Origin of the sequence: Anabaena sp. CCY 9402-a (genome assembly GCF_963920945.1) — a bacterium.
In the GTDB taxonomy this organism is placed as follows: Bacteria; Cyanobacteriota; Cyanobacteriia; order Cyanobacteriales; family Nostocaceae; genus Trichormus; species Trichormus minutissimus.
Genome location: NZ_CAWUDL010000037.1, coordinates 1 through 57,671, shown reverse-complemented (window position 1 = coordinate 57,671; position 57,671 = coordinate 1). Strand labels below are relative to the sequence as shown.

43 protein-coding genes and 1 tRNA gene (1 of these 44 running past the window's edge) are annotated in these 57,671 nt (G+C 41.7%); 20 read left to right on the top strand and 24 right to left on the bottom strand.

The features are described 5' to 3' along the window. Positions 1 to 677: the 5' portion of a LysR family transcriptional regulator gene (locus tag ACM0OR_RS15260; protein WP_323265978.1), read on the bottom strand. 265 nt of this gene lie to the left of the window's left edge; only the first 677 of its 942 coding nucleotides appear in the window; it begins with the start codon at positions 675 to 677; its stop codon lies beyond the left edge, outside the window. A gap of 244 nt (positions 678 to 921) precedes the next feature. On the opposite strand from ACM0OR_RS15260, the gene ACM0OR_RS15255 reads away from it, so the two are divergent. Further along, positions 922 to 2,649 (top strand): ABC transporter ATP-binding protein, encoded by a 1,728-nt coding sequence (locus tag ACM0OR_RS15255; protein ID WP_414577132.1) that lies wholly within the window; start codon positions 922 to 924, stop codon positions 2,647 to 2,649. Positions 2,650 to 2,704: 55 nt separating this feature from the next. On the opposite strand, the gene ACM0OR_RS15250 is transcribed toward ACM0OR_RS15255, so the two are convergent. Next, entirely contained in the window at positions 2,705 to 3,433 is a 729-nt protein-coding gene (locus tag ACM0OR_RS15250) for a peptidylprolyl isomerase (protein ID WP_190697121.1), read from the bottom strand. Positions 3,434 to 3,671: 238 nt separating this feature from the next. Further along, positions 3,672 to 4,046 (bottom strand): c-type cytochrome, encoded by a 375-nt coding sequence (locus ACM0OR_RS15245; protein WP_190697123.1) that lies wholly within the window; start codon positions 4,044 to 4,046, stop codon positions 3,672 to 3,674. 210 nt (positions 4,047 to 4,256) lie between these two features. On the opposite strand from ACM0OR_RS15245, the gene petG reads away from it, so the two are divergent. Then, positions 4,257 to 4,370 (top strand): cytochrome b6-f complex subunit V, encoded by a 114-nt coding sequence (gene petG, locus ACM0OR_RS15240; protein ID WP_010995538.1) that lies wholly within the window; start codon positions 4,257 to 4,259, stop codon positions 4,368 to 4,370. A 689-nt stretch (positions 4,371 to 5,059) separates the two neighbouring features. On the opposite strand, the gene ACM0OR_RS15235 is transcribed toward petG, so the two are convergent. From ACM0OR_RS15235 to carA, 5 genes are all read right to left on the bottom strand, one after another. Then, positions 5,060 to 5,362 carry a DUF1816 domain-containing protein gene (locus tag ACM0OR_RS15235; RefSeq protein ID WP_190697125.1) on the bottom strand — a complete coding sequence of 101 codons (303 nt, stop codon included), beginning with the start codon at positions 5,360 to 5,362 and terminating at the stop codon, positions 5,060 to 5,062. A gap of 97 nt (positions 5,363 to 5,459) precedes the next feature. Next, complete coding sequence (gene rlmB, locus ACM0OR_RS15230) at positions 5,460 to 6,419, bottom strand: 23S rRNA (guanosine(2251)-2'-O)-methyltransferase RlmB (RefSeq protein ID WP_190697128.1); 960 nt, start codon at positions 6,417 to 6,419, stop codon at positions 5,460 to 5,462. Positions 6,420 to 6,517: 98 nt separating this feature from the next. Continuing rightward, positions 6,518 to 6,997, bottom strand: a complete 480-nt coding sequence (locus ACM0OR_RS15225) for a Mini-ribonuclease 3 (protein WP_323265975.1) — start codon at positions 6,995 to 6,997, stop codon at positions 6,518 to 6,520. Positions 6,998 to 7,521: 524 nt separating this feature from the next. After that, a complete protein-coding gene (locus ACM0OR_RS15220) occupies positions 7,522 to 7,893 on the bottom strand; it encodes an STAS domain-containing protein (RefSeq protein WP_190697503.1) in 372 nt (123 codons plus the stop codon). A 163-nt stretch (positions 7,894 to 8,056) separates the two neighbouring features. Then, positions 8,057 to 9,223: a glutamine-hydrolyzing carbamoyl-phosphate synthase small subunit gene (gene carA, locus ACM0OR_RS15215; RefSeq protein WP_190697506.1), complete on the bottom strand. Its 1,167-nt coding sequence runs from the start codon at positions 9,221 to 9,223 to the stop codon at positions 8,057 to 8,059. 316 nt (positions 9,224 to 9,539) lie between these two features. On the opposite strand from carA, the gene ACM0OR_RS15210 reads away from it, so the two are divergent. Then, positions 9,540 to 10,622, top strand: coding sequence for a TIGR02281 family clan AA aspartic protease (locus ACM0OR_RS15210; RefSeq protein WP_414577129.1), 1,083 nt, complete (start codon positions 9,540 to 9,542; stop codon positions 10,620 to 10,622). On the opposite strand, the gene trpD is transcribed toward ACM0OR_RS15210, so the two are convergent. Beyond that, entirely contained in the window at positions 10,552 to 11,622 is a 1,071-nt protein-coding gene (gene trpD / locus ACM0OR_RS15205; protein ID WP_414577127.1) for an anthranilate phosphoribosyltransferase, read from the bottom strand. The genes ACM0OR_RS15210 and trpD overlap by 71 nt on opposite strands. A gap of 80 nt (positions 11,623 to 11,702) precedes the next feature. After that, positions 11,703 to 12,590 carry a DNA adenine methylase gene (locus tag ACM0OR_RS15200; protein WP_414577125.1) on the bottom strand — a complete coding sequence of 296 codons (888 nt, stop codon included), beginning with the start codon at positions 12,588 to 12,590 and terminating at the stop codon, positions 11,703 to 11,705. Between the two features lie 58 nt (positions 12,591 to 12,648). Here ACM0OR_RS15200 and ACM0OR_RS15195 point away from each other — a divergent pair, with 58 nt between their 5' ends. Next, positions 12,649 to 13,350, top strand: coding sequence for a cytochrome b/b6 domain-containing protein (locus tag ACM0OR_RS15195; protein ID WP_414577123.1), 702 nt, complete (start codon positions 12,649 to 12,651; stop codon positions 13,348 to 13,350). A 199-nt stretch (positions 13,351 to 13,549) separates the two neighbouring features. Here ACM0OR_RS15195 and ACM0OR_RS15190 read toward each other — a convergent pair whose 3' ends face one another. Continuing rightward, complete coding sequence (locus ACM0OR_RS15190; RefSeq protein ID WP_414577121.1) at positions 13,550 to 14,251, bottom strand: tetratricopeptide repeat protein; 702 nt, start codon at positions 14,249 to 14,251, stop codon at positions 13,550 to 13,552. A 348-nt stretch (positions 14,252 to 14,599) separates the two neighbouring features. On the opposite strand from ACM0OR_RS15190, the gene ACM0OR_RS15185 reads away from it, so the two are divergent. Next, positions 14,600 to 15,061, top strand: a complete 462-nt coding sequence (locus ACM0OR_RS15185) for a hypothetical protein (RefSeq protein ID WP_414577120.1) — start codon at positions 14,600 to 14,602, stop codon at positions 15,059 to 15,061. 12 nt (positions 15,062 to 15,073) lie between these two features. Continuing rightward, on the top strand, positions 15,074 to 15,637 hold the full coding sequence (locus tag ACM0OR_RS15180; RefSeq protein WP_414577118.1) for a glutathione S-transferase family protein: 564 nt from the start codon (positions 15,074 to 15,076) through the stop codon (positions 15,635 to 15,637). Between the two features lie 316 nt (positions 15,638 to 15,953). Here the strand turns inward: ACM0OR_RS15180 and ACM0OR_RS15175 are convergent, their stop codons facing one another. After that, positions 15,954 to 16,106, bottom strand: a complete 153-nt coding sequence (locus tag ACM0OR_RS15175) for a hypothetical protein (protein WP_414577117.1) — start codon at positions 16,104 to 16,106, stop codon at positions 15,954 to 15,956. 269 nt (positions 16,107 to 16,375) lie between these two features. On the opposite strand from ACM0OR_RS15175, the gene ACM0OR_RS15170 reads away from it, so the two are divergent. Next, the gene (locus ACM0OR_RS15170) at positions 16,376 to 17,119 is read left to right on the top strand and encodes a response regulator transcription factor (protein WP_190697154.1); all 744 of its coding nucleotides are present in this window, start codon (positions 16,376 to 16,378) and stop codon (positions 17,117 to 17,119) included. A 484-nt stretch (positions 17,120 to 17,603) separates the two neighbouring features. Here ACM0OR_RS15170 and chlP read toward each other — a convergent pair whose 3' ends face one another. Further along, positions 17,604 to 18,824, bottom strand: coding sequence for a geranylgeranyl reductase (gene chlP / locus ACM0OR_RS15165; protein WP_414577140.1), 1,221 nt, complete (start codon positions 18,822 to 18,824; stop codon positions 17,604 to 17,606). 266 nt (positions 18,825 to 19,090) lie between these two features. Here chlP and ACM0OR_RS15160 point away from each other — a divergent pair, with 266 nt between their 5' ends. The 4 genes from ACM0OR_RS15160 to hetI all read left to right on the top strand — a co-directional run bounded on the left by ACM0OR_RS15160 (position 19,091) and on the right by hetI (position 24,354). After that, positions 19,091 to 20,107, top strand: a complete 1,017-nt coding sequence (locus ACM0OR_RS15160) for a sulfate/molybdate ABC transporter ATP-binding protein (RefSeq protein ID WP_323265966.1) — start codon at positions 19,091 to 19,093, stop codon at positions 20,105 to 20,107. A gap of 1,099 nt (positions 20,108 to 21,206) precedes the next feature. After that, positions 21,207 to 21,857, top strand: coding sequence for a hypothetical protein (locus ACM0OR_RS15155; protein WP_323265965.1), 651 nt, complete (start codon positions 21,207 to 21,209; stop codon positions 21,855 to 21,857). A 96-nt stretch (positions 21,858 to 21,953) separates the two neighbouring features. After that, a complete protein-coding gene (locus ACM0OR_RS15150; RefSeq protein WP_414577114.1) occupies positions 21,954 to 23,255 on the top strand; it encodes a hypothetical protein in 1,302 nt (433 codons plus the stop codon). 394 nt (positions 23,256 to 23,649) lie between these two features. Next, entirely contained in the window at positions 23,650 to 24,354 is a 705-nt protein-coding gene (gene hetI / locus ACM0OR_RS15145) for a 4'-phosphopantetheinyl transferase HetI (RefSeq protein WP_414577138.1), read from the top strand. 117 nt (positions 24,355 to 24,471) lie between these two features. Here the strand turns inward: hetI and ACM0OR_RS15140 are convergent, their stop codons facing one another. From ACM0OR_RS15140 to ACM0OR_RS15100, 9 genes are all read right to left on the bottom strand, one after another. Continuing rightward, a complete protein-coding gene (locus tag ACM0OR_RS15140) occupies positions 24,472 to 25,251 on the bottom strand; it encodes an SDR family NAD(P)-dependent oxidoreductase (RefSeq protein WP_414577113.1) in 780 nt (259 codons plus the stop codon). A 514-nt stretch (positions 25,252 to 25,765) separates the two neighbouring features. Continuing rightward, positions 25,766 to 27,295, bottom strand: a complete 1,530-nt coding sequence (locus ACM0OR_RS15135; RefSeq protein WP_414577111.1) for a thioester reductase domain-containing protein — start codon at positions 27,293 to 27,295, stop codon at positions 25,766 to 25,768. A 63-nt stretch (positions 27,296 to 27,358) separates the two neighbouring features. Then, positions 27,359 to 29,017 carry a PfaD family polyunsaturated fatty acid/polyketide biosynthesis protein gene (locus tag ACM0OR_RS15130; RefSeq protein ID WP_414577110.1) on the bottom strand — a complete coding sequence of 553 codons (1,659 nt, stop codon included), beginning with the start codon at positions 29,015 to 29,017 and terminating at the stop codon, positions 27,359 to 27,361. A 101-nt stretch (positions 29,018 to 29,118) separates the two neighbouring features. Then, the gene (locus tag ACM0OR_RS15125) at positions 29,119 to 32,469 is read right to left on the bottom strand and encodes a PfaB family protein (RefSeq protein ID WP_414577108.1); all 3,351 of its coding nucleotides are present in this window, start codon (positions 32,467 to 32,469) and stop codon (positions 29,119 to 29,121) included. Positions 32,470 to 32,619: 150 nt separating this feature from the next. Next, positions 32,620 to 33,981 (bottom strand): polyketide synthase, encoded by a 1,362-nt coding sequence (locus ACM0OR_RS15120; RefSeq protein WP_414577106.1) that lies wholly within the window; start codon positions 33,979 to 33,981, stop codon positions 32,620 to 32,622. Positions 33,982 to 34,210: 229 nt separating this feature from the next. Beyond that, entirely contained in the window at positions 34,211 to 35,944 is a 1,734-nt protein-coding gene (locus ACM0OR_RS15115; protein WP_414577104.1) for an SDR family NAD(P)-dependent oxidoreductase, read from the bottom strand. Positions 35,945 to 36,090: 146 nt separating this feature from the next. After that, complete coding sequence (locus tag ACM0OR_RS15110; protein ID WP_414577103.1) at positions 36,091 to 41,478, bottom strand: beta-ketoacyl synthase N-terminal-like domain-containing protein; 5,388 nt, start codon at positions 41,476 to 41,478, stop codon at positions 36,091 to 36,093. 252 nt (positions 41,479 to 41,730) lie between these two features. Then, complete coding sequence (locus tag ACM0OR_RS15105; RefSeq protein WP_414577102.1) at positions 41,731 to 42,009, bottom strand: hypothetical protein; 279 nt, start codon at positions 42,007 to 42,009, stop codon at positions 41,731 to 41,733. Between the two features lie 686 nt (positions 42,010 to 42,695). Continuing rightward, positions 42,696 to 44,024: a ParB N-terminal domain-containing protein gene (locus ACM0OR_RS15100; protein ID WP_414577100.1), complete on the bottom strand. Its 1,329-nt coding sequence runs from the start codon at positions 44,022 to 44,024 to the stop codon at positions 42,696 to 42,698. 739 nt (positions 44,025 to 44,763) lie between these two features. Between ACM0OR_RS15100 and ACM0OR_RS15095 the strand changes: the two genes are divergently transcribed. The 7 genes from ACM0OR_RS15095 (at position 44,764) to ACM0OR_RS15065 (ending at position 53,349) form a co-directional block, all read left to right on the top strand. Continuing rightward, positions 44,764 to 45,972 (top strand): ABC exporter membrane fusion protein, encoded by a 1,209-nt coding sequence (locus ACM0OR_RS15095; protein WP_323265953.1) that lies wholly within the window; start codon positions 44,764 to 44,766, stop codon positions 45,970 to 45,972. Positions 45,973 to 46,050: 78 nt separating this feature from the next. Next, positions 46,051 to 47,229, top strand: coding sequence for an ABC transporter permease DevC (devC, locus tag ACM0OR_RS15090; RefSeq protein WP_414577099.1), 1,179 nt, complete (start codon positions 46,051 to 46,053; stop codon positions 47,227 to 47,229). 106 nt (positions 47,230 to 47,335) lie between these two features. Beyond that, on the top strand, positions 47,336 to 48,337 hold the full coding sequence (locus tag ACM0OR_RS15085; protein WP_414577097.1) for an NAD-dependent epimerase/dehydratase family protein: 1,002 nt from the start codon (positions 47,336 to 47,338) through the stop codon (positions 48,335 to 48,337). Between the two features lie 467 nt (positions 48,338 to 48,804). Next, the gene (locus tag ACM0OR_RS15080; RefSeq protein ID WP_414577096.1) at positions 48,805 to 49,272 is read left to right on the top strand and encodes a DUF2141 domain-containing protein; all 468 of its coding nucleotides are present in this window, start codon (positions 48,805 to 48,807) and stop codon (positions 49,270 to 49,272) included. A gap of 147 nt (positions 49,273 to 49,419) precedes the next feature. Continuing rightward, on the top strand, positions 49,420 to 50,679 hold the full coding sequence (locus ACM0OR_RS15075; RefSeq protein ID WP_414577094.1) for a glycosyltransferase: 1,260 nt from the start codon (positions 49,420 to 49,422) through the stop codon (positions 50,677 to 50,679). Between the two features lie 29 nt (positions 50,680 to 50,708). After that, on the top strand, positions 50,709 to 51,965 hold the full coding sequence (locus ACM0OR_RS15070; RefSeq protein WP_414577092.1) for a glycosyltransferase: 1,257 nt from the start codon (positions 50,709 to 50,711) through the stop codon (positions 51,963 to 51,965). A 118-nt stretch (positions 51,966 to 52,083) separates the two neighbouring features. After that, positions 52,084 to 53,349: a glycosyltransferase gene (locus tag ACM0OR_RS15065; RefSeq protein WP_414577090.1), complete on the top strand. Its 1,266-nt coding sequence runs from the start codon at positions 52,084 to 52,086 to the stop codon at positions 53,347 to 53,349. Between the two features lie 391 nt (positions 53,350 to 53,740). On the opposite strand, the gene ACM0OR_RS15060 is transcribed toward ACM0OR_RS15065, so the two are convergent. Continuing rightward, the gene (locus ACM0OR_RS15060) at positions 53,741 to 54,979 is read right to left on the bottom strand and encodes a tetratricopeptide repeat protein (protein ID WP_414577088.1); all 1,239 of its coding nucleotides are present in this window, start codon (positions 54,977 to 54,979) and stop codon (positions 53,741 to 53,743) included. Between the two features lie 215 nt (positions 54,980 to 55,194). Between ACM0OR_RS15060 and ACM0OR_RS15055 the strand changes: the two genes are divergently transcribed. After that, positions 55,195 to 55,791, top strand: coding sequence for a CpcT/CpeT family chromophore lyase (locus ACM0OR_RS15055; protein ID WP_190697247.1), 597 nt, complete (start codon positions 55,195 to 55,197; stop codon positions 55,789 to 55,791). Between the two features lie 49 nt (positions 55,792 to 55,840). On the opposite strand, the gene cpdA is transcribed toward ACM0OR_RS15055, so the two are convergent. Next, a complete protein-coding gene (gene cpdA, locus ACM0OR_RS15050) occupies positions 55,841 to 56,665 on the bottom strand; it encodes a 3',5'-cyclic-AMP phosphodiesterase (RefSeq protein ID WP_323266027.1) in 825 nt (274 codons plus the stop codon). A 430-nt stretch (positions 56,666 to 57,095) separates the two neighbouring features. Here cpdA and ACM0OR_RS15045 point away from each other — a divergent pair. Beyond that, positions 57,096 to 57,167: transfer RNA gene (locus ACM0OR_RS15045), tRNA-Cys, on the top strand. Positions 57,168 to 57,671: the final 504 nt, after the last annotated feature.

Below are 57,671 nucleotides of genomic sequence, written 5' to 3'. Positions count from 1 at the left end.
AGGGTATTCACTTCTAAAGCTGCTTGTAGGTTGGCTTCTAGTCGCTCAAATTTATCTTGGATCAGGCGTTGCATCCCATAACCATCCTTAAATACTACTTGGGGATAACGCACTAACTCCGACCAAGGGACAAATTCATATTGAGCTAGGGGATGATTAGCTGCAATTAACAGTTCAATGGGTTCATCATAAAGGACTTCTACAACCATCTCCCTACCGGTGGTAAGAAAGCGATTATTCATGACAATCGCTAAATCTACTAAACCATCTTTGAGGACTTTGAGGGCGCGATCGCTCCCCAAAGATGTCACCCGCAATTGCACATCGGGATAATCACGACAAAATTTTTGTAATACCGGTGGTAAGTAAGAACCACAAACAGAATGAATCGCCGCAATACACAATTCCGGTTGCTTTCCTGCAACTAAATCTGTGATTTCTTGAGTAGCCGTTTCCCATTCTTGACAAATTTTCCGGGCGCGAGGTAACAATCGTTCACCGCCTAAAGTCAGCTTGGACTGATTGGTTCTGTGAAATAATTCCACGCCTAAGTCAGCCTCCAAAGACTGAATTTGGCGACTGATCGTCGATTGGGTGACACCACATTTCTGGGCTGCTTTTTGGAAACTGCCAGTTTGGGCGATCGCTAGAAACGCTTGCAACTGTTCTAGTCGCATGGGATATGTAGCCTGAATTACATTTATGGCTTTTATTTAAATTAACGGATTTTGATTTTTAATTTGGTAGATTTTGATACAGCTTTTGTGGTCTTTTTCTATATACGGTGAATTTTGCTTTTCTAGGTAGGAAACCATATCTTTAGTTTTGCCAGCCTGCACTAGTGAAGGAAATTAACTTTGAGAAACTACCCAAAAGCTGCTAGCGTCTAACAAAGGATCATATTTTTGTGGACGTGAGAGCTTGAAAACTCGTTCTAATTACTGGCAACTGCTGCCCTATATTAGACCCCAGTGGCAGAACATTACTAAGGGACTAGTCGGCATTTTGGGATATGTGCTGGCGACATTGACGCTAATTAATTTTGCGGGGAAGTTAGCAACGCCCTTTGGTCAAGGTAATGTCATAGCGATCGCTCAATTAGCAGCAATCTTGGCCTTGGTGTTTCTTGTTCGTGGCGTTTTTCAGTCTGTCCAAGACATTTATATGTCGAAAGCAGCTTTAAGAGTCGCTTTTTATCTCCGCAAACAGATATACACCCACTTACAAAAATTAGATTTAAGCTATTTTGAAACTGCCAAAGCCGGTGATTTATCTTACCGCCTCACCGAAGATATTGACCGGATTGGTGAAGTCATCAATAAACTGTTTCACGACTTTCTCCCCTGTGTGTTGCAGTTGATAGCCATCCCGGTATATATGATTTACCTGAATTGGCAACTCACTTTAGCTACAGTGATAGTCGCACCATTGATGGGTGTGTTAATTGGTTGGTTTGGGGAACGCTTACGTAAATACTCACTTAAAAGTCAAAATCGCGTATCTGATTTATCAGCAATTCTCACCGAAGTTTTTAGTGGTATTCGTCTAATTCGGGCGTTTGCAGCAGAAAATTATGAAATTGCGAGATTTAGCCATGAAGCAGAACGCAGCTTTCAAGCTAAATATTCAGCCGAACGCCTGAAAGCTGTGCAGATACCCATCATCGGATTTTTAGAAGCCTTGAGTGCTTTATCCTTAATTCTGGTGGGATCGTGGCAAATTCAGCAAAAAAATTTAACGGTAGCAGAGTTTTTTAGTTACCTCGCCGCCGCCGGGTTATTAATCGACCCCATTGGTCATGTCACCAACAACTACAACGAATTTAAGCAAGGTGAAGCCTCTGTAGACAGGATCTTTGAACTGATGGCGATGCAACCAACGGTGAAAGAAAAGCCCAAGGCGATCAACTTACCGCCAGTTTTGGGTAAGGTGGAATATCGTCACATAACATTTGCTTATAAACCAGGGGAATCAATCTTAAAAGATATTAGTTTATTAGCAATGCCAGGGGAAGCGATCGCGCTGATAGGTGCGTCTGGTGCTGGTAAAACCACCTTCGTTAATCTTCTCCCGCGCTTTTATGACCCCACAAATGGGGAAATCTTGATTGATGGTGTAAATATTCGGGATGTCTCTTTAGAGAGTTTGCGGCGACAAATTGGCATAGTTCCCCAAGAAACAATCATGTTTTCTGGGACTGTGGCTCAAAATATCGCTTTTGGAAAAGACTCATTTGACTTAGAAACAGTTGCAGCAGCAGCAAAAATTGCTAACGCCCACCAGTTTATTACCCAGTTACCAGAGGGATATCAAACTTGGGTAGGTGAGAGGGGTGTAAATTTATCTGGTGGACAAAGACAAAGAATTGCGATCGCCCGTGCTGTGTTGCTAAACCCACAAATTTTAATTTTAGATGAGGCCACATCAGCCTTAGATTCCGAGTCAGAAGCTTTGGTACAGGAAGCCTTAGAAAGACTCATGCAGCAAAGGACAGTATTTATTATTGCTCACCGTTTAAGTACAGTCAGAAAGTGCGATCGTATTTTAGTATTAGAACGAGGACAAATTGTAGAGTCAGGCACTCATGAAGAATTATTAGCCCTTGAGCGTCGTTATGCAAGGTTTTATACTCAGCAGTTTAGTCATTAGTCAATGGGGTAAAAGTTCCTCCCCTGCAACCCTACCTTCCTTCTCCTCCATCCAATTACGAATTACGAATTACCTCAACTTGCTTTTGCTGTTCCTGCAACCAAGCTTCAAATAATTCATTCAGTAGACGCGCCTTCATCGGATCATCTAGTTGGGCTGGGATAAACTTCTCCACTCGTACAATTACTAACCACTCTGCAATGCGGGCTGGGGATGAGATTTGACCAGGTTGACAATTACTAAGTATTTGTACCATTGCTGGATGAAGTGTATTCAGTTCCACAGGCCCCACTAAGCCACCTGTTTGAGCTTCTGGCCCTTGTGAATACTTCTGTGCTACATCTGCAAAAGACTGTTCTTTAGCTTGAATCCGAAAGTAGAGTTCTTGAGCTAGTCCAGCATCTTGAGTCCGGAGAAGGGAATAAATTACTTTATCTAGTTTTCCCTTTAACTGGAAAAAATGAGATTCTAGTTTGTTACCCCAAGTAACTTGCTTAAATTTCTCTAGTTTTAATTTACGAGAAATCATATTATCTAATTGCTCAGAAATCAAACCTTGTTGCGTCATCCATGCTTGAATATCAGCTGCTTGTGTTAACTGCCTTTCGGCATAAAAACGCTGTTTAGCTTGGGCTACTTCTTCAGGCTGACATTCTATCTCTACTATGGCCTCATCAATAATTAATTCCCTTAGTAATTGTGGCAGCAGTTGATAATTTGCTAGTAAGGGAATAATTTCACTAGCTTGGATTTGACGGTTGCCGATTTGAAGCACTTCAGTCATAATCTATTTGGTTTGGCTCTCTAGGGTGATAGATCCTGAGTTAGTATCCTGCACAGGATGGCTATATGACTCTTTTTCACAGTTTTAAGGTTTTAATAGCAAAAATATACTATTCATGTAAAGTTTACTCGAATACTATAAGTAATTTAACTGAAGAGTAAAAATAAACTTCTCACAAAAAACAGTAGGCGATCAAGAAGATGATTCACCTACTGCTTAGTATGGACTGAGTACCAAATTATAAACTTTCTAAATAACTCAAAAGATCCGCCATTTCTTGAGTATTAGGCTGAAATTTTGGCATTGGTGGTGTTTTACCACTAATGACTTGATCAATTAGTCGATACTTGGATTTGTGTTTAGAAACACCTTGCAAGCTTGGGCCTACTCGTCCATCTGCTTCTAAACCATGACAGCCAGCACAATTGATTTGAAAGATAGCGTGTCCTTGTATTTGGTCTCCTTGCAAAGCCAGAACACTCTTGACGTATGGGTCAGAGGCTTGAAGCATCTGAACACCAAAAATGCCCAAAAAGACTGCTAGCAGTGTCGCCAGAGCCAGTAAAGCGCACTGCTGAATCAGAGTTTCAGGTTTGGTAATCTGGTTATCCAAAAGTTGTGCTGTAAAAGTCTAGTTGTTTTCAAAAATTTTCATTTCCTACACATAGCTTAAAAGTTCTTGATGCTGACTGCAAGCATATCTGAGACTTTTTTGCTGACTGGTGATTGCCTAAAATGTTTGTAGAAAGCGGGATTCATCCCCAATTTGGTAAAATCATAAGCGGGAAATGAATGTTGAATAATCGTAAACAGGAGACTTAAAGTGGTTGAACCCTTGCTATCAGGTATTGTTCTTGGTTTGATTGTAGTTACCCTCGCTGGGTTATTTTACGCTGCCTATAAGCAATACAAGCGTCCCAATGAATTGGGTGGTTGATTTAGTGCTGTTATCGTAGCCCGTGCTGAGTTTTATTCAGTGCTGAGTGGGTTATAAGGTGGATGAGGAAGCAAGGGGAGGATCTTAATTTAAATACATAATTAATTAATCTCCTACCTTGCGGGTACTCCTAAGGAAAACGAGGAAAGTAGCCGTTATTCGGATCTCAATCCCCCTCATCCTCCTTATCTATAAGTTTGTGTAAACTGCGTGCATCTGAAAACTACACGCCGCTTTTTAAAGCAATTCGCAATTACGTTTTGTAACGGGGATTTGACCCCGACACAAAACTCTCTGCTTGTAGAGGCAGGGTAATTAACCCCCACTACCTTTATTAATGGCTAAGGCTAAGTAGGTCGGCGTAAATAATTATCTTTGGGATAAGGCAGGTGGCAGGGGGAACAAGGGTTTGAGCCTTATTTACTTTTTTCACACAGTTTGGTTTTATTATGCCGACTTACTTAACTCGACTTTATCCATTTTTTTCGCAACGTGATCGCTATCGCTAAAACCTTTGTGTAACAGTAGTTTTGCTTTTTTAACTTCATCGATAATCTATGACGTGGAAAAAGTATTTGCCAAAAAGCCAGGGTTTTTGCCGGATAAAGAAAACCGAGTTCTTAATTTTGGATAAAGTCGAGCTTAAGTGCTAATGACTATTGAGTCTGGAATTTTGATTATTGCCTAAATTAAATCTGACCGCTAAAGGCAGGCTTTACTTTGCGGTCAATGCGTTCCCCCAGGTCATCAGCAATAGTTAAATTATCCGGCTTGCATCGCTTGACATTTACTAATATTCCTTGCGCTCCTTCTGCTTCTAAATCTTCTACGTAGCCTTTGGTTGCTACTTTGGCATCAGTGGAATTGAGAAAAGGGCCAAAATAATAGGTGCAACGGGGATGTTGAGTTTCAATTTCTACCCACCAAGCCAAGCCAAGGCTATTGTAAGTATTAATTACGGTTTCTTTCAGGTTATGCCAAATTGTTGTCATGGTTGCCGCCAATTTATCAAAGTGGTACTGAATGTTAAATGTTTGGTATCGTCATTTATTCTGTTTACATTTCTTTATACTCTTTTACGCATAATTTTCAAAGAGGTTTTGGTAATTTATCTAGGTATAAAGTATTTACAGCACGTTGACGAAAAATCTCATACAGTGCCATTCCTGATGCTACAGAGGCATTTAGACTGGGGGTCTTACCCAGCAGGGGAATTGATACCAACACATCACACGATCGCTGTGTCAACATACTAAGACCTTCGCCTTCCGAGCCTACGACTAAAACGATAGGGCCACGGAAGCTGACGGTGTGGAGAGGTTCGCTACCATCTGCCGCAGTACCATAAATCCAAAAGCCGGCCTCTTTTAATTCTTCTAAGGTGCGACTGAGGTTAATTACTCTAGCTACAGGGAAGTTTTCTAAAGCACCTGCTGCGACTTTTACTACAGTAGATGTAATTCCGGATGCTCTTCTTTGAGGGATGATGAGACCTTGAGAGCCTATAGCCTCGGCAGTACGAATAATTGCACCCAGGTTATGGGGATCGGTGATGCCGTCAGCTACTACTATAACGGGATCATTTACTGACTTAGCCTGCTCTATCAATTCATGTAATTCGATGTATGAATAGGGAGCTATTTGTGCGGCGATTCCTTGGTGGTTGGCTTGGTCTGTGATTTGATCTAGCCGCTTGGGTTCTACTTCATCAATGACTGTACCGTTTTCTTTGGCTTTGAGAATTAAATTATGAAATCGGGGATCGTAACGCAGACGAGAAGTCACCCAAATGCGGTTGAGTTCCCGTTGATTTTCTAAAGCACTTAAGACTGGATGACGACCATAGATCATGTCGTTATCGCTATCTCTTTCTTCTATTGGTTTGGGAGATACCGATGGAGGAGTAAAGATACGGCGTGGATGTGGCTGATTCTCTACTTTTCTAGGACTGCGAGTCGAATTAGTCACAACACGCTTACCTTTAAGTTTGAGGACTGGCCCGCGATTAGCTTCGGGTGCAGTTTTGATTTTTTTAGGTTTATTGTTCATGGGAGTTTGGGATAGAACGCATGAATAGACATACCGATTCCTGAATACACTGAACCATTACGTAATGATTTTCCAATCATGGAGATTAAAGCGGTTATTTATTTCTCTAGATGGATTTTTTGCAATAGTTCGGTTAAACGTGGCAAATCGGTGAGATACAAGTAGCCAATTAAAGTTTCTAGACTAGTTGCTTGTTGATATATTTCGGGATTAACCCTTTTAGGTCGTCCTGTGGCGGCGTTACGGCCTCGCCGGACTATTTCTAATTCGGATGTTGTCAAGTAAGGAGTTAGCGATCGCAAATGTAGCGCCTGTGTTTCTGCTCTTACCTGTGCTACTACCAGTCTATGATAAGCTTCTGGCCTTTGTAGTGGTAGCAGGTAATACATTCTAGCATAAAGCTCGTAGATTGCATCCCCCAAATATGCTAAAGCTGCGGGGGAAATTTGCTGTATTTGCCCCTGAGAAATCTGTTGTGTAAATTGCGCTGTGTTTGCTAAGAGTAATTGATGCCAAGATGTATCCGTCAGGGGATCTTCATCTTTGCTATCTAAAAACTCTTCCTCCTTTGACTTCACAAATTAACTGTTCCTTATCGGGCTAAATATCTAAATATATGGTAAATATCTGCAAAAAATAGCTCTATTTTTTGAGAACTTTGCTGTGTTTATATACCCAGCATAATTAACACTATCAGAATTATTTACTAATTTTATCTTTTTGCCTGGGATTTTGCATGGATTGAGAATTGGACTTTGGGAATTGGGCATTGCGAAAAATCAATTCAAAATTCAATAACTGCGGCTTCCTATCTCCTGTTTATCCCAAGTACAAATACTTGCACAAACATATTTAAGGTAATAATTCCGTTATTTATAGCAATTTTTATTAGAGTGAGGTAAATCTAAATTTTCTTATCTGTCACCTGTCACCGTTCTCTTTCAGAGACGCTACCGCGAACGGCTGATGATCACGGCGGAAGCCTGTCACCTAATTTGGTGGCTTTTCCCTCTCCCACAGGGAGAGGTTATTGCCAGCCTGTAAAATTAAGCTATCCCATACATTATTCGGAATAGCTTAATTGCTTGATTCGGTCAAGCGATCACGACTGCTTGATGTTGTCTAGAGCTGCTTCAACAGAGGTTTGCAGCGAGAGAAACTTCTCTAAGCGCACAAGCTTGACCGTTTGAGTTACACGGGCATTGGTGACGATTTGCAAAGTTCCTTCGGCGGTTTGAGCTTGCTTGGCTAGCTGTACCAAAGCACCCAAGCCAGAACTATCAACAAAGTCAATTTGCGAAAGATCCAGAATAATGTGCTTTGGCCCTTCTTCAATTTTGTTGCCAAGAACCTTGCGAAATGTCGGTTCAGAAAAGGCATCTAACAAACCTGTGAGGCGGAATAGCTGATAATTATCCCGTGCTTCACGAGTACCTCTCAGGCTGACGGTTAGATTTAGTGGTTCAGCAATAATTCCCTCCTCATGGTTAAACTAAACGCTCAAGTATAGATGTTTTTTAGGCTTGTTGTCTACAGGTCTTTGGAGTAGTGAGTGCTGAGTAATGAGTAATGAGTAAGATTACCCGCTTGCGACTCTTGACTCGGAACTCGGAACTAACTTTTTCCCCAGTCTTTTTTTAACTCACTTCGGCTGTAGTTGCTTGACGTGCTGTTTGCATGGATTGGACGAACTGCTCAAACAAGTAATCAGCGTCGTGGGGGCCTGGACTGGCTTCTGGGTGGTACTGCACTGAGAAAATGGGTAGAGATTTGTGCCGTAATCCAGCGACAGTGCGATCGTTTAAGTTGAGGTGGCTAATTTCCACAACTGCCTCAGGTAAAGAATCTGGGTCGATCGCAAAGCTGTGGTTTTGGCTGGTAATTTCTATCCTTTGTGTTAATCCCGCAGGCTGATTTAAACCCCGATGCCCGAATTTTAGCTTAAAGGTTTCTGCTCCCAAGGCGTGACCGAGAATTTGGTGTCCCATACAAATGCCAAAAATGGGTTTTTGACTTTCGAGTAGGGTTTTAGCCGTAGCAATCCCTTCCGAGACTGCTGACGGATCACCAGGCCCATTCGAGAGGAAGATACCATCAGGATTGTATTTGAGAATTTCTGCTGCTGGTGTATCGGCAGGTACAACAATTACTCGACAACCATAACTAGCCAAACGACGTAAAATATTGCGTTTCACGCCAAAGTCTAGGGCGACAACCGTTAAGGATTCCTGGTTATTAACCGCAGTTTTTGGCTTAAATTCCCAAGCGGGGGTTGTGGGATCTGACCATTCGTAAACTTGGGGTGTGGTGACTTGCCGAACTAGATTTAAGCCTGCCATGTTAGGAGCTGCTTGTACCTGCTCTAATAACTCTGCTTCATCCAAAATTTCTGTAGAGATCCCACCGTTCATTGCTCCATACATCCGAATTTTGCGGGTAAGGGCGCGGGTATCTAGGCCGTAGATACCTGGAATGTGGTGTTGTTGGAGGTAGTCAGGTAGGGATTGTGTCGATCGCCAGTTGCTGGGTTTATGACAAATATTACGGGCGATCGCACCGCGTATTTGTGGTTTGTCCGATTCTTCGTCTTCGGGATTAACGCCAGTATTGCCCAACTCAGGATAGGTGAATACGACAATTTGGCCGCAGTAACTGGGATCAGTCAAGACTTCTTGATATCCAGTCATACCAGTGTTAAACACGACTTCTCCGATTGTGGTTGCCGTCGCACCAAAAGACCAGCCACGGTAAGCAGTTCCATCTGCTAAGACAAGTAGAGCAGGTATTGCGTCAGACAGGGGCATAAGCGATAAATAGGGGGATTGGGGATTGGGAATTGGGGATTGGGAACTGGGCATTGGCTATTTCCTCTTTTTTGCCCCTCTGCTGCTTCCTAGTGTCTTGTTAATAGTGAGCAGTCTTGAGTCCCCAATTTAGTTAATACTGCGACTGTTAATTATCCCATGAGTTGGCGAATGGAACCTTACCAAGGAAATTAATTAAAAATTAAAATGAAGTAATAATTCTGAAATTCTGGGTTTTAAATTCTTCATTGGGAAATTAAATCTACAATGGGAATCGGTGGCAGGAGTCCTGGGACAGTTAAAATCAAAATTAATTATGCTTCAGCCCTTTTTTTCTCGTGCAACCCTAATTGTTCTCTCTGGTGCGATCGCAGTTGTGAGTGTTGGTTGTAGTGCAGGTAAGCCAAAGACGGGTATTCTTCGCAATCAACAGTCTGTAGTGACTGATGATTTAGCCGTAGTACAATCTTCTGTTGAAACTACGCCAGCACCAAATATGCCAGCATCAATAGACCTGCCATCATCGGTCTTAGAACCTAGTCCTTTTGAACTGGGATTAGATAAGGCAGCAGGTGCGACTAGTATCAGTCAATCGGCGCAATCACCAGATGATTGGTATTTGGTGGCGAGTCAGTATCATGATGCGATCGCTTTGATGCAGAAAGTCAAACGGCCAAGCTCAGAGTTTGCGATCGCGCAAACGAAAATTTCTGAGTACGAAGGACACATGAAGTATGCTATTAGGCAAGCTAATACTGTGGTTCGTCCATCGCCTAAGTCGGTAGCTGTAGCGTCTCAAAAGCAAAAGGTGGCTGTTTCTCGTCCGTCCTCGCCCCCACCTGAGACTTCAACATCATCCCGATTTACTATTCCTGTTCCTCCCCCCGGAACGACAGAACTACCACCAGAACCAAGGAATTTTCCGTTATCAGCCGCTATTTCCCCAGAAAAAGTATATTCTGCCCCCATTAGACGGCGGGTTGGGGGTACGCCTGTAGTGAGTGTGACTTTTAATGGTCAACAGCAATTTGACATGATTGTTGATACAGGCGCAAGTGGAACTGTGATTACCCAAGAAATGGCGCGTGCTTTGGGAGTTGTGGCGGTGGGGAAAGCTAAAGCTAACACCGCTAGTTCTAAGGCTGTGGAATTTGCGATTGGTTATCTGGATTCGATGACTTTGGCGGGTGTGAGAGTGAATCGCGTTCCTGTGGCGATCGCTGGGACAGAACTGGAAACAGGGTTACTGGGACACGACTTTTTTGGTAATTATGATGTCACCATTAAACGCAACGTGGTAGAGTTCCGCCCACAATCGCACTCAGATGCTAATTCTGTAGGAATTCAACTAACTGTGCCAACTTTGCCCACGCAATACCAGTCTGTAGAATCTCCTTAGCCACTGTTACACCTTGGGCATGATCCATCAATGGGATCGCACCGGCTACTTGTAGTGCTAATGAAGCATTGAGGGCTACAGCATCTTGTTGTGCTTGAGTTCCTTTCCCCTGTAGCACCGCCTTTAAAATCACAGCGTTTTCTTGGACATCGCCACCTTTGAGGGCTGTAATCGGTGCTGGTGTGACACCTACCTCTTGGGGGTTGACTGTAGTCAACTTGACTTCACCATCAGATAACACCGCCAAATCTGTTAAATCACCTAACCCAGCCTCATCAAGTCTTTCTCTTCCGTGGAGGACAATCGCCTTTTCTTTACCCAAATTGTGTAAAGCTTGGGCAACAGTTTCTAGAAGTTTGGGTGTAAATAACCCTACGACTTGCCCAGTCGGACGCAGAGGGTTTACCAAAGGGCCTAGCAAATTAAACACCGTGCGGATTCTTAAAGTCCGGCGCAATTGTGCCACTGCTTTGAGTGCGGGATGCCAACCGGGGGCAAACAAGAAAGTGATCCCGATTTCTGGGAGTGCCGCTTGGACTTTTTCGCTATCAGCACCTAAATTCACACCTAAAGCTTCTAAGACATCAGCACTACCTGTCAAACTCGATGCAGAACGATTACCATGCTTGGCGACAGGTACACCATAAGCAGCCACGACAAAAGCCACGGCTGTCGAAATATTGAAAGTTGAAGAACCATCTCCACCAGTACCACAAGTATCGATAATAGTGCTGAGTGTGGGGGAAGTTTTCCCAGTCCCCATTTTCGATTGAGATTGTAAGACTTCCGCCATACCTGTTAACTCGTCGGCACAAACACCTTTAAAGTTGAGTGCTGTTAAGATTGCGCCAGATAATTCTGGGGGGACTGCTTGAGTCAGCCAACCTTGCATTAATTCGGCAGCTTGGGTACGACTGAGGGATTGACCATCAATTAACTGTTGCAGGAGAAGATACCAGCTGGTTGAGGATTCCGGGGAGGCGTTAGCAGAAGTTGTCATATTAAATTAATAACTGTTAGGGATAATTACATCAATTGTGTATGGCAGTTATCCTACCGAAAAATTGGCCGAGATCAAAGTTAAGTCAAAATATCAAATTGTAATTGTAAAGCTGATTTGTTAATGCTATTTTTATTGACGCTTTTCTCACTATTGAGTTTAATTTCATAGTTATTAATGAATAGCTCTTTGCCCTTGGCTGCTCGCCCTTGCTTATAGTTATTCATACCATATTGTAATTCCCATTCGTAAATATGGGCATATTTAAAGTTATCTCTAATTTGTGGTGAATCATCATAAGTGATTAACCATTTATGGGGACATGGTTGTAAAATTTCAGCAAATCTGTGATGGTCAAAAGATGTATGTAAATCACCATCTTTGCCATATAGTTTAGATTTGGTAGCACTAAAATATGGCGGATCTAAAAATAAAAATACATTTTCATTCTCTGCATTTATTAATTTGCTGTAATCCAAATTAGTAATTTTAATATCTGGGGTTAAAATACTTGCTAATTTTCCTAAACGTTCTATAGAAGAATAAGTAAACCTTTTATGAAAAGCTTCTTGAGAAAATCCCCCTGATTCTACAGTTCCTGAGAAGGTAATTCTATTGAGTACGAAAAAGCGGACGGCTCTTTCTAAATCAGATAAACTATTAACATCAACACTCGTTAATTCTGTAAATAATAATTTACCATCTGTATATTTATCTTTAATTTGATGCACTTCTGCAACTAATCGAGATATATCAGATTGAGCAATTTTCCAGAATAGGAATAATTCTTGATTTAAATCATTAATCCAAAACTTCAGATGAGGCAACTTTTGTTTTAAGTAAATAAAGACTGAACCACCGCCTATAAATGGTTCTCGAAATTCAGCAAAACTTTCTGGTAGGTATTCAATTATCTGATTGATGGCTTTTGATTTACCGCCAGGATATCGGAGAGGGCTTTTAAGCATATATTTACAAATATTCAAATAAATGTATATTAATTTTATTGGTGTTTAAATACTTTATATGTCTCGTTCTGCTCCCTACCAACCTTTGTTGTTACGTATCCTGCATGGTGTAAGTGGCATTTTAGCGATCGCTGCCATGATTACAGGATTTCTGGTTTACAATACCTTCGATGGCAGATTTGGTAAAATCCTCATTCCTCGCATCGATGCCATTATAGATATTCACGGTACATTTGCAGTTTTTTTCTTGGTGGTTTTCCCGGCGATCGCCCTCTATAGTTTTCATGCGGGAAATAAACGACTATTACAACAAGATTCCTTACAAAACTTAACTCAGATAGGTAGACCGATTTGGTGGGTAAGTTTGCAGAGAATTACTAATACTTTGATGTTGATAGCCTCTGTTTTTGCTTTAATTTCTGGCAGAATGATGAAGGGAGAATGGCTGCCTACCGGAGAGTTAAATCACAGTTGGTATTATCTGCATTTGATTGCTTGGGTTGTGATGCTTTGCTGTTTAGCTATTCATGTTTTGATGTCTAGTAAAGTGGGTGGTTTACCTTTATTAATCTCAATGTTTTTGTTGAAGGTACGCGCAGAAGATACCCCTATTCATTGGTTGAATAGTTTGCGTAGTTGGTGGGGTAATTTCTCGGCTAATTTGGGGATACAGAATAATTTACTTTTGAGGGTTGTAGAGGTAATGGTTTTAGGGGGAATGATTGCGGCGGTTATTTTACCTTTACTTGCTGGTGGTTGAACATAATATTTTTAAACTCAGAGTGGCGCAGAGAGTTTATGAAAAGTTAATTTATAGAAAAGTACAGGAGGATTTGCAGTTTTTGGTGATTGAATCAAAAAAAGTAAATATACATAAATAATGATATTTAATTTGAGATTTTTAATTTTACATAGTCTCAAAGGGCAAAAGTAAAAACCTTTATCTATAAGATTTTTACTTATTTCATAGGATGTGCGGGCAATAATTCACTAAGCCAATTTTCTATTTGTAATCGCAAACGATAGCCAGGAACATCTTTTTTATTCGCCAGGACAGGTAATTGAGTCAGGGCGCGACGGTAGTCAGCGATCGCACAATTCCAATCACCCCAAATATGATAAGTTCTAGCCCTTTCAGCCCAAATATGGCCTTCTAGCTGACCAAATAGCAACGCATTATCAAAATTCTCAATTGCCTGGTCGTATTGTCCCAAATCGCGTAAAGTAATCCCACGGTTAATCCAGGCTCTTACATGGCCTGGATGAAAATCAATGGCGCAATCATAGTCAGCCAGTGCAGCCATTAATTCCCCACAAGCAGCATAATAATTGGCGCGATTATTGTAAGCACTAGCCAAATGAGGATTTAATTGCAGTGCTTTGTTGTAGTCGCGGAGTGCTTTGTGCAGTTCTCCACTTTGGAAGTAAATTAACCCCCGGTTGTTGTAATCCACAGCATTGTGTGGATGGCGTTTAATTAATTCGGTTAAAAGAGCGATCGCTTCAGTATAATTCCCCTGTTGAGCTGCACTCAAAGCGCAAGAACGTAAGTAACTGTCACCATTAGCCCCGTTTTCTTGATCAGGAAATGTATTATTAACAACAGAATGATAACAGTTATTTTGCTGTTCTCCAGCAGCTAGAAATGGTTGAATATTCATGTTTTTGCCTAAATGCTCCTTGAAATCAAGTTGGAATTGTTACTGTTGCGGTCGCGGTGATTGTGTGTCACTTGTGCAGGTGTCTATAATTACTTATTTACAATGACCAAATCACATTTCAGGAACTGCAACCAGTAAAAAACACACTTCATACAGACAATTAATGCTCTAACCTAGTTACAGATACTTCTTCCCCAGGTTAAATTCCTGAAACGAAGCATCAAATATTAATCTCTACGAACATTCCAGGAGTTAGAGAGACAAATTGGTAAAATGCCAAAGGCAGACAAGGTAAAATTTTTTTCCTAGTCCCCAGTCCCCAGTCCCCAGTCCCCAGTCCTATTTCTCATGACAACAATGACTTACCAAAATGCACCTGATTTAGCGGCTGATGATTATGTTGTGATTGGTCTAGCAACCTGCTTCATCAAAGAAGATGGAGAAGTTCATGAAGTCGAAGTCCTAGAACCCATCCCTTCAGCAGCTTTAGAAGCAATTTTCAAAGGTATTCCCACGTCCTATAAATTAGCTTGTGCAACCAATGTCGGTGCAGTCGTAAACGATGAACAGCCAACTTTCCCCACAGGGTTTCCTGATTCGGCTCAATTTGCAGATGAATTTGTGTCACGGGTATTTGCAGCAGCTCGCACTTACAAGCGGCGTGAAAGCGCACAAGCTTTGATCCCCGTAGGTTCAACCTACGCTGATTTTCAATATTCCGTAGATCGTAAGCGCATACTAAACGCCGCTAGATTAGTAACAAAAGAAGATAATGTGAAACAGCATTCTCACACTCACAAAGTTCTTTAGTCTCAGGTAGCTATGTTGAAACTGTATGGCGGTGCGCGTAGTCGGGCTACGATCGTGCAATGGTATTTAGAGGAACTAGAAGTTCCCTACGAGTTTGTCATGCTAGATATGCAGGCGGGAGAACATCTCCAGCCTGAATTCTTGAAAATTAACCCCATCGGCAAAGTACCAGCCATAGTAGATGGAGACTTTGTGCTATGGGAATCCGGGGCAATTTTACTTTATCTGGCCGATAAGTATGGCAAACACCCAGTTTCGCCACAGGAGCAGGCGATCATTAATCAATGGGTACTATTTGCAAATGCTACTTTGGGGAATGGTATTTTTCTCGAAGCCAATCGGGAACGGGAAACACCCCGGTTGTTGAATCCCTTGAATGAAATTTTTGCCCGACAACCTTTTTTACTAGGAGAGGAATTCAGCGTTGCTGATGTCGCGGTGGGGTCTCTCTTGGCTTACATTCCCATAATGCTGAAGCTGGATTTGAGTGCTTACCCAGCAGTTGAGCAATATATCCAGCGCATGATAGAAAGGCCAGCATATCAAAAAGCGATCGCCACGAGGAGTAATTCGTAACGATGCTCCCCCTCGCTTCGCTCTAAGCGCAGCTATGCCGCAGGCTTTACGTAATTCGTGTGTGCTTGATGGCTCAGGACAAATGAAGAACCCCACCCCGCTTGCGGGGTCTACCGTGTATACACAAGTTATCAAATCACTATCAGTCCTCGAATTACCCCACCCTAACCCTAGGGCTGTTTCATTTCTTAAAAGACTCTAATTTACAAGCGGATCAGTCAAAAATTCATTAGTCCGTAACAGTAGAATTGCCTACGAGATTCTACGATAAAATTTTTGTATTAAATTATACTAAAATAATACTTTTAAAACTTAGCTATACCTGTGGTTCTAGCCACCAAAGATCAGCATCTTGACCTTGACCGCGCCAATTAAATTGGCAATCCAGCGATGAATCGGTACATCTTGCCCACCCATCAACACCGTTTTTTGGTATGGTGGCTCTGGATAACGAATTGTGTTTTGCCAATAACGTTTGTCCTATATAGCCGTGTAGACTGTAGCGATCGCCTACATCTGAGTGTTACGCCAGCGCACCATTTTGGAGAAACCAAGCCAGTTTGTAGGGAGCGTCACATATCATAGCGAAAATTTCAGGTAATTTATTCGTGATTTCTCAATTTTGTCAGTTTTAAGGTTTATGTTAGATTTAAAATCTTTTTTATAATCAAGACAGAAATCTTTGTATCTACCAAAGGTTCTTATTTATCCTTAATCAGTAGTAATAATTTTTTAAGAATGCCGAGGATTCTTGTCATAGACGATGACCCAGCAATTTCAGAACTCGTTGCCGTCAACTTGGAAATGGCTGGCTACGATGTGAGTCAAGCCGAAGATGGAATTAAAGGTCAAGCCCTAGCTCTCCAGCTACAACCAGACTTGATCATGCTTGATCTCATGTTACCAAGGGTAGATGGTTTTACAGTTTGCCAGCGTCTGCGCCGAGACGAACGCACAGCCGAAATACCCGTTTTGATGCTGACTGCCCTCAGTCAAACTCAAGATAAGGTAGAAGGCTTTAATGCCGGGGCTGATGACTATCTGACCAAGCCCTTTGAGGTGGAAGAGATGCTGGCACGAGTGCGAGCATTATTGCGGCGTACTGACCGCATTCCCCAAGCAGCAAAGCACAGCGAAATTTTGAACTATGGGTCTCTGACTCTAGTTCCAGAGCGATTTGAGGCTATCTGGTTTCATCAAACCGTGAAACTCACTCATTTGGAATTTGAACTGCTGCACTGTTTGCTGCAACGTCATGGTCAAACTGTGTCCCCTAGCGAAATCCTCAGAGAAGTTTGGGGCTACGATCCTGATGATGATATCGAAACTATTCGCGTGCATATCCGGCATTTGCGGACAAAGTTAGAACCAGATCCCCGCCATCCTCGCTATATCAAAACCGTGTATGGTGCGGGATACTGCCTGGAATTGCCTAGTATTCCACCATCAAATGAGGGTGCTACCACATCAGTAGTTGAGTGAAATCTTGCTCAAGTCCCTTAATGATGGGACACACTGAGGAAGATACAGTTTGCAATGTAGGGTATCACAGGAAATTCTACTCTTCAAGCAGTCGCGCTGCGCGTGTCTAGATTTCGCTTCGCTAATTTACCCTACAGGTAAGCTTTGCCCGCAAATTGACATGACACATACATCGCTACAAATCAACGCTAAACTTTCCTAAAATAAATAGCACTCCCTGTTGGCAGAATCTAGGGAGTGCTATTTAAATAGTGCTGAGTTTTGAGTGCTGAGTGCTGAGTTTTGAGATGCGAGTTGTGAGTGCTGAGTTTTGAGCCAGGGTAAACTCACTCGTTACTCATAACGTATAACGTTTCCTAATGACATGAGGTAGATAATATTTCCCTCCTCGCCTCCGGGGATAGGGTTCTTTTACTCATTACTCATTACTCAGCACTCAGCACTCAGCACTCAGCACTCAGCACTCAGCACTCATTACTCCTGATTAGGGTGCTAAAGCGTTACCGCGAATTAAGCTACCAATTGTCTTGGCGGTGATTTTTAACTGGGTAAATGGGTTAGCGGGAACGACTGTTTTATACAGATAGCTATCAAAGGTGAGTTTTTGTACATCCAAGTCACCACACATTTCTACAAATGCTTCGCGGGTAGCATCGGAACGATAGAAGACTGTTTGTAGAATGTCTAACACTTTGTAAGTCAGACCGTATTTTTTATCCCAACGTTGGATATAAAGCTTGATTTCGTTCTCTGTAGGAATACGACTACCATTTTGGGAAATTTCCACAATGGTTTCTGCACACATCCGTCCAGATTTAGCTGCAAAGTAAATACCTTCACCGGAAGACTTGGTAACGTAGCCAGCAGCATCTCCGACTAAAGCAATACGACCAACTACACGCCGGGGACGGGGATGTTCGGGAATGGGGTGGGCTTCTACTTTGATGATTTTACCACCTGCTAGTTTTTCGCTGGCACGGGCGCGGATACCAGCTTGTAACTGTTTGATACTGGCTTTGTTGACGTGCATTGTGCCAGTACCGACGGCTACGTGGTCATATTTGGGGAAAACCCAAGCGTAGAAGTCTGTCGAAACGTCATTACCGACATACATTTCGGCCAGGTCATTGTAGTATGCCATTTTATCTTGGGGTAAGCGAATCCGCTCTTGAAACGCGATCGCATAGTTATAATCCCCTGCATCCATTTCTTTGGCAATGCGGGAATTTGCCCCATCTGCTCCGATAATTAAATCCACCTTCAGGGTTTTGGTAACGCCTTGTAAACCCCCATCACTATGATCAACATAGTGAATAGTATATGGATCGGTGTTATTTGATGGTATATCTACTTTATGAACAGTGGCATTAATTAAATTAGCCCCCAGTTTTGCCGCCCGATCCCGCAAGAAGCCATCTAGCACTTCGCGGCGGCACATTCCTATATATTCATCTTGTTTTATTAAATTGATATCAACCTCACGATTGGAAGGTGAAATCATTTTCATCTTCCGCACCTGGCGATCAATAATCTCTGGTGGTAAATCAAACTCACTTACCATACACAGAGGTATAGCACCTCCGCAGGGCTTGGCGTTATCTAGCTTACGCTCGAATAGATAGGTCTCAATCCCAGCCTTTGCTAGTGTTTCAGCAGCAGAGGAACCAGCTGGGCCTGATCCAACAACAGCAACCCGTAGTGTCAAAGGTTTTCTCCCAATCTTCACATTTACCGAAAGCATCGTACCACGGTCTTTTGGCTGATTTCTCGCTCTACCTCTAGGTTTTGACAGAAATGCAACATTCCTTAATATTTCGACACGGTAACTCAGTGCGGGACTAGGGACTAGGGAGAAGAACTAATGACTAATGACTAAATATTTTTAATCTAAGTGCAACAAGATATGGTATATATTAAATTACGGTAAGCCTAGCAATAAGCCGTAGTTAGAGTGGCAGAGGTACAGCACTTGTGGGCATAGTAGTTGAGAATGTATCCAAGCAGTTCGGAAGTTTTCAAGCTGTCGATCAAGTCAGCTTAGAAATCGACAGTGGCTCATTAGTAGCTTTATTAGGCCCATCGGGGTCTGGTAAGTCTACGCTGCTCCGTTTAATAGCTGGTTTAGAAATGCCAGATAGCGGCAAAATTTTGCTTACAGGTCAGGATGCCACAAATCAGAGTGTGCAAGATCGGAATATTGGGTTTGTGTTTCAGCACTATGCTCTATTTAAGCATCTGACAGTCCGGCAAAATATTGCTTTTGGTTTAGAAATTCGCAAGACCCCCGCTAAAAAAGTGAAAGGTCGAGTAGAACAGTTGCTAGAATTGGTGCAATTAAGTGGATTAGGCGATCGCTATCCGTCACAACTGTCTGGTGGTCAAAGACAGCGCGTGGCTTTAGCCAGAGCATTAGCCGTAGAACCCAGTGTATTACTATTAGATGAACCCTTTGGGGCATTGGATGCCAAAGTTCGCAAAGATTTGCGTGCCTGGTTACGTCGCCTCCATGATGAAGTTCATGTAACAACTGTCTTTGTCACCCACGACCAAGAAGAAGCGATGGAAGTTTCCGATGAAGTTGTGGTGATGAACCAAGGACGTGTAGAACAAGTGGGGACACCGGCAGAAATTTACGATAATCCCGCCAGTGCTTTTGTCATGAGTTTTATCGGCCCCGTGAACGTGTTACCCAGCACATCGAAGATTTTCCAAAGCAGTGGGTTTGATTCGTCACACCCTGATGTATTTTTACGCCCCCAAGATGTAGTCATTGAAAAGCAAGCCAATGGTACTACTGCACCTGCGACAGTCAGTCGCTTAATCCACTTGGGTTGGGAAATTCAGGTAGAGTTGACCTTAGATGATGGTCAAGTTGTAAATGCTCACTTGACGCGCGATCGCTTTAACGAATTACAGTTAGAAGCACAGCAGAAAGTATATGTCAAACCCAAGGATGCTAAATCCTTCCCCTTGTACTATTCCATATAGATTAAACATCCCCAAAAAAAGTAGAGACGTAGCAATGCTACGTCTCTACAAGGTTTCTGGATAACGCATATTTCATTTCTGGAGATGTCTATTCGGTTGTGTCTGGTAACTTAACCCCAAACCTCTAATTTTCTATTCAGTAAAAAATATTTTATTGCTGCCACCTAAATTGGGTGTACGGACAATAGTGACATTAAGATTGAACATGGATTTACATAACTATATGAGTTTATAAGTATATACTTAATAATACATCTTAACATTTATCAATACTTCATATTGTTTCAGCTTGTAATTTTAAAGGTAAGAAAAATTTCTAGTGTGCGATTTTTAAAGTTGTCTATGCTACCCTTCTCGCCCAAATAGGTAATGGTAGAATTACTGCACACTAACTAAAAAACATATTGAATTGGTCAGCAAGTGACCGTGATTACACAGGTACTTGGCTGCAATAACTCTTGAATTTGTCAGACAATAACAAGAGTGCTAAGTATTTTAGGCAGCAACCAAGAAATATTAGTGGTGTGAATAACTCAACGTATCATCAATGAAAAATTTCCTTAGTAAACATTCGTAAACTAAGAAATTTTTAAATAATATTACATAGTGGTAGAGAGGTAAGGAACACTGTTATAAATAGCAAGCAAATATAAAAAACTATTAAGTATAACCAACTTAAAGTTATTGGTATGAGACAAGCGTCACTCTAATTCTTAAGTAAACACTAATCACACAATTTTTTTGGAGAACCCATTAAAGAAAGTTATAGCTATTAAAAAATAGTTGTGATATTTACAAGTAGAAAAACGAGTTAATTATCATTTACCCCTGAAAATTCATTTATGAAGTCATGCAACATTGGCTGATAGATTATGCTGACTTGAAAATATTTAGCATTATCTTAAGGCAGTAAATAAATCAGACAAAAGTGCTACATATAGGGCAATTTTGCTTTGTTTTGGGAGATAGATTATTCATGATTTTCACTATGAACAACGTAATAAAAAAAAGCCAAAAAATAACTTAGCATTCACGTTAAGCTATAAAATTTTGATATCCAGTTACAAACTTGAATAACGGCATCAACGAGGACACAAAAATGAGTCAAATTATTCATCTAAATAGATTAATTGCCTTCACTGCTATTGCTTGTATATCTATGTTTAATGGCAAGCAGTTACACGTCAATGCGGAAGAAGTACCTAATACTCCTCAAGCAACAACCACCCAAAAGATTTGCTCTTTAGATCCTGTCGAGGATTTGTTACCAGCTCTACCCAATCAAAAAACCAGTTCGCTGTTTTCTTACCTTGCAGAACAAGGTTTTTCACGTAGTGAAGATGGGTCTTGGGTGTGCTATGTAAATGATCCTAACAAAGAGGGACGCTACTACACATTGTTTAAAGTTAAAGAGCAGGGCGGCAAGTTAATTGGTAGTTCTTTCTTAGATAATAGCAGTCTGATTTTAGGGCAAGATAGCCGCAGTTTAGACTTCTTTATGACTCTGATTGAGCGTCACACTAATGTCACGCAGGAAAATAAACCAAGTATACGCAGATATTTAGAAGCTTTTATCACTCTAGTCAAGGATGAAAAAATCAAACCCTCTCGTCGTGGTTTTCTCTTTGATCAGCCAAACCGCGCATTAATTATGTACCACCCACTAACAACAGGAGGACTCAAAGGAACAGCAATTACTATTAATATCCAATTACCTAAAAATATCAGTTCTTCTTCCCCTCAAAACTGATTATCTATATCTCACACTGAGATTTCCCAGCCTCATTAACATTAATTGCTCCTACCAAGCATTCAAATATTCTGTGTCATCTACCGGAGAAGGGTCTTGTTGAAATCGACTATCAAAAATATCACACTTGTCTGTTCGTCTTTAGTCACCGCACTGATTCTTAGCCAGACAGCTAATGCACAGCAGCAAGGACTAAATGTGGGTGCGCCGGTAAAGATTCCACAAGGACTAGAAAAACAGTATTTGCAGTATCAGCTGCAAAATAACGGTGCTGGTTTGCGTCAAATGCGAGTTATGCCTGCATGTGTTGTAGGCGAGGGTTTGCGCTGTGGTAAAACTGGGACGGTACTAGAGAAAATTATCGAGTCTAACGGTGGGCTAACTTATCAACAGATGTTGATGAAAGCAGCTGGTGGGGAAGATAACTTCAATAAATTTGCGACTTATTACGGTAACAATCGCAATCTGATGGAACAACCCATACCATATACATCCCTTTGGAGGAACGGGTCTAACCGCTTTCTTGATTCAGTCACATACACTTTGGGAGAGCCTCTGAGTCGTAATCGTGTAGCAGGTCTAGGAGATGTCACTAGCAAGTTCTATTGGTCGCCATTAAGAGGGCAAGATCCTTATAGAGCGTTTGCGGACATGAAATATGCCTTTGGGCGTGTCATGGTAGAAGAGGCAGCCAAAATTCCTGATCTCAAGCAACAGATAATTCAGATGAATCTAGAGCCTGAGGTGATGAGATTTTATCAGAACAACATTGCCAGAGCCATCAGTGCAATGAATGGGGGAAGAGATGAAGAATTCAAAGCAAGTATTTTGAGGCTACTTTCACAACCCTACTCTCAAGTAGACATCAATAATGGTGACTACGGACGTGTAGTTCTTGATGAGATGCCAGGCGGTTTAGTTGATTCAGGTGACGTGCTAACAGGTAATATATTTGATGATTCAGTCATAGAACCATTAGGCAATGTAATAACCGATGACATATCAGTCCTTGATGGCTCTCAATACTTTTCAACTGCATCAGATGGTTTTGGTGGAATTCTTCCCTGGTTAGTACCTCTTGCATTATTAGCGTTATTACTGGGATCAATTGGGGATCGAAATGGTTCATCAAGTCGTGCTGTTGCTCAGTCTGTTCCTGAAATTCCTGGGATACCAACACCACAACTTCCCGATAATGTATGCCCTGATTTGAATATTGGTGGTGGTGGTTCTGGGAATAGTGGTCAAGTGGGTGAAGTTCAATGTGATATTCCCATTACCCAGCCTCCAGAGGTGAAGAAGGTAGTAGAACCTTCTGTTTTGAAAGCCATGATTTTATTAACTTTAATCTTGTGCCTAGTCAATTACAAAAAAAGGCGTAGACAACAGTTAACGTAAAAATCTGATCTAGAATTTTTAGACCGCGTGGAAATGAACTTGATTTGATGAGTGTCTCTTGAAAATATATAAATATTTGAAGACAATATTAACTTAAAATTATGAGTAGAGAAAAAGTACAATAAGAGTTTAATAAAAATCCCTCAGTAGTCAGCTGAGAGATTACACGTTTTATTACTTTTCACACGAAATTTATCCCACTTCCATAGCATACCTATACTTTTCAAAATAAGTGTGCCAAAATGCCTATTGGTCATTAGTTATTCCCCTGTGTCATCGTTCAACTGACGCGGCTCGACTGAGCTTCCCTGCGGGGCGCGTCACAGCGTTTCCCCAGTCCCTAGGAGTTATTTAATTAATTTTGACTTTTGACTTGATTTATCCCCAGTCCCCAATGACCTGGCTACCTGCACCCAAAGATTTAAATTTATTACCAGATGAGGTTCATATTTGGCGATTTCGTCTTGGTGGAACAGAGTCAGAGTTGGAGCATTTAGCATTAACCCTATCTAGCGATGAACTGACTCGCGCTAACAGATTTTATTTTCCTGAACATCGGCAGCGTTTTATTGCCGGGCGTGGTATTCTCAGGAGGATATTAGGCAGCTATTTGGGAATTGACCCAGAACAAGTCAAATTTGATTATGAAGCCCGTGGTAAACCAGTGTTAGCAGAGGGTTTACAGCACAGTGGTTTATTATTTAACCTGTCGCATTCCCAAAATTTAGCTTTGTGTGCGGTGAATTATACTCGTCAAATTGGTGTAGATTTAGAGTGTATTCGCCCGATGTCCGATGTTGAAGCGTTAGCTCAAAGGTTTTTTCTAGCAAAAGAATATGATTTAATGCGATCGCTACCTGACGATCAAAAACAAAAAGTTTTTTTCCGTTACTGGACTTGTAAAGAAGCTTATTTAAAAGCCACTGGTGATGGACTAGCACAATTAGAGCAGATTGAGATAGCACTAACTCCCACAGAACCAGCTAGGTTACAGACATCGCCAGCTTGGAGTCTCATAGAGCTAGTGCCTGATTATAATTATCTTGCTGCTCTTGCTGTGGCGGGTTGTGGCTGGGAGCTAAAATGTTGGCAATATTAACCATCTAAGCCGTTTCCCCGAATCAGCCGACTGTCATTTTTATTAACGTCCAATAGCAGCATACCTAAAATTACGCCTATTTTCTGCTCGTCTTTGGTTGAAATTCATTATACCCAATCAGCGATAAAGCGTATCAACCGCAGTAGGAGCAATTTGTCCCATAGCTAACATCAATTTCATCAAACCTTCCATAAGCGGATTGTGATTGACAATAATTTGGGTGTGCTTGCCTTTGATTGCGCGTATTACCGCATTTGCTACACCTTTAGGCGTACTCATACCTGCTAGTTTGGGTGCAGATACACACGGATCAATAGTCATACCAGTTTCAGAAATATATCCTGGGCAAACGACGGAAATATTCACATCGCGGCCAGCTAACTCTTGACGGACGGCATCAGCCCACATAATCAAACCTGCTTTACTGGCGGAATAAATGCTATTAAAAGCAACACCTTTCTTACCGGCCAGCGAAGCAATGTTAACAATGCGGCCGCTACCTCGTTCCATCATGTTGGGGAGCAATAAACGAGTTAATTCCATAGCAGCCAATAGATTAGTTTTGAAGACAGACTGAATTTCTGATAGCGAATAATCTGCAAAAGCACTATTAATTTCTATGCCAGCATTGTTGATTAAAATATCAACATGGCCGACAATTGCGTGAACCTGCTGAATTAGAGATGATAATTGTGCTACATTGGTGATATCGAAGGGAATAGGGATAGCCCGACCACCTGCGGCATTGATTGTTTGACAAGTTGGCTCTAATCCTGAAGGGAAACGAGAAACACACACTACTGTTGCCTGCTCTTTAGCCAGAGCGTGAGCAATGTGTAAACCAAGACCGCGAGAGGCATCGGTCAAAAGCACTGTCTTACCTGTGAGAGTTGTCATTATAACCTGCTAGTACCTGTATTCTGATTGGCAGGATTCACGCATGATACAGTTGGTAAACTCTGTGCAGCCTAATTCAGACAGAGACACATACAGTTCAAACCATCAGAACAACTACCCACCCATCTACAACTAAATGCGATAAAGACAGCTACACTTCATACTTGCTTAGAGAACTTAAGCTGGGAGACTGCACTCATGTGGCAGAAAATTTAGGAGAATAGACCTATAACAGTGTTGATCGCCTTCTGTTGCAGAACAGGCATACAGTCAAGGATTTGTTCAATGAGGTTTAACTTTATATCAACTTCATTTATAGCATTTATTTTATGAAGCTAGTGTTAATAGCAAACTATTTATAGGTGACAGGGGACAGGTGACAGGGGACAGGGAGTAGTGTTAGACAATCACAAGAAAAACCCAGCCTCTCAAAGAAACTGGGTCGTGGACGCATAAAATTTAATTTTTTTTAACCTCTCCGCGTACCTCCGCGCTACTTTGCGTTTAAACTCGCCTAAGCCAGAGTCAAAAAACCACTCTGAAGTAAATACGCAATGTAGGTCATGAATAACTTAGAATCAATTGGCGCACAAGCAACATCACTACCAGCCAAAGCCTTCACAGTTTCTTCACAGCTAATATGAGGTCTTCTAGCTTTCAGGTACAAATCAGGAATAGTGAGTTGCTCATCAGACCAACGCTCTAAAAGAAAAGGACGCAAAGTGTATAAAGGATTATCCGTAGAAGTGGCACTTTCAATTAACTTCGCTTGCCATTCTTCGTAGGGAATGATGTTAATGTCATAACCAAAAGAGCGTACCCAGTCAACTAAGACATTCAAACCTACGGGTTCGGGATGTTGTAAGTGGAAAGCTTGACCGATCGCATCTTTTTGCATTGATAGATGTACAATCGCTTTGCTGACATAATCTACAGGGGACATATCCAACATATATTCCACTTCCGGGAAATATCCCATTTGCAGACAACCCTTAACCATCAAATTGATAAAGTCGTGGGTGTTACCGATACCTGTCTCACTGTCGGCGGAGATTAAGGGGGGTCTATGAATAGTAACAGGTAAACCGCGATCGCGCGCAATCTTGACTAACTTTTCTGCAACCCATTTAGTTTGGGAGTAACCTAGATAAATACCTTCCCAGTGGCTGAAATCATCATCTTCTTTTACTATCTGACCAGCATAGACAGGAGATTCAAACACCGCCACACTAGAAACATAATGCACAGGCTTCACTTTCACCTGACAAGCCAAGCGCAAAACTTCTTGAGTTCCCAAAACGTTAGCAGCCTTCAGTGCTGAGTAAGGGAAAACATAATTTAACAAAGCACCACTATGATAAATAGTGTCAATTTCCGCCGCTAAAGTTTGAAATTGTGTAGAGCTAAGACCTAACAACGGCTCAGATAAATCACCAAGGACAGGTATAACTCTAGACTTACTCCCATCCTGACAAATTCCATAGCGTTCTAAATTCTTTTGCAGCTTGCTATCACCTTCGTCCAGATTAGCAGCACGCACCAAACAATAGATATCAGCCTGAGTTTGCTTGAGCAATTCCCGAATAATAAAAGCACCTAAAAAGCCGCTAGAACCAGTTAAAAATACTTTCTTTGGTTGAGTTACAGGTAAAGCAACAGGAATAGCACCACCAGGATGAATTGTAGGGTCAAGAACAGCTTCAGCCTGTAAGTTCAAAGTGGGGGTATCAGAGAGGCTAGAAGTATTTTTTGGACGTACAACACCTGTGTCTTGTACATCTGATTTTTCTTCCACTTCTTCAGCTAAACGCTGTGATAATGATTCAATAGTGGGATAATGCCACAACAACAAAGGAGATGGTTGAAAGCCTAATAATTTCTCAAGTTGACTTACCATAGTCATGGCTTGAGCAGAATCCAAACCATAGCTTTCTAAATTAATACTGGGGTCAATTTCATCAGCTTCTACTGCTAGTAACTCAGCCAGATGAGACACCATCCAAGCTTGAATCTCTGCTGCACTATAAGATTGTGTTACACTCATTTTCAACTCTCCAATAATTTTCTACGCGTCCCTTACACCCCTATACCCCTACACCCCTATTTATTAAGAACGAACTGGACGATATTGCATATAGAAATCAGGGATTTGCATTCCTTGCAATCTCAAACTTTGAATGCGATATAAAAACGCTGCTCCCGTCATAATGTGATCAGCAACATCAACAACATGACGATTATGTGCTTCAGCTAAATAAGAACCCCGCACCCAGTCATTAAAACTTCCCATTGCTGGTCCGCACCAAATCTGATAATCTACTTCTCTACCTTTTTCACCCGTAATAGACCAACGAGAAGATAACCCTAAATACCATTTAAAAATTACAGCCATTTTCAGCTTAGGGTTATTAACTGCCTTGCCTAATTTCTCAGGATTTTTTTGTGATAAATAAGCAGCAGTTCCTTCCCAAGCCTCAGCAATAGTTTTGCGGAAAACCTGTTTTTCTAACTTCTCTCTTTCTGCCAGAGGAATTTCTTCAATTGAGTTATAAGTGCGGTACAATTCATACAGTTTTTGCGCTCGCATGGGGAACATAGTAGCCCGTTTGAGAACTTGTACCTTCACACCCATTTCAAACATATCGCCTGCGGGGGCCATAGTTACATCAGCCATTTCCGCTTGAGCTAATAGTTTCTTGGTATGCTCACAAGCACCAGATTCTACACAACCTTGATTGACTGAACCAGTAACTACATAAGCAGCACCCATCATAAAAGCTGCTAAGGCTGATTCTGGGGTAGCAATTCCGCCGGCTGCGCCGATTCTAATCGGTTGGGGATAATTATATTGAGCTTGAATTTCATCCCTTAAAGCAATTAGAGAAGGAAGCAAACAAACCAAGGGACGATTATCAGTATGTCCACCAGAATCAGCTTCGACAGTAATATCATCAGCCATTGGAACTTTAGCTGCAAGTTTAGCTTGTAACTCAGTAATTAAACCTTGTTCCAGTAATTCTTGTAGGATTCTCGGTGGTGCTGGCTGCATAAATTTACTCGCTACTTCACGGCGAGAAATTTTAGCAATGACTTTATTTTTGATTTCAATTTGATTTGCATTATTTAAACTTAGTCCTGCAACTCGGTAATAAACGATGTTGGGAGTTAAGTCTAAAAATGCCGAAGCTTCGACAACTTTCACCCCATATTTCAAATATAAATCCACAGCCCGGCGTTCGACTGCCATATCATTTGGACTGTGAATTAAATTGAATGCGTAGGGACTATGAGGTAAAGCTTGTTGAATTTTATTAATGGCTACTTCTATGGCATCTGGTGTTAAACCACCTGCACCAAAGGAACTCAAAATGTTATTTCTACCTAATGCAATGACCATTTCTGCTGACGCAATACCGCCAGCCATTGCACCAGTCATATAGGCATATTTTACGCCATAAGCTGAGAGAAAACTAGGGTCGCCTAACTGTTGACTGGGGATGGGCGCAATTGATGTTAATAGTTCTAATTGTCCTAATACGCCATGTTCGGATGGTGCTAAATAACCATCATTAGTTACACCAACTTTGCCTGCGACTTTGACAACGTAACAAGGTTTATCTAAAGCCAGTAATTTAGTTTTGATATCTGTTCGTTCAAACGCGACACAATCTAAAGAACCTTTCCAGACTAGATTGTGATTGTAAGTATGGCTAGAAAAGCCCAGACCATTATCATGTTTATTTATAATCGTCTCCACGGTCGTCACAGTCGTTCCCTCGCACGATATGCAATTAATTCCAGTCTGGTTTGTAGTAAGGACTTTAGTCCTTCTTCTTTAAGGACTGAAGTCCTTACTACGAACTTTAATTACTTAGCTTCTTCATTCAATAAGTCTTCAGCACAGACCATTTGTAATTGAATGATTTCACTCAGTTGCTTACTAAAATCTTGTCTGGATTTTAAAAAATCTGTGTGATTTTTAGTTATGCGTGCATTGTTTGCATTCAGCTTTTGATACTGAACCTTGTTTAATTCCAACATATTGATGATGGTAGTGAATTCGTCGTCGGTAACAGGTGAATAAGGAACTCTTTGAGGCGTTGCAGAGTCAGAAGTAGTTGACTCAGAAGATTGTACTTGTTCTTCAGTTTTAAAATCGTGTTCCATGATATTTTTCATGGAATCTTCTTTTGGTTCAACTGAGGGTTTAGGTATGGGGACAGCAGGACTTTCACTATTAGTAATAGACTGGAGAAAATTCAGTGAATTTATACCTAGAGAATCACTAAATAGTGGTTGTTTTGGCTGTCGTTTTTCAGCTATAGCTTGGAAGAGTTGACGATTTTCTTCAGTCAAGATTTTCTCAGTAATTGACTCACCACCCAGTGTGATAGTCCGCAGCATGGTTTTATTTGATTTGGTGGTGGCTGTGACTGGACTATATAGTGGTGATAAGTCTAAATTCACCCGATGACTCAGGAGTTTTCCTAACGCTTTGACAATGGAACTATGATCATCCATCCCGCGACGATTCAGGGATACGGTTATGTGTTCTTGGTCTTCGAGGATTTTATCTATCCAACGAGAACAGACACTACCCGCACCAGCTTCGATAAAGATTTTCGTCCCGTCTTCGTAGATGCGGTTAACTAATTTGGGGAAATCAAGTTCTTGAGACAAGCCTGTGGCAATACTACGCGCAATTACTCCACTCTCTAATGTGATAGTCTGATACTCGGCAGCCGAATAAAACACAACGCCGGGAATTTCTTGAGTTGGCAAAGTATTTAATTTTACCAATTCATCAAACTCCGATCGCATGGTTTGACAATGAATCACATGATCGAAGGGCGCAGGGAAAGCATTACAGCCGATAGTTTTAATCACCCTTTGACAAGCGGCTGGTTCACCTGCAATTAATACTTCTTCTGGGGTATTAATCTGTGTCAGATAAACACGGGTTTCGTTTCTGATCGCATCCCGCACTTGCACAGGACTAGCCATCAGCACATAATTACCCCACAGATTATCCCCTAAAGCCGTGGTAGATTTTGGTAATCCCCAATACTCACGCACCGCATTTTTTGGGCCAGATAAGCGATCGCCAAATAAGGCTGATGAGTTGAAAGAACTACTACCTTCATAGAAATTACTCCACACCCCTTGAGCAACCATCATGCTGGTTTCACCCAAGCTATAGCCAAACACATATTTGGGTTGGACTTGAAAATCATCCCGAATGACTGTGGTGATCAGTCTGGTGAAGAACATTTCTGCTTCAAACATCGCTAGAGAGTCTTCTAACAATTTCTTCTCTAGCTTCTCTAATTCTCTGGTGGTAAATTTGCTCAAGCTACGGGGAAACACAAGTCTTTCCACATCAGCCGCACGTTTGTAAATGCTCTGAACAAAGGGGTTATCGTGCAGTTTAGGGAACAGTCGGAAAAGATTACGACCAATACCTACATAGGAATTTACCGCCGCCGGGTACACATAAGCTACTTCACCCTTTTTACCCAGGGGATTGGCTGTAAAGTAACTACCTACAGGTGTTTGCCAATCTATCCCCCTGTCAAACGCCCCATTAATCCCTTTCCGCGCTGATTCAATTTCTCGGAGGAATTCTTTCTTATTCCGTCCAGTAATCGATATGGCGTACTGTGCTTGGGATTGCTGCTGATAGGTGTTAAAGGCTTGACTAGCACTCTCAGATAAAGAATCACTCTCTTGAATAATCTTTTGCAAGCTGTCTAAAGCCGACATTAAGCCAGCACGGTCATCAGCCGCCACGGGGAACAGATAAAAGGGTGTTTGCTGTAAATACCGATTAGGACGCTCTTGTTCTTTGACTTCTTCCGACAAAATTACATGAGCATAACTACCATCAGAACCCATCCCATTAATTGCAGCGATGCGTCGAGGAGCATTCTTACTGAGAAACCAAGGTCTAGATTCTGTCGCCACATAGAAAGGACTACCTTCAAAGGCTTCGGGAGTCTTCACACCAGACCAGTTAGGAGTGGCTGGGATGTATCTGTAATAGAGACACAGAGCCGTTTTAATTAAACTAGCAATCCCAGAGGCGACGAAAGTATGTCCGATATTGGCTTTTACACTCCCAATTGCACAGTGCAAGCCATTTCCTACTGATGGATAAGCTTTAGTTAAACCAGCAATTTCCGCTTCGTCTTCCTGGGGAATCCCACTAGCGCAAACTTCTACATAGTTTACTTGTTCGGGTTGGATAAGAGCGGTTTTTAGGGCTTGTTGACAACCTTCATCTATATTTGAGTGGGATTGACCGATACTAATGGCATCAATTACAGCATAAATGCGATCGCCATTTTCTAATGCTTGATCATGACGCTTCAGAACAACTACACCCGCACCTTCTCCGGGTGTCCAACCGTTGGCTTTTTGGTCATAGCTAAGAGTATTAGCACCAGTATTTATCTTTTCTGATTGACTACGTAATAATACGTTCTCAACACCGCCAGCTAAATCCACCGCACCGACAACTACAGCATCAACTTCTTCTGTCATTAGTAGCATTTGTGCCACTTCCAAAGCCTTGAATGCAGAAGTTTCTACAGATGTGAGAGTGAAGGAAGGCCCTGTAAAATTCCACAACGAGGAAATCCGATTGGCTGTAATGTTACCGATGTAGCTTAAGTATTCACCAATATCTACTTGATGGTGAATGCTATCTTTAACGATGGTTTCTAGTTGGGCAATTTTTTCTGGGGGTAGGGTAATTTCTGCGGCGTTCAGACCGTCTTTGACTTGCCAAGATGAATCCCAGCGTTGTTGTAGTTGGTGTACAGATAACTCTGTTTCTGTGGCGATAATGACGGCTACACTACCCCCTTCTGGAATCTTCGCATCTTTGAGGGCGCGATCGGCGACTGTGAGTAGTAGCAGTTGTTGGGGGTTGAGTTTTTCGACTTCGTTGGGAGGAATCTTATAAGCGAGGGTATCAATATCAAATTCTTTGATATATGCGCCTACGGGGGCTTTACCTTCTACTAAGCCGTACTTTTGTAATAATTCTTGTTGTGTTTCTATGCCGTACCATCTTTTAGGCGGTAGGGAGATAAAATGCTGCTTACCGTCGTAGATACTGCGTTCAAAGGCATCTAGGCTATTGCACTCACCGAAGAAGGCATCCATGCCGACAATAGCGATTTTGCCTGTGTTGTTATTTTCTTGTTCAAACATCACTTTACTAGCCTATCAATGTTGAATTTATGGGCTTTAGGCCTTTTGCATAAATACTTTGGCGTTGCTGAAAATATTATTTAGAGGTTCGCGCAAAGGCGCATTCGCGGAGCGTCCCGCAGGGAAGGCGCAAAGAAGAACGCAAATTTACTACAAGGTTTCTTCTTTTTTTAGAATCAAATGGGAGTTTGTACCACCGAAACCAAAGGCACTTAATGCTATGTGTTTGGTTGGGTTGTTTTGCGGCCAAGGTGTCGGAGTCCGCACGATGTTTTGGGGAGAAATGATGTTATTTTCTGAACTAATAGGATCATTGATGTTGATCGTGGGGGGAATTACATCATGATTTAGGCTGTAAATTGCCTTCGTTAAACTCACCATACCGGCAGCTACTAATAAGTGACCGACATTCGCTTTGGCTGAACCAACTAAAGGTGCTGCTTGGTGTTTTCCAAAGAAGGTTTCTATTGATTTAAATTCGGTGGTGTCTCCTAGTAATGTGCCGGTAGCGTGACACTCCATATAATCAATAGCTTTGGGGTTAAGTTCGGCTTCTTGATAGGCTCTTTCAAAGGCTAGGACTTGTCCTTTTGTATTGGGACTTAGTAAATGCTTTCCTTTACCATCGTTAGAAAGACCATTACCGCAAATTGTCGCTAGGATTTTATCACCGTCTCTAACAGCATCACTGTACCGTTTAAGCATTACCATCCCGATACCTTCGGAGGTAACTAAGCCTCTTGATGTTTTATCTAGAGGTGAGCTAATACCGTTTTCTGGATAGCCTTGGATGCCGGAAAATAGCATTCTTAAAAATAAAGGATCTGAGCAACTGATAGCTCCAGATAACATTACATCAGCTTTGTGTGATTGTAAGTAATAAGATGCTAATTTAATTGCATAGAAGGCGGAAGAACAAGCTGCATCTATACAGAAGTGAGTACCAGAAAGTGAGAAGGCTTTGGCGACTAATGCAGCAGGTAAACCGGAAATCATGGCGTTTTCTGTAGCGGCTTTAGTGGCTGTAGGGATAGCCGCTAGATGGAAATCTTTGTCTTGTAAAAGTTCTGCTACTGCTGGCTCAATTGTTTGGCGATAAATTGGGGCGATAAGTTGATTAGAATGTTTTGTGGGGAAGGAAAGAGTTCCTAAAATTACTCCACATTTAGCCAGGACTTCTTGATTTCCCCAATAACCACTATGCACAATTGCTTGTTTTGCTGCATATAGTGACCATTTGAAGGTGTTATCTAAGCTTTCCACATATTCTGATGGCAGATTGTATTCACCGGCATCAAATTTAAAATTGCGGATAAATCCACCTTTGAGGAAATAAAATTTTTCCGGCTTTCCTTTTGCTGGGTCGTAAAATATTGTGGGGTCTAAACCCATTTCTTCGACGGTAATTGATGATGTGGAATCTTTCTGCTCGTTAAGATTCTGCCAAAATTGATCGGGATTGTTAGCATCGGGAAAGAGACATGATAATCCGATGATGGCGATTTTTTCCACTGTTTATATCCTCGTTTGGGTAAGGTTTTTAATTTGTAATTCGTAATTCGTAATTAAGAATTATTTGGATTTACTTGATTCCCCGAACTGGATAGGATTTAATGCTTTTTTGAGTCTCTTACCTCTGTGTCTTTGTGGTGAGATAAAGAATTTTGAAACCACAGAGACACGGAGAAAGAAGAAGAGATTTTAGGAGTTGGATTTACGGGAGTTGGAAGCCTAGTACCGTCTACTTGGGTTTGTGTAGGTTCATTGGTGCAATTACTGCTTTTGCTCCTAGGATGCGGGAATATATTTTTCCTTCTCTATCATGTAGGATGTAGTTGGCTGTTACACCTGTTGTTGTTTTGTGGATAATGTCACAAGAAACGTAGAAGGGTTCGTTGCAAGGAATGGCTCTAAATTGTTCTGAATATGTTAGTTTTCCGGGTAAGCAAACTTCTTGGTGAAGATGGCTTAACCATATCCATAAGGGTTGGGTGCTTAAGTCTGTGGTGTAGGGATTATGCCATTTGACGGGGAATTGTCCTTGGGCTTCTAGTGATATTTCTGACCAGAAACATTCGGTGGTGATTTTCTCTTGGTTAATGTTGATAACTCTGCTAATTTGTTGAAATGCTGCACCATGAAATAGGGATGAATCTCCATTTTGATAAAAATCTTTACCTGTTTTGGTAATGATATTATCTTCGGTAAGATCCATGTTTTCGTAAATCGGTGCTGCTGGTAATTGCCGTACTATTGTAATGTTGGCACAGAAATGATAGAAGGTTTTACCTTGGGGGTTTTTACTCAGAATTGTGGTCTTAAATTCGATAGATTCAGAACCATCTTTGGCGACTTCTTGAATTTCTAAAATATATTCTTTAGCTAGGGTGTCATTGAAGGTAATACCCTTGAGAACTTTGAACTCTTTGCAAGTTAAATAACGATAACCTGGATAACATTCTTCGCAAGCATGAATCATCCAGGACATGGCACAGGTGGCTGGTAGTACAGGAATACCAGCAATCAGATGATCGAGCAAAAATGGATTTGCATCTACTGTTATGCGGCGACGGATGCGATAGCTGCGGAGTTGAGGGTCTAGAGTTCTGGGTGGGGGTGTGATGGGGCTACCAATGACTACTTGTGTAGAATCACGATGGCTGGGGTGAAGTTCGTTGACTAGCATTTGTGTCCCCGCATCCACAGGGATAATCTCAATACCCCGTTCTGCAAAGGCCTTTTTGAGTTCTGGTGTCACCATACCGCTATCCCATCCGCCCCAGTTGATAGCGACAACATGACAATCGGGATTGTATTGTTTGATTAAATGGGCTGACTTGTTGAGAATTTCATTAGCGATCGCATAATCTGATTGTCCCATGTTCCCATAAAATCCCGCCACGGAGGAAAACAACACTAAATGCTCTAGTTGTTTTGCATCGACACAAGACAGCAGATTTTCTAAACCTTGCACCTTAGCGGTGTAAACCTTCTCAAAATCTTGGTCTGTCTTCTTCTCAATTAATTTATCAGCTAAATTTCCCGCACCGTGAATGATACCTGTAATTTTGCCCACCCGTTCAGCCACAGCCGCTAACTTTTGCTGTAACTCCGTCACATTAGTCACATCAACGCTCAAATATTCAACCTGCGAACCTGTTTCTTGAATCGCCGCCAAGGTTGCTTTAATTTCCCGGCTAGAAACAATTTTGTTATATACTTTCTGCACACTCATGGGTGTAGGCTTCTCCCCTTGAGCCAGCAGATGCTGCATAATGCGTTTTTTTAATACAGCCTCTTCAAAACAATCCTGAGCAAAATCCGGCTCACCTTCTAAAACTTCCGATCGCCCAAGGAGAATAAACCGACAAGCTTGGTGCTGCGCCAACTTAGTTACACATTGTGCTGTAATACCCTTAGCACCACCACTAACAACAAAAACCGATGAAGGACGAACCTGAGTAAGTGTAGTCATATTATTAAAAATCTTAGCTTTGAAATGATGGGGAATTGGGTACTGGGGATTGGGGATGAGGGACTAGGCAAATTCTCTTAGCGTACCTCCGCGTTTACCTCTGCGCCCCTCTGCGTTTAAACTTTCACCCTCAATCCCCACTCCCTTTACTCAAAAGAACTAATCAAAGTAACGCGTCCTTGAGAACCGTAAGCAACCTCACCGATGTAAAGATTAGAGTCGTGCAGTTCGGCAATAATATTTTGTGCTGACACTTGCGGATCTAAACTGGGGCTGAGGTCAATTCCTCTAGTAAATACATTCGGCCATTCCCATCTCAGGGTTTTAACTAAGCCAAACAAACCAGCACCGATCGCACCAAAGTTAACATTATGCTCTAATCCAAAGCTTCCATCTAACCGAGTCACCGTGAAGAAACAACTACGCTCATAACTTCCGGCTTCTGTCAAGGATTTTTTCAGGTGTTTCGCCAAGAAGAAGACGTGTTTGACGATCGCCTTTTCTTCTGGGATAAAAGGTATTGTCCCGGTGTTATCTACCGGAAATCCTGGGTGGAGGTGAATAAAAGCCCCAATCGTGCCATAGTTAGTTGCGATCGCCGATAATTTTCCTTGGAGTAGTTCTTCACTCATATCTGCAAGGGTGACTTGATGCACACCTGCGGGTAATGGCGAACGCTGGGGAACTATCGATTGGGGGAAGCTCAAAACTACTACTTTCCAGCTGCTTTCTGTTAAGGTTTGCGCTACTTGGGAGGTAGTCAGAGAGCCATCATCAGTAATTAAACAGATGTGTCCCTCTGGCAATGTGAACTCTAAACTATCCGGTGCTGGTAGGTATTTGAGCTTGGCTGGACGACGTTGAACTCCGTCGATTATTTGGACTGGTTGCCAGTTAAGCTCAGACTGAGACTTTTTTTTTTCACCTCCCACCAGCTTCTGGAGGTAGTCAACAATTTGACCAATGGTGCGGAGGTCGCCTAAGTCTTCGAGGTTGGGTTGGGGCAGGTTGGGATATACTTCTTGTAATCCGCCCAAGATTTCTACCCGTTTGATGGAATCAATACCTAAGTCGGCTTCCATGTCCATCTCTAGTTCCAGCATTTCGACTGGGTAGCCTGTCTTATCGCTGGTGATGTTGAGCAGGGTTTGGGCGATGTCTGCGTAATCTGCGGTGTCGGCTGCGGTTTCCGTTCCTACAATGGGTTCTACAATGGTTTCTACAACAGCTACTGGCTCAATTAGTGCTGAGTGCTGAGTGCTGAGTGCTGAGTTTTGAGTTGTGAGTTGTGAGTTTTGAGTTGTGAGTTCTAAGTTTTGAGTGATGGGTTCTGAGTTCTGAGTTGTAACTTCTACAGGTTGGCTACTACCAGCCATTACTTGCAGAAACTCGATAATTTGACCGATGGTGCGTTTTTCTGCGAGTTCTTCTAAGTTAGGTTTGGGTAGGTCGGGATACATTTCTTGTAATCCGCCTAAGATTTCTACCCGCTTGATGGAATCAATACCTAAGTCTGCTTCCATATCCATTTCCACTTCCAGCATTTCGACTGGATAGCCGGTTTTATCGCTGATAATCGCTAAGAGGTTGTTACCCAACTCAGCCAAATTTAGGGCGGGAGCAGCTACAGGTGCAGGGGTAGGAGTAACTTCAACTTCTTTGACTGCGGGGATGCTAACTTCAACCACAGGCGCAGGTGCAGCAACCGGTGTTTCAACTACAGGTTGCATTTGCCAAGCTGCGGGTGCAGGCGCGTCAGCAATGGTGAATTCAGGTTTTGCTACAGGCTCAACTACTGGCTGAGGCTGGGGTTCTACTTTTGCTACAGGTGCAGGTGCTTCAACAACTGGTGTGTCGATGGTGAAAGCGGGAACTTCTTTTACTGGTGTCTCGGTGGCTGGTGCAGTCACTCCACTGGAAAGTACCAGAGAATATTGTTGCTGAATTAGGTCAAAGAAGTTTTGGGCGTATGCTAGCTGTTCCTGAAGATATTTTTCATGGATGCGGAGGGTTTCACCTTGTTGGGAATGAAACTGCATCATGCTGCGTTCCAAGCTTTCCATCACTACTAGCTTGAGTTGAGCAGCTTCTTGGGAGGTCTTAGCGTTAGCAAACAAAGCATTTTGCTGTTGCATCAGTTGGAAGAACGCTTTGGTGTATTCCATCTGATGGTTGAGGTAAGTACCATGTACTTGCAAGTTCTCAGTTTGGTTGTTCTGGAACTGAGTCATCAGGTACTCTAAGCTTTGTAGCATTCGCTGGAAGTTTTCCAGTTTTTCTGGTGTTTGCATCTTCTTCTCTTCGGCTAGTTGAGGTGCAAGGATCGCAGAGTTCATTTGAGGTTGTGCTTTGGTGGTGATAGTAGACTGATTGGCAATTTTGGGAGTGCGTCCGTTACCGTTAGTCTCTTTGACTGGGGCAAACATTGCTGGTGTCATTGTTACCGCAGGTGCAGAGATGGCGGGTGTTTCTTCTACTGGGGTAGCGGGGATATTAACTGTAGGTGCAGCAGGTAAGGAAACTTTGTGTCCATCATTCAACGCTTGGATGAAGGCGTTTTTAGTTTTGTCGGAAATATAGTTGATGCCTCTTAACGGCACACTCAGCGTTTTCTTTTTATCGGCTGGGGGTAGGGTAGGCTGGGTTTGGTATGGGTCAAGATTTTTCAACTGCATACCCATTACCCGCATTTGCACTACTGCTTCCCGCAGAGAGCGATCGCTATTTTTCTGGGTACTGGGGTTCAAGGAGACGGTAATATGGGGGCGATCGCCTAAAATATCTTTGACTAGGTTAGTTAAAATTCTCTTCGGGCCAAATTCCACGAAGCAAGAACCACCAGCCGCGTAGATATTTTCAATTTCCTGTTTGAACAGCACCGAGTTAGCTAGGTGAGTTTCCAGGATTTTTTGAATTGCTTGGGGGTCTTGGGAATATTGTTTACCTGTAACGTTGGTGAATACAGGAATTTTTGGCTCATTAAATTTTACTGCTTTGGTAGCGATCGCAAATGACTTTTGAGCGAAAGCAATCAAGGAGGTGTGGAAAGCGGCGGATACTGGTAACGCTATAGCTGCACAACCTTGTTCTTGTAAAGCCTGACGGACTTTAGCAATTTCGGTGGTTGGCCCTGCTAAGACAAACTGGGTGGGAGAATTGTAATTAGCAATTTTTACCTGTGGAAATCGCTTCAGAATCGGTTCGATTTTGCCGATGTCTTCCTTCACCGCCAGCATTGTCCCTGCATCATGGTCAGGGTCTTTGGGTGCAGCCATTGCTTGACCCCTAGATTTAACTAGGTACATATAATCTTGGTCACTCAATACACCCGCAGCCCACAAAGCGGTAATTTCACCAAAGCTGTGTCCAGCTACAAAGTCAGACTTAAAGCCAGCTTGCTTAAGAATGGAATATAAACCTGCACTAAATGCCCCAATCGCTGGTTGTGCGTATTCTGTGCGTTGCAATGCAGCAACTTGAGCATTTTTCTCGGACTCATCAAATACAGGATGAGGGAAAACAATTTCTGAGAGGGAGTGCAAGTTATCTTGAAGTAACAAGCCATCCATGTAACCGAATAGACGGCGCAGGGTGGGGAAGTTCATCACCAGTTCTCTACCCATTTCCAGGTATTGAGAACCTTGACCAGAGAACAAGGATACCACTTTACCGCCTAATTCCATCCCGGATGCACGGTAGTAAATCCCTTGGGGATGCTCCCAATTAGTTGCTGTACCTTTCTGCTTCAGTAAGCCAATGCTAGTTTGCATAAACTTGCAGGCTTCTTGCAGATTTTCCGCGACAAAGCCAACTCGCGCTGCATTCTGGGGAATTTCTAAAGCTTGGCACTCTTGCGCTAACTGGGCGAAGTGTCTATCACCACCTTCTGATTGCAAGTTACCTAAAACTTCTTCACACTTTTTCAGCAGTTCCCCAGGATTGGCGGCAAATAACAGGATTTCGCGGGGGGTGCTGTGTAAACGGTAGGGGCGGTTTTGTTCGCTTTCGTATTCTTCCAAAACTACGTGGTAGTTTGTCCCACCGAAACCAAAGGAACTTACACCCGCGCGTCTTGGTGCTTCACCTTCCGCCCGAATCCAGGGGCGAGTTTCAGTGTTGAGATAAAAAGATGATTCGTTAATATTGAGCTTGGGATTTGGTTCAGTAATATTAATTGTGGGGGGCAGAATTTTATGATGTAATGCCAAGGCGGTTTTAACTAAGCTGACTGCACCCGCAGCCGCTTTAGTGTGTCCGACTTGGGACTTCACACTACCCAAAGCGATGTGCTGCTTTTTGTTGTCGTGTTTAGAGAAGAAGTCTCTTAAAGAACCGAACTCGGTGGGGTCGCCAGCCATTGTTCCTGTACCGTGGGCTTCAATTAGACCAACAGTAGCAGGAGAAAAACCTGCATCTTCGTAAGCACGGCGCAAGGCGTTGACTTGTCCTTCTTTGCGGGGTGCATAAATGCTCTTGTAGCGGCCATCGCTGGAAGTACCGATGCCTTTGATAACCGCGTAAATTTTATCGTTGTCGTGGACTGCATCTTCTAGACGCTTCAGCACCAACATACAAACACCTTCACCCAGCATCATCCCATCAGATTTGGCATCGAAGGGTTTAACTTTCTCACTGGGAGAAACAGCCGGGGTTTTGCTGAAGGAGATATAAGCCATGATGGTGTTATCGGTGTCCACACCACCAGTTAGCATCATATCAGCACGATGTTCTACTAGTTCGCTAATGGCCATTTTCAATGCGCCGAAGGAACTAGCACAGGCTGCATCAACTACGCAGTTCATCCCGCCAAAGTTCAAGCGGTTAGCAATGCGTCCGGCGACGACGTTAGCTAACATCCCAGGGAAGGCGTTTTCATCCCACTTGATGTAGGCACTTTTGATTTTTTCGACGATTTTATCGGTGTCTTCATCAGAGAGTCCACTGCTTTTAAGGACTTTCTTCCAAATGGGATATTCTAGGCGTGCAGATAGCGGCATACCCAATTGCTTGGCCATGGCTACCCCTAAAATTACCCCCACCAACTCGCGGTTAAATTCACGAGATTCGCCATAACCGGCATCTTCCATTGCTTCTTTTGCAACTACTAAACTTAATAGTTGCGAAACATCAGTCACTTCTAAAATGCTGGGAGGGATACCGAATTCCATCGGGTTAAAATCAACCTCTGGAATAAACCCACCGCGTTTACAATAGGTTTTATCTTCGGGGGTTCTGGGGTTGGGGTCGTAGTAATCCTCTACGCTCCAGTGAGTAGAAGGAACATCGGTGATACAATCAGTTTTGTTAATGATATTTTGCCAGTATTCCCGCAAATTTCTGGCTTGAGGAACTAATGATGCCATACCGATGATGGCGATAGGATTTTGTTGTAGTTGTCTGTTAATTTTGTTAATTGACATTGGTTTTTCCGAGTTCATTTTTTTTTCCTCAATACACCGCAACAAAGCCTTTTCGCAATTATTAATCTGGGTTTCTAACTCCGCTAAGGCAGTATCAATTGAATTAGCAGACATAGGGTATATACTGTTCTGGGGTACTGTGGATTGTGCAGCGACAGGAATACCAATTCGTAATTCGTAATTCGTAATTCGTAATTAAGAAATCCAGGTTTTACTAGGGTTTCTGAGTTGCGAACTATTAATGAATTTTGAATAATTGGTATAATTGCTGTTGCTTACCCTGACTAGTGTTATTTCTTGTTAAGCATCTGTGGGCATTGGGAATTGGCTGTCAAGATTTCTCTCCCTTCTGCCTTCTGAATCATCTTATCCAACGTTCGACTCTTGATATGGCGGCAACAAGTCGATGACGTTATTGAAACTAGTAAAATAATCTTGAAGCGCGGTAGCTGCTGAACCGGTAAATTCCATCCATTCGTAATGGTAGAAATTTTGAGCAATTGTATCTAACTGGAGCAACGGAAACTTAGGAGTAGCTATTAGGACAGAAACGCTTTCTTCTCCCAAACTAGTTTGATGATCTAGTTTTACCGCAGCCACGTAGCTGGTATTAATGACAACGTTCTGTATTTTGATGAATGCCATAGCCAGTTTCAGCGTCCAGGATAATATATGTTATGGGATTCGATCCCAAAAAGTTGACAAATTCGTTACAGAAGAAATACCATCTTGAATCCGAGTTAATACAGTCCTTTAAACGAATTATCAACCATTGAGAAAGCGATGGAGATGCAGCTAGCTTTAGTCATTTTTTACTACTGTTCTACTCGCACATAAATAACTAATTTGCCTCGCTGCTTTTAAGCATTGAATTAATACAAAGAATAGCACAGTTCATAGAAACTAAATCATTGGTTTAAATTAATTTTATAAACATAATAGATATTTGTTGATGAAAATCTCAAATTAGCCATAGCACATTAGTATAATTGAGGACTTATAAACACAAGCTGACAATTTGCTTGATGTCGGCTGTAAGGTTGACCTGATATCGATGCAGATAACAGTTACAGTTTCTAGTCAAGCCAGTAAACATTTCATCAATACACCGATCTGATTACATAGCTGCAAGAATTTATTTTTCAGCAGCACATCATAATCAAGAGATGATTTTTGATGAATTTTTAATATAAATGACCCAACATGATTAAGGAGTATTTATTAAGCAAATATTTCTTCTATATATTGTGCAGAATAAACAAAGTATGCAACTTTAAACATTTAATTTCCTTTGTGCCTCTGTGCCTCTGTGGTTCAAAACCAACAAAATACTAAGACACCAAGCCTATTTTCTGTCCTTGTTTACCAGTCCATTTCTGCCAGCGTCCCAGTCCACGGTTAACTAATTCTGAATTGCTGTCACCCGTAAAACAAATACGTCCTAATCTTTCACAAGCAATGAGAATTTCACCGTGTCCCACAAATGGAGCAATCACAAAATTATTAGGATTGGTGTACAAATTGAGCAAATAATTAATAATTCCCTCCACGCCTTCAATATTAATTGGGTTTTGGGGTTTTACTATTAATTGATGAGAAAAAATCCCTACATAGAGATTTCCTAGTAATAATTCATATTGAAAAGGCATTTGATTTTGTTTGTAGAAATCATAAATATGTCCTTCAGCACGAATGACAGCCACAACCCTGGCTTCATCTACCAAGTAATTATGCTCCCAGGTGGGTGAGAGAGTGGCGATCGCTAATGCTGCATCTGAAGGTAATAAGTTGCGAAATTCCGGCTGGGAGGTGTCACCACAATATACAAGATGTCTGCCTAATATCCATTCATCACCTGTTTGGATAGTGGGGGAAGCTTGAGCAGGTGAAGGGGAGGCGATCGCTTGAGTTTTCTTCACAGCTAACTTAGCTTCCTTTTGCGCCATAGCACTTTTGTAAGCTAATGTCTGTAACTCTTTTTGCTTCGCTTCTAATTCTTCTACTAATTGCTCTTGACGTTGGGCTTCGGCTCTGTCTCCCCTAGCCTCGGCTAACTCCCTAGCCTGTTGTGCGGCGGTAGCTAAGGTACGCTCTTTTGTCCCAGCTCTCGCGACACTTAAAAGTGCTGTAGGACTATCAGCAATGGGTGTACCCTTAATTAGCTGTTTAACTTCTGGGTGAATACTTTTAGCAATTTGCTTACCATGCTGAAATGTGCGTTCTGAGTAACCAACTTCCCTGGCTAACTCTAAAGTTCTCTTGGGTGGTGAAATCGTTTCACCACCTTTGAAAGTATGTTGATTATCTCCCACCTTCGCCCGTAAACCCATGCGTTCCAGAATTTGGTCACGTTCCAACCACAATTCAGAACGCTCTAGGGGTTCTAGCTCATTGCGAATCAAATTTTCGTCAATTTCTGCCAACCGCGCTTGTTCAGCACTAGCATAAGCGACGATATTACACTCAACCGCCTCTAATCCCAACAACTTACAAGCCGTCAGCCGATGCAGTCCAGCAATCAAATTCAACTTTTGGTCTACCGTAATTGGGTTCAATAGACCATTCGCCTGAATTGACTCCTTGAGTTCATCAACCTTGTCACCCTTGACCGGACGGCGGTTGCGACCGATTTTAATTTGGTCTATGGGTACTGTAGACATAAGCGATTCAAAATGCAAAATTTAAGACAGTGAGTCGAATCACTCAGCATTACGACTAAGATACGCTAAATATGTTTCAAGAATATCTAGAAACGATGATTTTACTCACATAACCCATGATAATGTCCAATACTACACAACAGTGGCTATGGCGTTCCGCCCAGCGTAGCTGATGGCGTACCCGCCCACCGGAGGTGATCGCAATTCATCAATAATACTCAATACAAATAACCTATCCCAATCCCCAATCGATTGACAAAATCAAAGTTTTTTGCAATGATTAAATACGTATTTAGTAAATTCTTCTCATTAATTTCCACTCCGCGCTTCGTATTGATGGGAATTTAAGTTGTTCAAAAGTGCAAGCGTATTTTACGCTACTTGATGCGAAGTCTAATTAAGGTAAAACAGAGAAAGATTTGTAGTCGATTCACCATCATTAATGTTGCCGCTAAGTAACTTGTTTGCGGTATGTATCAAAATCTTAAAGCATTTACATAAACCTAATTAGATTTTCAGCACATTCATAAGAATACAGGGAAAAATTGCTCATAGTAGACGGCATTAACTGCGTACACCAGGACGCACGAAAAGCTCTATTACCCAATCCCCAGTCCCCAGTCCCCAGTCCCCAGGAGTTATTTAATTAATTTTGGCTTTTGACTTTTGACTTTTGACTTGATTTGTCCCCAATCCCCAATCGTATTCCTGGCTCATCACACCAATTAGGAATAAAAATATGGAAGTAAATAAAGAACGCCTGCGCCAGTTATTTATCAAACCTCAAGGCAGGTGGCGGTTAATTTTGGCAGCTTCAATCACGTTAGCGGCTGGAATAGTCGCTTTACACAGTTTTACGCCAAATAAATTTCGCTCTCAAGACCAACCAACCGCCGCTAATTCTCCCAAAGCTGCGCCAGTGAAAGTTGCTGTCACAGCTTTAGGACGTTTGCAGCCTGAAGGTAAAGTAACTACCTTGTCAGCACCTAGTTCTACTAATGGTATCCGAGTAGAAAGACTCTTGGTGAAAGAAGGCGACGAAGTAAAAGCAGGGCAAGTATTGGCGTATTTAGAAGATTATGCCCGTGCTACCGCAGCTCTACAACAGGCTTTAGATAAACTAGAAATTGCTAAGACCCAACTAGCACAAGTTAAAGCAGGTGCTAAACCTGGAGACATTGCCGCCCAAAAAGCTACTATTGCTAGGTTACAGTCACAACTCAAAGGAGAAATTGCTACTCAAGAGGCAACAATTAACCGTATCCAAGCAGAAGTTAATAACGCTGAAACGGAAAATGAGCGATATCAAAAGTTAGTCAAAGAAGGTGCTGTCTCAGCTTCTGTAGCAGATACTAGAGCATTACAACTGAAAACAACACAGCAACAACTAACAGAAGCCAAAGCTAGTCTCAGCAGGATTCAAAACACCCTCGCCGACCAAATCAAAGAAGCCAAAGCCAGACTCAACAGCGTTCAAGAAGTGCGGACTGTAGATGTAGAGTTGGCACAAAATGAAGTTAAGAGTGCTGTAACAGCTATCAAACAAGCCAAAGCTGACCAGGAGTTGACCTATATTAAAGCTCCTATCGATGGCAAAGTGTTAAAAATTCATGCCAAAAAAGGTGAGGTTATTAGCAACACTGGATTTGCTGATATTGGTAAAACCTCTCAAATGTATGTCATTGCAGAAGTCTATCAAACCGATATTCAAAAGGTTCAGCTAGGTCAAAAAGTAATCATTACTAGTCCTGCATTTAGCGGTAAATTGCAAGGAACAGTTCAGGAAATTGGGTTGCAAGTTGACAAACAAAGCATCTTTAGCATTAACCCCAACTTTGACACAGACCGCAGAATCATTGAAGTTAAAGTATCTATCGATAAACCCGCAGATAATCAACGTGTATCTCGGTTAACAAATTTACAGGTTGATGTGGCTATTCAGATTTAGTCATTGGACATGGGGCAGAAAAAAGTTGTCCCCATTCCCCATTGCCCCTTATCCCCATTTCCTCATTAATAAAAAGCCATGAATTTTAAGATTCCTTTGGCATGGCTACAGCTAGTCCAACAAAAAATTCGATTTTTGGTGGCTGTAGCTGGTATCGCCTTCATTGTCTTGCTGATGTTTGTGCAACTTGGTTTTCAAGATGCTCTCTATTCTAGTGCTACCGCAGTACACCAAAGTCTTAAAGGGGACTTATTTTTAGTAAGTTCTCAATATAAATCTTTGACATCAAATCAAAGTTTTTCTCGAACTCGTTTGTACCAAACTTTAGGTTTTGATGGTGTGGAATCAATTAGCACCATGTATTTACAATTTGCTAAATTGAAAAACCCTGCTACTGGTGAGAAATACTCTATATATGTGATGGGGTTTGACCCAGGCAAATCTGTCTTAAATATTCCTGAAATTGAGCAAAACTTGGATAGGCTGAAAATTCCTGATGTCATGTTATTTGATAGGGATGCAAGACCAGAATTTGGCCCCATTGCAGCGAATTTTGACAAAGGAGATACCGAACAGACAATTGAAATCTTCCCCTTTGATGGGCCAAGAGGATATAAAGTCAGAGTCGGTGGCTTATTTAGCTTAGGCCCTTCCTTTGGTGTGGATGGTAACTTAATTGTCAGTGACGCAACTTTTCTGCGGATTAATCCCAACACGCGCCCCGTCGAGAAAATAGATATAGGTATAATCAGTCTTAAACCTGATGCCAATCAAGAAAGAGTTTTAGCAAATTTGCGAGCTAATCTACCTAATGATGTCAGGGTGTTCACTCGCCAAGGTTTTATTGATTTTGAAAAACAATATTGGTCTGCTAGAACACCAATTGGTTTTATCCTCAACCTAATGTTGACAATGGCTTCAGTTGTGGGTGTGGTAATTGTCTATCAAATTCTCTACAGCAATATTGCCACACAATTTATCGCTTATGCCACATTAAAAGCTATTGGATATCCCAATTCTTATCTGTTAAATGTGGTTTTTCAACAAGCTATCATCTTGGCATTGTTATCTTATATACCAGGATTTTTAGTTTCTATCGCTTTGTATGACTTTGCAATGGCAGCTACAAAATTACCTATTATGATGACGGCGAATAATGCCTTAATTGTCTTTGTTTCCGCCGTTTTAATGTGCATCACTTCAGGCGCACTTGCTATTAACAAACTGCGTTCCGCAGACCCGGCTGATATTTTTTAGGGATTGGGCAATTCCATTTTTAATTTTGGGTTGGGATTTAATCTAAAATCCAAAATATAAAATTCTTTCCCCTACTCCCTTTTAGTAAAAAAATAAACCCTGAACTATGAATTTACAAGACAAAACTCTTCTAATTACTGGAATTGATGAATTTATTGGCTTGCGTGCAGCCGAGTTAGCCATAGCACAGGGAATGAAGGTGCGTGGACTGCAAAGTTCTAATAAATCTGACACAGCTAAGAAATTGGGGGCTGAAGTAATTATTGGGAGTATCACCGATGCGGCTGTTGCTAAAAAAGCTTGCCAGGGAGTAGACATTGTTTTAAACACAGCCCAAATTACCGAAGAAGCTGGCCCTATCAAACAGTTTCAGGAAGTGAATGTTGGCGGTGCGGTGAATATAGCCAAAGCTGCCAAAAGTGCTGGGGTGAAAACTTTTGTGCATCTTTCCAGTATTTTAGTGTATGGGTTTGATTATTGCGATCGCATTACGGAATCCGGTACACTCTCCGGTAGCGACAACCCCTACTGTGAAACCAAAATTGCCGCCGAAGCTGAACTTCTACCCTTCAATTCTCCCCCAGATTTCGGCATGATTATTATTCGTGCTGGCGATGTTTACGGGCCGGGAAGCCTACCTTGGGTTGTCAGACCAATTCACTTCATGCGACAAAAGTTATTTGCCTATCCCAATGATAGGCCAGGTGTAATTAATCATGTCTATGTAGATAACCTCATTGATGCTATCTTTTTGGCAATTGAAAAACAGACATACGGTGAAATATTTAATATCACCGACGGAGAAGCAACTTCCTGGAAAGAATATTTTATGCGCCTAGCAGCAATGGAAGCTTTACCTGCGCCAATGTCTTTAGGTAAAGATGAAATCAAACTGTTTTTAAAACTGCGTCATCAGGGGCAAAAACTATTTCGTAAAAAAGCCGATATTCTACCAGAATCAGTAGATTTTATGAGTCGTCCCTATGCTTGTTCTATTGCTAAAGCTCAAAGCTTGTTAGATTACAAACCAAAAATTGATTTAGAAACAGGGCTGCATCAAACTAAAACATGGCTAGAAAAGACCGATATCCAAAAGCTACTTAAATAAGGGTTCAGGGGAGCAACAGAAATTTTACTTCTATGCTTCATTGCCCATAGCTATGGTAATAGAAGTTTTGTATGTCTGTTGCAAATGAGTTTACATGATTATATCCGTTGCGCTATCAGTTTATATCAGAAACTCAAAGGAAAGGAGTCTTTATGACTTAAAGATTTGCTGATAGCAGCACGACAGTTTTGGCAGGTTTGGCATTATAACCCAATACAGTTCAGTTAAGGCTAAAAACAACACTGGTTTAGGTTGGGTTGAGAAACGTAGACCCGGAGGGGCTTGCCATCGGCTAACCCAACATTATCAAGACTTTGTTGGGTTGAGCGATTGCGAAATCCAACCTATTCACTTAACTGAACCGTATTACATTATAACCCACTGCAAACACAGGGAGTAGAAACGCGATTTATCGCTTCTGAACAAAAGTAGTCAGTCCAAAAATATCTATTAATGAGGACAACAATATGTTGAAATTTGCTCGATTACATCAGGTTTTACTAGCAACTTTATTGAGCTTCACTTGTATTAGACCATTGAATGCAGAACCGACAGCTAAGTTAACTGTTGTAGTTAACGGTATCCGGCATCAAAAAGGCCAGATTTGCATGAGAGTTTACGCTAGCGAGAAAGGGTTTCCTATGAGTGACACCAGTGAAGTACAAAGTGGCTGTACTCGCATTACAGGTAAGTCACTCACTAAGCATTTCTATGGCTTAAAGCCTGGTACTTATGCCGTAGCTGTTGTAGATGATCAAAACGGTAATCAAAAACTTGATTCTGATTTCTTTGGCATTCCCAAGGAAGGATTTGGGATTTCTAACAATCCTACTGTATCTATCCAAACAGGTACACCCAAGTTCAATAAATCAAGTTTTGCTGTCAGCAAAAATACAACTGTTAATATTACTCTGAAATACTCGCTTGATCGCTAGAAATTTGTTAGTTTTTTGATGGTTTGTAGTAAGCATTTTAGTGCTGATAAAGAAGGACTAAAGTCCTTACTACGAACTGTAATTACGAATTAGTCTTTCCTCTCAACTATTACAGATGGCGAAATTTGCCGGAGACTTATAGATGTCATGAGAGATTTGGCAGCATTTTTGTTTAGGTCTTTGCTGGGATGGTTGGGGATTCAGGTCTTTATTTCTCTAATGTTTTTGTTGTATGTGCGATTATCGCGGACAAAAACTTTACCTGATGAACAGTTACCTAAAGCGGCGGTAATTCTTTGCTTACGCGGGGCTGATCCTTTTTTACCCAACTGTATTGAGGCGTTGTTAAAACAGAATTACCCCAACTACGATTTAAAGCTAATTATTGATAGTCAGGATGACCCAGCTTGGCAGATTGCTGGGGATACTATCAAGCAACTAGAAGTAACTAATGCTGATATTAGTCATTTAAGAGTTATCCGCCACAATTGTAGCCTTAAATGTAGTGCTTTGATTCAAGCTATTTCTGATTTAGATGATTCTTATGAAGTGGTAGCTTTTGTTGATGCCGATATCATAGTTCATTCTAATTGGCTGCGAGAATTAGTCAGTCCTTTAGATAATCCTAAAGTTGGGGCGACAACAGGTCATCGTTGGTATGTACCCACAGGGAAATATTGGGGTTCATTGGTACGCTACACAGGGAATATAGCTTCAGTTGTGCAGATGTACCTATTTGGGATTCCCTGGGGTGGGACTTTGGCGTTGAAAACAGAGGTATTGCGTCAAACGGGAATTGTCGAACAGTGGGCGCAAGCCTTCGGTGAAGATTTGATGATGCACAATATCCTCAAAAAACATGGGTTGAGGGTGAAGTTTGTACCTTCGTTGATTATGGTGAATCGTGAAGAGTGCGATTTGCTGGGGATAATCGACTATGTGAAACGTCTCATCCTCTATTCGCGCCTGTACCATCCCCGGTGGCTAGCTATTGTGAGTGAAGCTGTTTCTAGTATTTTGTTTCCCACTTTAGTGATTGTTTTGTTTTTCTTATCGTTAGGTGATGCTCAGTGGGAGGTAGCAGATTTATTGTTTAAATCCTACAGCATTTACACTCTGGGATTACTGTCGTTGATGCTATTGATGGAGATGGCTTTACAGCCGGTGATTCGCTCCCAAGGTCAGCCGGGGACAAAGTTATCAATGGGGATGGTGGGGAGAATGTTGCTGGCTATTCCCGTAACACAGTGGGTATATGGGTTAGCGATGCTCTCTTCTGTGTGGATATCAACGGTGAAGTGGCGGGGGATTGTCTATCGGATTCGAGGCCCTTGGAATGTTCGTTTGGTGGAATACCATCCCTATGATTTTTTAGATCAGCCTGTGGATAGCAAGATATCTCTTTGATTGATACATCATGTAAGGGTCATCAACAAATGAATGATTTGGTGATATCGATATCGAAATTTTTGGTGGCTTGGTTAGTTGTTCAGGTGGGTTTCGTACTACTGTTTTTGGGGAGTTTAAATTCAGGCTCTAAAAGTTTACCCGATGAACAGTTACCGAAAACGGCGGTGGTGTTGTGTTTACGTGGTGCTGACCCGTTTTTACCGGATTGTTTGCGATCGCTACTTCAGCAAAACTATCCAAAGTACAATTTGAAGTTGATTATCGATAGTCAGGATGATCCAGCTTGGCAAGTTGTCAGCAATACTATCGGTGAATTGGGTGTAACTAATTACCAAATCAGTCATTTGCGAAACATCCGATCAACCTGTAGTCTCAAGTGCAGTTCCCTTCTGCAAGCTGTCTCGGAACTAGACGATTCTTACAAGGTTGTGGCGTTGGTAGATGCTGACACTATTGTTCACCCTAATTGGTTGCGGGAATTAGTCTCACCTTTAAATAATCCCTCCGTAGGAGCAACAACTGGAAACCGTTGGTATGTACCTACAGGTACGTATTGGGGTTCGTTAGTTCGTTACATCTGGAATGTTTCGGCGATCGTCCAGATGTATCTATACGGTGTTCCTTGGGGTGGTAGTTTGGCGATAAAAACAGAGGTAATACACCAAACGGGACTATTGGAGAAGTGGGGAGAAGCCTTGGACGAAGACACGATGATTCGTCGTGTCTTAAGTCAACATAACCTCCAGGTCAAGTTCGTACCTTCTTTAATAATGTTGAATCAGGAGGAGGCGGACTTGCCTAGTTTAAGGTATTGGATGCAACGTCAATTAATGACTTCTCGACTTTACCATCCGTTTTGGCCGGGGGTGGTGGCTGAGGCAGTGTTGACAACTTTGCTACCCAATTTGTTAGTTGTGGTGTTTGTCCTGGCTTGGTTTACCGGACAAGGAAGTACAGCTGCGATCGCCTTTATCTGGTATGGGATTTATATCCTGGCGTTAGTTATGCTGACGTTGTTGTTGGAGATGAGCATACAGCCAATAATTCGTTCCCAAGGTAAGCCAGTAACGGAATTCTCTTGGCCAATCATCTGGAAGATGCTCATCGGAATGCCTTTACATCAATGGGTGTATGGGTTAGCGATGTTTCAGTCTTTCAATATGCCTATAGTACATTGGCGTGGTGTTACCTATGAAGTAAGAGGATCTGGGCAGATTCATCTGATGGAATATCGCCCTTATCAGCAAGGGAATCAACCAAGCGATCGCCAAATTTCTCTGTGAACTCTTTAATCTCTATATCGATGCGTGAATCCTAAATTCTTATCCAACTTGCTCAGTAGAAGTGCTTCACCTTACAAACACCTCTGGCTGAGACAAGATACACACCTTCGATGGAATTATGAATAAGCAAAAGCTTCGCATCGCTTTGTTTTCAGGATTGTATTCTCCTTTTTTGACCGGGGTTTCCGTTGCAGTTCACCAGAGAGCGCGTTGGTTACTACAACAGGGTCATGAAGTATTTTTAGTCCATCCGCAATTTAATGATCAGTATCCCAAACAAGTAGGCGATCGCCCCATGCCTGGGTTAGAGGAGTTAAAGTCTTATCCCAATTTCTCTTCTTTCTCATTCCCTACAGAGCCACTGATATTCTACAAGTCTCTACCCCAACCTTTGAGTTATCGCCATTGGAGCGATACCGAGTTACTAGTTGATTTCCAACCCGACATCATTGTGGTGGAAGAAGCCGCCCAAATGCGAGGCTTATATTCAGCCTTAATCCAAGGTTACGGTCGTCCGGTGGGTGTGGAGTATGCACGGCGGACTAAAACCCCGATTATTTCGGTCTTCCACACAGATATTGTGGCCTACATCAAATATTACTTTGGGAATGTCTTCTTTAAGTTGTTGAGTCCGATCATCCCTTATTTGGTGGAGCAAATCAGCCGAACTTATGATCTGAATATATTTTCCTCTCGTGAACAACTCGCTAAATACCAGAAATTAGGATGCCAACCGAGTGAATATGTCCCCTATCAGGGTATTGATTGCGAGAAATTCCACCCTCGCAATATCTGCCATAACCCCATCCCTAATGACGATAGACCAACTATTCTCTTTGTCGGACGCATCACCGCCGAAAAGAATGTCCCACAACTCATAGATATCTATCCTCTGATTGCTGCTCAAATTCCCAACATTCATTTAGTGATTGTGGGTAGTGGCCCTCTAGATGCAGAAATTTGCAAACGTGCAGAAAGGTGGGCTGCGGGTATTACTATCTGGGGTGAATCTCACGGTACAGAACTATTAGGTTGGTTTGCTCGTGCGGATGTCTTTGTCAATCCCTCGGTTACAGAAAACTTCTGCACCACAACTAACGAAGCCTTAGCTTCTGGTACTCCTGTAGTTGCAGCCTTAGCACCGTCTACCTCAGAACAAGTAACTCCTGGTCATAATGGCTTTTTAGCTGAACCCAATAATTCAGCAGATTTTGCTCAAAAGGTGATAGATATTCTCTCAAATCCTACACTTAAAGCAGCTATGGCTGAAAAGGCTCGTCCTTCCATCTTGGAATATGATTGGTCAGCTTGTATGGAGAAGTTTGAAGTCAAGCTGTATGAGTTGGTGCAAGTATCAGACACAGTAGAAACTACCTCTGTTTAACCTGTTTGTAGTGAGGACTTTAGTCCTTATGGTTCTTTTGTATCCTTTAGTTAAGCATCATAAATTGACTCTAGAATGCTAATAATAAAGGCTTCTATTGTTACCTAGCAAGAGATTCAATCTTTTGCGTAGATGAATTTAGCATTAGCATACTAAGTAATGAAGAGCCATTCTTATTTTGAGGACTAAAGTCCTCACTACAAACTTTTTTATTTGTTAATAATTTGTAGAGACACGATTTATGGCATATCTACAAAAGGGTTTTTGTCTCATTGCTCACAGTAAAATATGTTCCATATCATTACAATTATTTTAAAAATCCTGGTTTGTTTTTGAAACCACAGATAAACGCCGATGAGTTATCTGTTTATATCTGTGGTTTCATTTTTATTTACAAACTTGCCTGGGATGCTTTTTCAACTTGCTGAGTAAAGTATGCTTCCTGATGTTGGAGTTGCTTTGCTAACTCTAACCCGTCTTTAAAAGCTGTTAGTGCTTGCGGATAGTCTTTATTTTCTAAATATAATTGTCCCATTTGGTCGTAAGCTTGCATCATCCCATAATAATTAGCGGCTCTTGCTTCTGTTTCTAAGAGAATTTTACTAGTTTCTAAAGCCTCATTAATTTGTCCTTGAGAACGATATAAGGGGATTAATTTCTGCAATGCTTCAGCTGCACGCGCATACTGTTGCAATCCCCAAGCTGTGACATAAGCTGTTTGATAGTTTTTAAAGGCTTCTGGGAGTAGAGCAGGATTTTCTTTAGCGAGGGTTTCGTAATTGGCTGCGATCGCTAGTTGCAAATTTGGCACTTGTATCTGATTATCATTTTGGGAGTAAATTTCTTTCAGCTTACTCAAGACATCAATAGATTTTTGCGGCTGCTTGGCTTGTTGATAGATATAAGCTAGCTGTTGCAGGTATGTTAATTCATCCTGGCGTTCTCCCCTAGAGGTCGCGAAACTTAACAACTCCTCGTAGTTGGTGGCGGCTTGGGGATAATTAAACCAACTCAGATTTAAGTTTCCCAGGGTTTGGAGAGTATCAATTTCCGCAATGGTATCTTTTTGTTGTCGCACCTCTGCCAAAATTTGGTTATAAAGTTCTATGGCAGGTTGAGGCGATCGCACTTTCTGATAAGCTGCACCTAATGCCCGTAATAGCTCTAAATCAACACTGGCTTGAGTTTTTGCTTTTTTGGGTTGTGCCTGCTTTTGAATTGCCTGCAAGCGTTGTGTAATGTAGTATAGCTGTTGGCGATCGCTGCGATTCCAAGCAATCTCACCAACTCTTGACAATGCTTGCACCTCAGCCACAGCACCCAAATAGCGACGCAAGCGCAACTCCCGATTCCATATTTCAAAAGCTGCTTCCTTATCTCCCGCTTGCAGTTTTACCACCGCCTCTTGATTTAACTCATCTAACGCCGCCTGAAGTTTCAGTTTTTCTAGAAGACTTAAAGGCTGTTTATCGCGCAAATTTGGTAAAAGTGGGTCTGGTGTAGTGATTTCTAGGGGACTAGGTGGGAATTTATCCGCCTGTAGAGGATTTTTACTCTGCGCCAGCGTCAAATCACTGCTAAATTGCCAGATTATAGCTGCTGTAATAATTATACTGAAACGTTTGAGCATAAATATTTTACAAATATATGGGCATGGGGAATTGGGCATCTATGTCTAACAACTTTAACTGCAAATTAGTTTGACGCATAAACCATCGATAATTATCCCCAGTTCCCAGTCCCCAATAACCTTTACAATGCTTACAGAGATTTTTTTAGCACCTCAATTTATTTATGGGGATTGTTAATTTTGAATTTTGAATTTTGAATTCGGAGCGAAGCAACGTGACTCATTCTACGGATATCGCCACCTTAGCGCGTTGGATGGCTGCTGATTTTAGTAATCAAGCACAAGCTTTTGAAAATCCACCTTTGTATGCTCATATTCGCGTGTGTATGCGTCCCCTACCCTGGGATATCTTATCAGGAGTGGGATTCTTTGTTGAACAGGCTTACGACTATGCAATCAACGATCCCTATCGCTTGCGGGTGCTAAAGCTAGATATTGTAGGCGATGGCATCCACATTGAAAACTATACTTTAAAGCAAGAAGAAAATTTCTACGGTGCATCCCGTGACTTACAACGTCTCAACGCCTTAAACAGTGACCATATGGAAAAATTACCAGGCTGTAACATGATTGTAGAGTGGACTGGTAATAGTTTCAAAGGCAAAGTTGAACCAGGCAAAGGTTGTATCGTCTTTCGTAAAGGACAAAAAACCTATTTAGATAATGAATTTGAGATTAACGAAGAGAAATTTATCAGTCTTGATAGAGGACGAGATTTAGAGACAGATGAACATCTCTGGGGTTCTGTAGCCGGGCCATTTTACTTCGTGCGTTGGCAGAGTTTCGCTGATGAAGTGGTAATTAGTTCCTGATTCTTGATTATTGAGTAGGTGATTCTTCCCCACTCCCTACTCCCTCATCTCAGACTGTCGCAGCTGACTTGAGAGGATAAGGATAATGAATTCGCTCAACCCTAGTTTCCCATGTGCCATCAGGGTATAGTTTTAACAAACGAAAACCGGGAAAATCTTGATTAATAGCGAAAGTGGGACTTTCTGAATGGAACTGAAAACAAGTTGAGGGACTACCCAGATATTCAACATGATGATGCTGGTGTCGAAACTCTTGGTGAATGTGACCAAATAAGACTAACTTAACTTGGGGATAGCGATCTAGAACAGCAAACAAATCTTCAGGATTTTTGAGCCTACTTGCATCTAGCCAAGCAGAGTTCACAGGAAAAGGAGGATGATGTAAGGCTACTAAAGTGGGATTTTTGCCTAGGATTTGTAATTCGGATTCCAGCCACTCTAGAATTGTATTTGAAAGATAACCATGCCAATTATCAGTTACAGACGAATCCAGCAAGATAAAATTCCAACCACCTCGTAGAAAAGACTTGCGTCGGGAAAGCATTCCTAGATTTAAAATTTTATCCATTGCGATCGCACAGTCATGATTTCCTGGTAGCCAATAAGTCGGGATTTTGAGTAAATTCAGGTGGTATTGCAGATTTTCATAAGATTGAGGCGTACCATCATCAGACAAATCTCCAGTCAGTAGCAGTAAATCTAGTTCATCTCGTAGTTCTCGTAACCGTTCTATCACTGCTTGGAAAGATTCTGTAGTGTGTATCCCTTGCAGTTGGTGATTTTCTGCTGCCAACAAATGTATATCCGTTACTTGAGCTACCGATATTGGAGAAGCTTGATTCATTTTTACGGTTAAGGATTTGTGCGTATTAATATTTGATTCTCCTTTTGGGACAATAGCATTATCTAAAAAAGTAATAAAATTAGCTTGCTAGTACATACATCATTAAGAGCATCAATAACACGATTTACTTTTTATTTCCATACTTATAAAGTAAAATGCTTGTTATTTTTGTTATTTTGGTTAATCAATTCTACCCAATTTATACCAAGTTTTTTGTATAAAATGCTTGATTTGAATAATGGTTTAGGTTTTCATCTATCCTAGGATAGAAATTTTGCTTTTTTTGTATTTTACGACACTCATCTACAGAAGTGTAGATGTTAGTGTTATTCAAGTAAATCTATAATTTCTTGGCGACACCATCATCCATTTCCAGGATTGGTACAAATAAAGTAAAATTTCCCCAAACAAGGGATGTTAATTTAGAGCAAAACCTGTTATTATTGATAATTGTGAGTGCGGCGACATAGCCAAGTGGTAAGGCAGAGGTCTGCAAAACCTCCATCCCCCGGTTCAAATCCGGGTGTCGCCTTAAGGCTTTCAGCCTTTTAAGAGTGCCAAGGGAATACCAAAAGTAACTAAATGGTAGTCAAAGCGATAGTCAAAGGCTGACTAAATGCTGTTAGGTGCAACTTATATTTAACAAGTATCTTTAAAGTTCTTCAGGTGTCTAGCCCCTTAGAGGTTATCAGCTTCTAAGGGGTTATTTTATGTAGTTAGGGTTAGCTGTCCAGCCTCAAGTGCTTATTAGGTAGGGGGTTAAGGGCGATTTAGTGACCGGGGTAACTAGGGTAGGCTTAGAGTTACCCTAGGCACACATGGGTTACATGGTTACATCCTGGTTACTATGATTTCAGGTAGCCCTAGTGATACTGCACTAGTGATAAGGATAAATATTATAGGTTTGGGGACTTTAATAAGGTTCATAAGGATACTTAGGGTTACTAGCTAGAATGGTAGCTATTTTAACTGACCTGGGTTTTAGGGAAAACGCATCTTATTTACTAATAAAAATTAAGAGAGATTTCAAAATGAC

Coding starts and splice junctions, on each gene's coding strand:
- ACM0OR_RS15070 (WP_414577092.1), top strand. CDS start 50,709: ATGAATGATTTGGTGATATCGATATCGAAATTTTTGGTGGCTTGGTTA.
- ACM0OR_RS15250 (WP_190697121.1), bottom strand. CDS start 3,433: ATGACTGAAGTGCTTCAAATCGGCAACCGTCAAATCCAAGCTAGTGAA.
- ACM0OR_RS15100 (WP_414577100.1), bottom strand. CDS start 44,024: ATGTCTACAGTACCCATAGACCAAATTAAAATCGGTCGCAACCGCCGT.
- rlmB (WP_190697128.1), bottom strand. CDS start 6,419: ATGAACAATAAACCTAAAAAAATCAAAACTGCACCCGAAGCTAATCGC.
- ACM0OR_RS15115 (WP_414577104.1), bottom strand. CDS start 35,944: ATGACTACACTTACTCAGGTTCGTCCTTCATCGGTTTTTGTTGTTAGT.
- ACM0OR_RS15180 (WP_414577118.1), top strand. CDS start 15,074: ATGTTGAAACTGTATGGCGGTGCGCGTAGTCGGGCTACGATCGTGCAA.
- ACM0OR_RS15075 (WP_414577094.1), top strand. CDS start 49,420: ATGAGAGATTTGGCAGCATTTTTGTTTAGGTCTTTGCTGGGATGGTTG.
- ACM0OR_RS15095 (WP_323265953.1), top strand. CDS start 44,764: ATGGAAGTAAATAAAGAACGCCTGCGCCAGTTATTTATCAAACCTCAA.
- ACM0OR_RS15065 (WP_414577090.1), top strand. CDS start 52,084: ATGAATAAGCAAAAGCTTCGCATCGCTTTGTTTTCAGGATTGTATTCT.
- ACM0OR_RS15085 (WP_414577097.1), top strand. CDS start 47,336: ATGAATTTACAAGACAAAACTCTTCTAATTACTGGAATTGATGAATTT.
- ACM0OR_RS15125 (WP_414577108.1), bottom strand. CDS start 32,469: ATGTTTGAACAAGAAAATAACAACACAGGCAAAATCGCTATTGTCGGC.
- hetI (WP_414577138.1), top strand. CDS start 23,650: ATGACCTGGCTACCTGCACCCAAAGATTTAAATTTATTACCAGATGAG.
- ACM0OR_RS15195 (WP_414577123.1), top strand. CDS start 12,649: ATGTCTCGTTCTGCTCCCTACCAACCTTTGTTGTTACGTATCCTGCAT.
- ACM0OR_RS15105 (WP_414577102.1), bottom strand. CDS start 42,009: ATGGCATTCATCAAAATACAGAACGTTGTCATTAATACCAGCTACGTG.
- ACM0OR_RS15060 (WP_414577088.1), bottom strand. CDS start 54,979: ATGCTCAAACGTTTCAGTATAATTATTACAGCAGCTATAATCTGGCAA.
- devC (WP_414577099.1), top strand. CDS start 46,051: ATGAATTTTAAGATTCCTTTGGCATGGCTACAGCTAGTCCAACAAAAA.
- ACM0OR_RS15140 (WP_414577113.1), bottom strand. CDS start 25,251: ATGACAACTCTCACAGGTAAGACAGTGCTTTTGACCGATGCCTCTCGC.
- ACM0OR_RS15135 (WP_414577111.1), bottom strand. CDS start 27,295: ATGAGTGTAACACAATCTTATAGTGCAGCAGAGATTCAAGCTTGGATG.
- trpD (WP_414577127.1), bottom strand. CDS start 11,622: ATGACAACTTCTGCTAACGCCTCCCCGGAATCCTCAACCAGCTGGTAT.
- ACM0OR_RS15110 (WP_414577103.1), bottom strand. CDS start 41,478: ATGTCTGCTAATTCAATTGATACTGCCTTAGCGGAGTTAGAAACCCAG.
- carA (WP_190697506.1), bottom strand. CDS start 9,223: ATGCCCCTGTCTGACGCAATACCTGCTCTACTTGTCTTAGCAGATGGA.
- ACM0OR_RS15170 (WP_190697154.1), top strand. CDS start 16,376: ATGCCGAGGATTCTTGTCATAGACGATGACCCAGCAATTTCAGAACTC.
- ACM0OR_RS15080 (WP_414577096.1), top strand. CDS start 48,805: ATGTTGAAATTTGCTCGATTACATCAGGTTTTACTAGCAACTTTATTG.
- ACM0OR_RS15200 (WP_414577125.1), bottom strand. CDS start 12,590: ATGCTTAAAAGCCCTCTCCGATATCCTGGCGGTAAATCAAAAGCCATC.
- ACM0OR_RS15190 (WP_414577121.1), bottom strand. CDS start 14,251: ATGAATATTCAACCATTTCTAGCTGCTGGAGAACAGCAAAATAACTGT.
- ACM0OR_RS15185 (WP_414577120.1), top strand. CDS start 14,600: ATGACAACAATGACTTACCAAAATGCACCTGATTTAGCGGCTGATGAT.
- ACM0OR_RS15155 (WP_323265965.1), top strand. CDS start 21,207: ATGAGTCAAATTATTCATCTAAATAGATTAATTGCCTTCACTGCTATT.
- ACM0OR_RS15235 (WP_190697125.1), bottom strand. CDS start 5,362: ATGACAACAATTTGGCATAACCTGAAAGAAACCGTAATTAATACTTAC.
- ACM0OR_RS15210 (WP_414577129.1), top strand. CDS start 9,540: ATGCTTCAGCCCTTTTTTTCTCGTGCAACCCTAATTGTTCTCTCTGGT.